At 55.5% G+C, this 57024-nt stretch carries 55 protein-coding genes, 3 tRNA genes and 2 rRNA genes (2 of these 60 cut by a window edge); 4 read left to right on the forward strand and 56 right to left on the reverse strand.

What is annotated here, in order from left to right; genetic code table 11:
- The 7 genes from DWZ54_RS04130 to DWZ54_RS04160 form a co-directional block, all read right to left on the reverse strand.
- A 23S ribosomal RNA gene (locus tag DWZ54_RS04130) occupies nt 1–1398 on the reverse strand (it extends 1714 nt beyond the left edge of the window).
- A gap of 162 nt (nt 1399–1560) precedes the next feature.
- A tRNA-Ile gene (locus DWZ54_RS04135) sits at nt 1561–1637 on the reverse strand.
- A gap of 4 nt (nt 1638–1641) precedes the next feature.
- Nucleotides 1642–1717: transfer RNA gene (locus tag DWZ54_RS04140), tRNA-Ala, on the reverse strand.
- A 115-nt stretch (nt 1718–1832) separates the two neighbouring features.
- Nucleotides 1833–3395, reverse strand: a 16S ribosomal RNA gene (locus DWZ54_RS04145).
- Together the 16S and 23S rRNA genes with 2 tRNA genes alongside form the textbook arrangement of a ribosomal RNA operon.
- Before the next feature lie 694 nt (nt 3396–4089).
- Nucleotides 4090–4674, reverse strand: coding sequence for a hypothetical protein (locus DWZ54_RS04150; RefSeq protein ID WP_118474633.1), 585 nt, complete (start codon nt 4672–4674; stop codon nt 4090–4092).
- Between the two features lie 130 nt (nt 4675–4804).
- Nucleotides 4805–5182 (reverse strand): addiction module toxin RelE, encoded by a 378-nt coding sequence (locus DWZ54_RS04155; protein ID WP_118474634.1) that lies wholly within the window; start codon nt 5180–5182, stop codon nt 4805–4807.
- 132 nt (nt 5183–5314) lie between these two features.
- Complete coding sequence (locus tag DWZ54_RS04160; protein ID WP_118474635.1) at nt 5315–5779, reverse strand: YbaK/EbsC family protein; 465 nt, start codon at nt 5777–5779, stop codon at nt 5315–5317.
- A gap of 184 nt (nt 5780–5963) precedes the next feature.
- Between DWZ54_RS04160 and DWZ54_RS04165 the strand changes: the two genes are divergently transcribed.
- The gene (locus DWZ54_RS04165) at nt 5964–7379 is read left to right on the forward strand and encodes a glycoside hydrolase family 1 protein (RefSeq protein ID WP_118474636.1); all 1416 of its coding nucleotides are present in this window, start codon (nt 5964–5966) and stop codon (nt 7377–7379) included.
- A 592-nt stretch (nt 7380–7971) separates the two neighbouring features.
- On the opposite strand, the gene DWZ54_RS04170 is transcribed toward DWZ54_RS04165, so the two are convergent.
- The 23 genes from DWZ54_RS04170 to rfbB form a co-directional block, all read right to left on the reverse strand.
- Nucleotides 7972–9609, reverse strand: coding sequence for an FAD-dependent oxidoreductase (locus tag DWZ54_RS04170; protein ID WP_118474637.1), 1638 nt, complete (start codon nt 9607–9609; stop codon nt 7972–7974).
- Nucleotides 9610–10173, reverse strand: a complete 564-nt coding sequence (gene ahpC / locus DWZ54_RS04175) for an alkyl hydroperoxide reductase subunit C (RefSeq protein WP_118014720.1) — start codon at nt 10171–10173, stop codon at nt 9610–9612.
- Nucleotides 10174–10533: 360 nt separating this feature from the next.
- Nucleotides 10534–11385, reverse strand: coding sequence for a class II aldolase (locus tag DWZ54_RS04180; protein WP_118474638.1), 852 nt, complete (start codon nt 11383–11385; stop codon nt 10534–10536).
- Between the two features lie 31 nt (nt 11386–11416).
- A complete protein-coding gene (locus tag DWZ54_RS04185) occupies nt 11417–12910 on the reverse strand; it encodes an L-fuculokinase (RefSeq protein WP_118474639.1) in 1494 nt (497 codons plus the stop codon).
- Nucleotides 12910–14283: a PTS galactitol transporter subunit IIC gene (locus tag DWZ54_RS04190; RefSeq protein WP_118474640.1), complete on the reverse strand. Its 1374-nt coding sequence runs from the start codon at nt 14281–14283 to the stop codon at nt 12910–12912. The genes DWZ54_RS04185 and DWZ54_RS04190 overlap by 1 nt, the downstream gene beginning before the upstream one ends.
- A 203-nt stretch (nt 14284–14486) precedes the next feature.
- Nucleotides 14487–14768: a PTS sugar transporter subunit IIB gene (locus tag DWZ54_RS04195; RefSeq protein ID WP_118474641.1), complete on the reverse strand. Its 282-nt coding sequence runs from the start codon at nt 14766–14768 to the stop codon at nt 14487–14489.
- A gap of 1 nt (nt 14769) precedes the next feature.
- Complete coding sequence (locus DWZ54_RS04200) at nt 14770–15237, reverse strand: PTS sugar transporter subunit IIA (RefSeq protein WP_233541615.1); 468 nt, start codon at nt 15235–15237, stop codon at nt 14770–14772.
- Between the two features lie 61 nt (nt 15238–15298).
- Entirely contained in the window at nt 15299–16033 is a 735-nt protein-coding gene (locus tag DWZ54_RS04205) for a GntR family transcriptional regulator (protein ID WP_118474642.1), read from the reverse strand.
- Between the two features lie 236 nt (nt 16034–16269).
- Nucleotides 16270–16755, reverse strand: a complete 486-nt coding sequence (locus DWZ54_RS04210) for a pyridoxamine 5'-phosphate oxidase family protein (protein ID WP_118474643.1) — start codon at nt 16753–16755, stop codon at nt 16270–16272.
- Between the two features lie 31 nt (nt 16756–16786).
- Nucleotides 16787–17248, reverse strand: a complete 462-nt coding sequence (locus tag DWZ54_RS04215) for a hypothetical protein (RefSeq protein WP_118474644.1) — start codon at nt 17246–17248, stop codon at nt 16787–16789.
- A 125-nt stretch (nt 17249–17373) separates the two neighbouring features.
- Nucleotides 17374–17892 (reverse strand): ImmA/IrrE family metallo-endopeptidase, encoded by a 519-nt coding sequence (locus tag DWZ54_RS04220; RefSeq protein ID WP_118474645.1) that lies wholly within the window; start codon nt 17890–17892, stop codon nt 17374–17376.
- Nucleotides 17893–17922: 30 nt separating this feature from the next.
- The gene (locus DWZ54_RS04225; protein ID WP_118014728.1) at nt 17923–18336 is read right to left on the reverse strand and encodes a helix-turn-helix domain-containing protein; all 414 of its coding nucleotides are present in this window, start codon (nt 18334–18336) and stop codon (nt 17923–17925) included.
- A 107-nt stretch (nt 18337–18443) separates the two neighbouring features.
- The gene (locus DWZ54_RS04230; protein ID WP_118474646.1) at nt 18444–18917 is read right to left on the reverse strand and encodes a hypothetical protein; all 474 of its coding nucleotides are present in this window, start codon (nt 18915–18917) and stop codon (nt 18444–18446) included.
- A 139-nt stretch (nt 18918–19056) separates the two neighbouring features.
- The gene (locus tag DWZ54_RS04235; RefSeq protein ID WP_118014732.1) at nt 19057–19338 is read right to left on the reverse strand and encodes a cell division protein ZapA; all 282 of its coding nucleotides are present in this window, start codon (nt 19336–19338) and stop codon (nt 19057–19059) included.
- Nucleotides 19339–19362: 24 nt separating this feature from the next.
- The gene (gene pheT, locus DWZ54_RS04240) at nt 19363–21798 is read right to left on the reverse strand and encodes a phenylalanine--tRNA ligase subunit beta (RefSeq protein WP_118474647.1); all 2436 of its coding nucleotides are present in this window, start codon (nt 21796–21798) and stop codon (nt 19363–19365) included.
- 19 nt (nt 21799–21817) lie between these two features.
- Complete coding sequence (gene pheS, locus DWZ54_RS04245) at nt 21818–22846, reverse strand: phenylalanine--tRNA ligase subunit alpha (protein ID WP_118014736.1); 1029 nt, start codon at nt 22844–22846, stop codon at nt 21818–21820.
- Between the two features lie 322 nt (nt 22847–23168).
- Complete coding sequence (locus DWZ54_RS04250; RefSeq protein ID WP_158573609.1) at nt 23169–24995, reverse strand: ABC transporter ATP-binding protein; 1827 nt, start codon at nt 24993–24995, stop codon at nt 23169–23171.
- Complete coding sequence (locus DWZ54_RS04255; protein ID WP_118474649.1) at nt 24985–26718, reverse strand: ABC transporter ATP-binding protein; 1734 nt, start codon at nt 26716–26718, stop codon at nt 24985–24987. The genes DWZ54_RS04250 and DWZ54_RS04255 overlap by 11 nt, the downstream gene beginning before the upstream one ends.
- 138 nt (nt 26719–26856) lie before the next feature.
- A complete protein-coding gene (locus DWZ54_RS04260; protein ID WP_147369890.1) occupies nt 26857–27408 on the reverse strand; it encodes a hypothetical protein in 552 nt (183 codons plus the stop codon).
- Between the two features lie 111 nt (nt 27409–27519).
- The gene (gene rfbA, locus DWZ54_RS04265) at nt 27520–28395 is read right to left on the reverse strand and encodes a glucose-1-phosphate thymidylyltransferase RfbA (RefSeq protein WP_118474651.1); all 876 of its coding nucleotides are present in this window, start codon (nt 28393–28395) and stop codon (nt 27520–27522) included.
- A 45-nt stretch (nt 28396–28440) separates the two neighbouring features.
- Nucleotides 28441–29004, reverse strand: coding sequence for a dTDP-4-dehydrorhamnose 3,5-epimerase (rfbC, locus tag DWZ54_RS04270; protein WP_118474652.1), 564 nt, complete (start codon nt 29002–29004; stop codon nt 28441–28443).
- Between the two features lie 139 nt (nt 29005–29143).
- Complete coding sequence (locus tag DWZ54_RS04275) at nt 29144–30301, reverse strand: cation diffusion facilitator family transporter (protein WP_199663220.1); 1158 nt, start codon at nt 30299–30301, stop codon at nt 29144–29146.
- Nucleotides 30302–30400: 99 nt separating this feature from the next.
- The gene (gene rfbB, locus DWZ54_RS04280) at nt 30401–31444 is read right to left on the reverse strand and encodes a dTDP-glucose 4,6-dehydratase (protein WP_118474653.1); all 1044 of its coding nucleotides are present in this window, start codon (nt 31442–31444) and stop codon (nt 30401–30403) included.
- Between the two features lie 281 nt (nt 31445–31725).
- On the opposite strand from rfbB, the gene DWZ54_RS04285 reads away from it, so the two are divergent.
- The gene (locus tag DWZ54_RS04285; RefSeq protein WP_118014751.1) at nt 31726–32046 is read left to right on the forward strand and encodes a hypothetical protein; all 321 of its coding nucleotides are present in this window, start codon (nt 31726–31728) and stop codon (nt 32044–32046) included.
- Between the two features lie 157 nt (nt 32047–32203).
- On the opposite strand, the gene DWZ54_RS04290 is transcribed toward DWZ54_RS04285, so the two are convergent.
- Nucleotides 32204–32650: a CBS domain-containing protein gene (locus tag DWZ54_RS04290; RefSeq protein ID WP_118014753.1), complete on the reverse strand. Its 447-nt coding sequence runs from the start codon at nt 32648–32650 to the stop codon at nt 32204–32206.
- A gap of 232 nt (nt 32651–32882) precedes the next feature.
- Between DWZ54_RS04290 and DWZ54_RS04295 the strand changes: the two genes are divergently transcribed.
- Entirely contained in the window at nt 32883–33980 is a 1098-nt protein-coding gene (locus tag DWZ54_RS04295; RefSeq protein ID WP_118474706.1) for a M48 family metallopeptidase, read from the forward strand.
- A gap of 60 nt (nt 33981–34040) precedes the next feature.
- A tRNA-Pro gene (locus DWZ54_RS04300) sits at nt 34041–34117 on the forward strand.
- A 115-nt stretch (nt 34118–34232) separates the two neighbouring features.
- On the opposite strand, the gene DWZ54_RS04305 is transcribed toward DWZ54_RS04300, so the two are convergent.
- The 25 genes from DWZ54_RS04305 to rpsE form a co-directional block, all read right to left on the reverse strand.
- On the reverse strand, nt 34233–35663 hold the full coding sequence (locus DWZ54_RS04305; RefSeq protein ID WP_118014754.1) for a sodium:alanine symporter family protein: 1431 nt from the start codon (nt 35661–35663) through the stop codon (nt 34233–34235).
- 232 nt (nt 35664–35895) lie between these two features.
- Nucleotides 35896–37179 (reverse strand): phosphoribosylamine--glycine ligase, encoded by a 1284-nt coding sequence (gene purD, locus DWZ54_RS04310; RefSeq protein ID WP_118474654.1) that lies wholly within the window; start codon nt 37177–37179, stop codon nt 35896–35898.
- Between the two features lie 77 nt (nt 37180–37256).
- The gene (locus DWZ54_RS04315; RefSeq protein ID WP_118014758.1) at nt 37257–37850 is read right to left on the reverse strand and encodes an IMP cyclohydrolase; all 594 of its coding nucleotides are present in this window, start codon (nt 37848–37850) and stop codon (nt 37257–37259) included.
- Between the two features lie 18 nt (nt 37851–37868).
- Complete coding sequence (gene purN / locus DWZ54_RS04320; protein ID WP_118474655.1) at nt 37869–38480, reverse strand: phosphoribosylglycinamide formyltransferase; 612 nt, start codon at nt 38478–38480, stop codon at nt 37869–37871.
- Nucleotides 38473–39525 carry a phosphoribosylformylglycinamidine cyclo-ligase gene (gene purM, locus DWZ54_RS04325; protein ID WP_118474656.1) on the reverse strand — a complete coding sequence of 351 codons (1053 nt, stop codon included), beginning with the start codon at nt 39523–39525 and terminating at the stop codon, nt 38473–38475. The genes purN and purM overlap by 8 nt, the downstream gene beginning before the upstream one ends.
- A 63-nt stretch (nt 39526–39588) precedes the next feature.
- Nucleotides 39589–41028, reverse strand: a complete 1440-nt coding sequence (gene purF, locus DWZ54_RS04330) for an amidophosphoribosyltransferase (protein ID WP_118474657.1) — start codon at nt 41026–41028, stop codon at nt 39589–39591.
- A gap of 114 nt (nt 41029–41142) precedes the next feature.
- Nucleotides 41143–41628, reverse strand: coding sequence for a 5-(carboxyamino)imidazole ribonucleotide mutase (gene purE / locus DWZ54_RS04335; protein WP_118014766.1), 486 nt, complete (start codon nt 41626–41628; stop codon nt 41143–41145).
- Between the two features lie 53 nt (nt 41629–41681).
- The gene (locus DWZ54_RS04340) at nt 41682–42554 is read right to left on the reverse strand and encodes a phosphoribosylaminoimidazolesuccinocarboxamide synthase (RefSeq protein WP_118014768.1); all 873 of its coding nucleotides are present in this window, start codon (nt 42552–42554) and stop codon (nt 41682–41684) included.
- Nucleotides 42555–42761: 207 nt separating this feature from the next.
- The gene (locus tag DWZ54_RS04345) at nt 42762–47048 is read right to left on the reverse strand and encodes a 2-hydroxyacyl-CoA dehydratase (protein ID WP_118474658.1); all 4287 of its coding nucleotides are present in this window, start codon (nt 47046–47048) and stop codon (nt 42762–42764) included.
- A gap of 100 nt (nt 47049–47148) precedes the next feature.
- Nucleotides 47149–47943, reverse strand: a complete 795-nt coding sequence (gene truA, locus DWZ54_RS04350; RefSeq protein WP_118474659.1) for a tRNA pseudouridine(38-40) synthase TruA — start codon at nt 47941–47943, stop codon at nt 47149–47151.
- Between the two features lie 44 nt (nt 47944–47987).
- Complete coding sequence (locus DWZ54_RS04355; RefSeq protein ID WP_118474660.1) at nt 47988–48779, reverse strand: energy-coupling factor transporter transmembrane protein EcfT; 792 nt, start codon at nt 48777–48779, stop codon at nt 47988–47990.
- A complete protein-coding gene (locus tag DWZ54_RS04360) occupies nt 48779–49654 on the reverse strand; it encodes an energy-coupling factor transporter ATPase (RefSeq protein WP_118474661.1) in 876 nt (291 codons plus the stop codon). The genes DWZ54_RS04355 and DWZ54_RS04360 overlap by 1 nt, the downstream gene beginning before the upstream one ends.
- Nucleotides 49655–49725: 71 nt before the next feature.
- Complete coding sequence (locus tag DWZ54_RS04365; protein ID WP_370245736.1) at nt 49726–50586, reverse strand: energy-coupling factor transporter ATPase; 861 nt, start codon at nt 50584–50586, stop codon at nt 49726–49728.
- A 118-nt stretch (nt 50587–50704) separates the two neighbouring features.
- The gene (gene rplQ / locus DWZ54_RS04370; protein ID WP_118014780.1) at nt 50705–51043 is read right to left on the reverse strand and encodes a 50S ribosomal protein L17; all 339 of its coding nucleotides are present in this window, start codon (nt 51041–51043) and stop codon (nt 50705–50707) included.
- 18 nt (nt 51044–51061) lie between these two features.
- Entirely contained in the window at nt 51062–52021 is a 960-nt protein-coding gene (locus DWZ54_RS04375; protein WP_118014782.1) for a DNA-directed RNA polymerase subunit alpha, read from the reverse strand.
- Between the two features lie 49 nt (nt 52022–52070).
- Nucleotides 52071–52664, reverse strand: a complete 594-nt coding sequence (gene rpsD / locus DWZ54_RS04380; RefSeq protein WP_118014784.1) for a 30S ribosomal protein S4 — start codon at nt 52662–52664, stop codon at nt 52071–52073.
- A 19-nt stretch (nt 52665–52683) separates the two neighbouring features.
- Nucleotides 52684–53076: a 30S ribosomal protein S11 gene (gene rpsK / locus DWZ54_RS04385; RefSeq protein ID WP_005842142.1), complete on the reverse strand. Its 393-nt coding sequence runs from the start codon at nt 53074–53076 to the stop codon at nt 52684–52686.
- A gap of 17 nt (nt 53077–53093) precedes the next feature.
- A complete protein-coding gene (gene rpsM / locus DWZ54_RS04390; protein ID WP_036377765.1) occupies nt 53094–53465 on the reverse strand; it encodes a 30S ribosomal protein S13 in 372 nt (123 codons plus the stop codon).
- 26 nt (nt 53466–53491) lie between these two features.
- Nucleotides 53492–53605 (reverse strand): 50S ribosomal protein L36, encoded by a 114-nt coding sequence (gene rpmJ, locus DWZ54_RS04395; protein ID WP_005842139.1) that lies wholly within the window; start codon nt 53603–53605, stop codon nt 53492–53494.
- A gap of 133 nt (nt 53606–53738) precedes the next feature.
- The gene (gene infA, locus DWZ54_RS04400) at nt 53739–53957 is read right to left on the reverse strand and encodes a translation initiation factor IF-1 (RefSeq protein ID WP_009645081.1); all 219 of its coding nucleotides are present in this window, start codon (nt 53955–53957) and stop codon (nt 53739–53741) included.
- Nucleotides 53958–54132: 175 nt separating this feature from the next.
- Entirely contained in the window at nt 54133–54777 is a 645-nt protein-coding gene (locus DWZ54_RS04405) for an adenylate kinase (protein WP_118014790.1), read from the reverse strand.
- Between the two features lie 16 nt (nt 54778–54793).
- Nucleotides 54794–56050, reverse strand: a complete 1257-nt coding sequence (secY, locus tag DWZ54_RS04410; RefSeq protein WP_118014792.1) for a preprotein translocase subunit SecY — start codon at nt 56048–56050, stop codon at nt 54794–54796.
- 1 nt (nt 56051) lies between these two features.
- On the reverse strand, nt 56052–56492 hold the full coding sequence (gene rplO / locus DWZ54_RS04415) for a 50S ribosomal protein L15 (RefSeq protein WP_005842128.1): 441 nt from the start codon (nt 56490–56492) through the stop codon (nt 56052–56054).
- 22 nt (nt 56493–56514) lie between these two features.
- Complete coding sequence (rpmD, locus tag DWZ54_RS04420; RefSeq protein WP_005842127.1) at nt 56515–56700, reverse strand: 50S ribosomal protein L30; 186 nt, start codon at nt 56698–56700, stop codon at nt 56515–56517.
- A 15-nt stretch (nt 56701–56715) separates the two neighbouring features.
- Nucleotides 56716–57024, reverse strand: partial view of a 30S ribosomal protein S5 gene (gene rpsE / locus DWZ54_RS04425; RefSeq protein ID WP_118014794.1) — the 3' portion only. It continues 198 nt past the right edge of the window; 309 of the gene's 507 nt are visible here — the last part of the coding sequence; the start codon falls outside the window, past its right edge; its stop codon occupies nt 56716–56718.

Here is a 57024-nt window from a genome sequence, read left to right on the forward strand (position 1 = left end):
CGGTCAACCTTCAACCAATTAAGAACGCTCCCCTACCCATGGGTGTATCATCTACAGAACCCCTGAGCGCATCTGCTTGTCTGCATTGCCATCTGCTTCGTCATCGTCACTCGCCATAGCAACCGCTATGACTCGTTCCTCTTCCTCGCATCTGACACCGCATCCTGCGCATCTGCCCTCTCAGTTACTCTGTAGATGCTACACTCACGCCGCAACTTCGGTTCTGTACTTGAGCCCCGGATATTTTCGGCGCAGGGCCTCTCGACCAGTGAGCTATTACGCACTCTTTGAATGGTGGCTGCTTCTGAGCCAACATCCTGGTTGTTTTGGAAGTCCTACATCCTTTTCCACTTAGTACAGCATTCGGGACCTTAGTCGGCGGTCTGGGCTGTTTCCCTTTTGAATACGGGTCTTATCACTCGCATTCTGACTCCCAGGCTCTTCTCATGAAGCCATTCGCAGTTTGACTAGGCTCGGTAAGCTTTACGCTCCCTTACCCGATCAGTGCTCTACCGTCTCCATGTGTCACCTGAGGCTAGCCCTAAAGCTATTTCGGGGAGAACCAGCTATCTCCACGTTCGATTGGCATTTCACCCCTATGCACAGCTCATCCCAAAGTTTTTCAACACTCACGGGTTCGGTCCTCCACTCATTTTTACCTGAGCTTCAACCTGGCCATGCATAGATCACTGTGGTTTCGGGTCTAATCCCAGAGACTTGCGCCCTTTTCAGACTCGCTCTCGCTTCGGCTCCGCGTCTCCCGCTTAACCTCGCCTCTGAAATTAACTCGCCGGTTCATTCTTCAATAGGCACGCCGTCGCACCTATAAAGTGCTTCGACTGCTTGTAGACATACGGTTTCAGGTTCTATTTCACTCCGCTCCCGCGGTTCTTTTCACCTTTCCCTCACGGTACTATGCGCTATCGGTCGTTCCGTCGTATTTTGCCTTGGATGGTGGTCCACCCTGCTTCCCACAAGGTTTCACGTGTCTCGTGGTACTCTGGATACCAGCCCATCAGCTCTGGATTTCGTCTACCGGAGTTTCACCGTCTGTGCTCAACCTTCCCAGATTGTTCGACTATCCCTGACTGACTTGATGCTGGTCCTCAACCCCGGTCATCCGAAGATGTCCGGTTTGGGCTCTTCCCTGTTCGCTCGCCGCTACTGAGGGAATCTCGTTTGATTACTCTTCCTCTGGCCCTATAGATGTTTCAGTTCACCAGGTCTGTCTTCCATGTCACACATGGATGATGCAACATAACTCGCATCGGGTTGCCCCATTCGGAGATTCATGGATCAAAGCCTACTTGCGGCTCCCCATGACTTATCGCAGCTTATCGCGTCCTTCATCGACTCGGAACGCCTAGGCATCCGCCATATGCCCTTTGTAGCTTAACTTATGTTCGCTAAAGGTATCATATCACTATGATGTCTATGCTTGAATCCTAAAATGTTCGTTCAAACCATTCTGTTCACACTGTTCATGTGTACTCGATGATTTTGATACATTTTATTTCTTCTGTGTAGTTTTCAGTGTGCATATACCATTTTGTTTTTTAATGGTGGGCCTAAGTGGACTTGAACTACTGACCTCACGCTTATCAGGCGTGCGCTCTAACCAGCTGAGCTATAGGCCCATAATGGTGGAGACGAGGAGAATCGAACTCCTGACCCCCTGCTTGCAAGGCAGGTGCTCTCCCAGCTGAGCTACGCCCCCATTATGGTATGTATTTGTAATTGAGAGGTTGTTCTCTCAAAACTAGACAATGCAACTTAGGCCAGATGAACGACCTGAACTCTCAATCCCTGCTCGGGACTGATGTTCTCCTTAGAAAGGAGGTGATCCAGCCGCACCTTCCGATACGGCTACCTTGTTACGACTTCACCCCAGTCATCGCCCCCACCTTAGACGGCTGCTCCCTTGCGGTTAGCCCACCGGCTTCGGGTGTGAATGACTTCCGTGGTGTGACGGGCGGTGTGTACAAGGCCCGGGAACGTATTCACCGCAGTATGCTGACCTGCGATTACTAGCGATTCCAACTTCATGCAGGCGGGTTGCAGCCTGCAATCCGAACTGGGAGATGGTTTATGGGGTTCGCTTGGCCTCGCGGCTTCGCTGCTCTCTGTCCATCCCATTGTAGTACGTGTGTAGCCCAGGACATAAGGGGCATGATGACTTGACGTCATCCCCGCCTTCCTCCGCGTTCTCCGCGGCAGTCTCTCCTGAGTTCCCACCTTTACGTGCTGGCAACAGAAGATAGGGGTTGCGCTCGTTGCGGGACTTAACCCAACATCTCACGACACGAGCTGACGACAGCCATGCACCACCTGTTTTCGTGTCTCCGAAGAGAGGGAGCTATCTCTAGCCCTTTCACTCAATGTCAAGCCCTGGTAAGGTTCTTCGCGTTGCGTCGAATTAAACCACATACTCCACCGCTTGTGCGGGCCCCCGTCAATTCCTTTGAGTTTCAGCCTTGCGGCCGTACTCCCCAGGCGGAATACTTATTGCGTTAACTCCGGCACAGAAGGGGTCGATACCTCCTACACCTAGTATTCATCGTTTACGGCCAGGACTACCGGGGTATCTAATCCCGTTCGCTCCCCTGGCTTTCGAGCCTCAGCGTCAGTTACAGTCCAGAAAGCCGCCTTCGCCACTGGTGTTCCTCCTAATATCTACGCATTTCACCGCTACACTAGGAATTCCGCTTTCCTCTCCTGCACTCAAGAAAGATAGTTTCCATCCCCTCACGGGGTTGAGCCCCGCACTTTTAAGATAGACTTACCTTCCCGCCTGCGCTCCCTTTACGCCCAATAATTCCGGACAACGCTCGCCACCTACGTATTACCGCGGCTGCTGGCACGTAGTTAGCCGTGGCTTCCTCGTCAGGTACCGTCATTGGAAACGGCTATTTGCCATCTCCACGTTCGTCCCCGACAACAGAGCTTTACGAGTCGAAACCCTTCTTCACTCACGCGGCGTTGCTCCGTCAGGCTTGCGCCCATTGCGGAAGATTCCCCACTGCTGCCTCCCGTAGGAGTCTGGACCGTGTCTCAGTTCCAATGTGGCCGTTCATCCTCTCAGACCGGCTACTGATCGTCGACTTGGTGGGCCGTTACCCCGCCAACTATCTAATCAGACGCAGACCCATCGCAAAGCGATAGCTTACAAGTAGAGGCCATCTTTAATGAGGTCCCCATGCGGGAATCTCACAACATTCGGTATTAGCAGTCCTTTCGGACTGTTGTCCCCATCTTTGCGGCAGGTTGTCTACGCGTTACTCACCCGTTTGCCACTCGGTTCATCAAAAGCAAGCTTTCAATTCACCTCGTACGACTTGCATGTGTTAAGCACGCCGCCAGCGTTCGTCCTGAGCCAGGATCAAACTCTCCATAAAATTTATGAAGAACCTTGATTGGCTCTAATTATCTTTGGATCTAAACTTCAATGAAGCTTAGTAAAGAAATTGCCGATTGCTTATGTTCATAATCAATCGATGTTTTTTAAAACATCTGGCTTGAATCACAAATGATTCATGTTGCATTGTTTAGTTTTCAAAGAACAACTTTTGTCTTTTCAGAACTCAGTTCCTTACGACAATTTATATTATATCGCACATCGTTCTGACTGTCAAGATATTTTTAAAATTTCTTTTTTGTCTGAACTCGAAACAACATGGTTTCAAATGCTTGCCATTCAAGGCTTTCTCATTTGTCCGCCCGTTTCTCTCTCGTGACGACTTGTATTATGATACACGCTTCACGCTGACTTGTCAACACCTATTGGGAGAAAAATATCGATTTCTTTTTTTACAGCAGCTATGACAATTATCAGCAGGAATTCGACAAAGAAAAACGGGCTGTCATGGGATAGTGACAGTCCGCTTTTTCTTTGGGAAAGAATCGTTTATCTTTTGAGAGAAATGGAGGAAGTGGGATTCACTTCGCTGTCGCAGGAAAACCTTGGGGATATGTTTTCCTTTCGACACTCATAGTGTAGCAAGCTTTTCTGAAAAAATCCTTACGTCATCTGAAAAAAAGATGATTTTTTCGATTTTCTTTGCATGCTTGCCAGCCATGAAGAATCCGTCATCATTTCACCTGGATACTGGCGATAATCTGGTCAGCGAGTTTTCCCTGATCCTTCTCATGCTCTTTCGGGTATGCAAATGAGATGAACCAGTCTTCTTGCGGCAGGGGCAGGAAAACTACCTTTATGACCTCGTCCTCCCCCTTCATCTTGCAATACAAGGTTGTGACCGTAGCCTCATGCTCCCCAATGTTCACAGACTTGCTCTCGCGCGACTGTTCCGTCGCCTTGACATGTTTCTCGAAAGACAGCAGATACGATTCCAGCAGTCTCTGCTGCAGATTTGCCTGCTGCTCCGCTCCGGCCTTCTGCAGGGCTTCCTGGTTGAGCACATACGTCGTGAACTGTGTCATATGAAAATCCATACCTTTAGCCTGCGTGATCATATTGCTCGTGATTGACTGGACATAGGGGTTCTGCGCCGCCTGTTCCTGTGGCTGCTGTTCCAATGTGAACGGCAGATCCATCTGCAGACTCGTCACGCTGCCCTTGACTTCCTGACTCGTCAGTTTCACCTGGCCGCACCCCGCTGCAAAGAGCATAACCGCCAGCACGCTCAGCAGAACAAGTCCCCATCGTTTTCTCATCGTTACCATCGCTTCCTTTCAAAATATCGAATACACATCAGTTAAATGATATAGTATTCGCGTCAGGAAGCGCGATATCCTGCCCGGTCACAGCAAAATCCAGTTCAAGCCTCACGCCGCAGGGAAGCAATCAGCCTTCCAGTCCGAAGTGCTGCGCCTTGCGATAATCGAAGATGACGCCATACTGCAGCCAGCAGTCAATGGAACGGATCAGAATGTCCATCACATTGTGTGCGCTGAGGCCGAAATTGCTGATCTCGCAGATGGTGATCTTCTCTCTGTTCTTGATGTGCTCGAATTCCACCGTGATCGCATAGGCACTGAGCGTCAGCAGGTAATGGTTGCCCGTGCTTTTCTCGGAAAGCATCATGTGGTGGTCATCCCCCTGCGGCTTGAAGCCGAACTGCTGCAGGCGTTCGATGACCTGTGGCTCCGTCTCGCGATGGAACTTCCGGTTGATGGTGTCACGTTTGGCTTCTAGTTCTGAAAAAAGCGGAAAGCTGAGCATAAGGCATCCCCCTCTCAAATATCATGAAGAAAACGAATAAACAAAAAAGGCACGCAGGGGCGATGACGCTCCATTGCGTGTCTTTCTTATCAGTTATCAACATTATATCACATGTCCGGGATTTGACAAGGCTCAATCTTTGGCCACATCCACCCAGCCAGCGGAAGCGACGAGCGGTGCGAGCTCCGCCGGCGTTACGCGCACTGCGCTGTGCGCATTGCCGGCAGCCGGATAAACGACAGGAAAACGCTGCAGCGACACGTCGAGATAAACAGGCACGCCCGGTTTGACGGCAAACGGACATACACCGCCGGGGGCATGACCGATGTATGCCTCCACCTCATCGAACGGGATCATGCGGCCTTTCTTATGGAAGGCTGCTTTGAACTTATGGTTGTCCACACGGACGTCGCCGGCCAGCAGCACGAGCAGAGGTGCGCCATCGACCAGGAACGACATCGACTTGGCAATGCAGCCGGGCTCCACACCGAGCGCAGCCGCTGCAAGCTCGACGGTGGCCGTCGAATCCTCAAACTCAATCACCCGGTCCAGCAATCCCTTGTCCTGCAGAAACGCTTTTACTTTCTCGATTGACATACAATACCTGCTTTCCTTCGCGTTATTTTTGTAATCATATTACACCATTGTGCAACAAAAGTCCACAAAATATCATGAGAACTCTCTCTTTCATTTGACAAAAGTATCAGCTGCCGATACAATGATAGCGAAAATCACCCAATGACAAAGGATTATCAGACCATAGACAGAAGGAGGTTTTTCTATGTCATTTCCCAAGAATTTTCTCTGGGGCGGCGCTGTCGCTGCCAATCAATGCGAAGGTGCATACCAGGAAGACGGCAAGGGGCTCGATATCCAGGATATCCTGCCGCATGGTTTTTCTTCACCACCGACCGCAGAGCCGACCTCGGGCAACCTCAAGCTCAAAGCCATTGACTTTTATCATCATTATAAGGAAGATATCAAATTATTCGCCGAGATGGGCTTCAAGGTTTTCCGCACCTCGATTGCCTGGAGCCGCATCTACCCGCATGGCGACGACCTTGAGCCAAACGAAGCGGGGCTGCGCTTCTACGATGACCTGTTTGCCGAGTGCCATAAATACGGAATTGAACCGCTCGTGACGATTTCCCATTACGAAACACCGCTGCACCTGGCGAAAAAATATAACGGCTGGGCCAGCCACGAACTCATCGGCTTTTATGAGCGCTATGTGCGCACACTCTTTGCGCGCTACAAGGACACGGTCAAGTACTGGCTGACGTTCAACGAGATCAATTCCGTCCTGCACGTGCCGCTGACGAGCGGCGGCATCATGACACCGAAAAAGCAGCTTTCGCTGCAGGATCTCTTCCAGGCCTGCCATCACGAATTCGTCGCCTCGGCCAAGGCGACAAAACTCGCACACGAGATGATGCCGGATGCAAAAATCGGCTGCATGATCCTGGCCATGCCCATCTATCCTCTGACCCCGGCCCCTGATGACATCATCGCCGTCATGAAGGCCGACCATTTCAATGACTTCTTCGGGGATATGCACGCGCGCGGCATCTACCCCGGCTACATGAAACGCTTCTTCCGAGAAAACGGGATTGAGCTCAAGACGACGGAAGAGGAACTGCGCCTGCTGCGTGAGAACACGGTGGACTTTATTTCCTTCAGTTATTACATGAGCATCTGCGAGGGTACTTCCGGCCAAGCGGGCATCGGCAATATCCTCGGCGGCAAGAAAAATCCGTATCTCAAGGATTCCGAATGGGGCTGGCAGATCGACCCGCAGGGTCTGCGCTACATCCTGAACAAATACTACGACCGCTGGCAGAAACCGCTTTTCATCGTCGAGAACGGTCTCGGCGCCAAGGACGAGCTCTGCCGCGATGAAGCAGGAGACCTCACGGTAAACGACGACTACCGCATCGCCTATCTGCGTGACCACCTGCGAGCCGTGAATGAGGCCATCGAGGACGGCGTTCCCGTCATGGGGTACACCTCCTGGGGCTGCATTGACCTCGTCTCGGCCTCGACCGCTCAGATGAGCAAGCGCTACGGCTACATCTACGTCGACCGCAACGATGACGGCAGTGGCACACTCAAGCGATACTGCAAGAAATCCTTCTACTGGTACCGGGATGTCATCCACACCAACGGTGCCTGCCTGACCGCAGGCAAAACGCGCTGACACTTCTCCTTTTGACAAGAAACAGGGCTCCCTGGCTGCAATCTGCCGACAGGGGCCCTGTTTTTGTATATGCATATTGAATTTGAATAATTGCCATCATAACCTTCCGAAAACTTTTTTCTGCCAAAGCCTTCAGTCCGTCGTGAACACCCCGCAGAGGCAGAGAACGAACGTGATCATGATTCCCAAAACAACGATAGCCATAATTTATCCCTCCATAAAAAGTTACAAGAAGCACAAGCGAAGAATTTACGCAGTAAACACAGGATATCAGGATGAATATGCCGTGATTCCTCAGTCTGTCGTAAATACACCGCAAACGCAAAGAACAAACGTGATCATAATTCCCAAAATTACAATAGCCATGATTTATCCTCCCATTTATTTCATTGATTTCATTTGTTCATATTATAACATACTTTCGGCGCTGTGACACAACTTTTTTGCTAATTTGTTAAAAAAATAACTATCGTAAGAAAACCGACAGAATCCGAACAAGCAAACAAAAAAGACGAAACTTATCGCAAATTGTCGACAAATTTCGTCTTCTCTTCTAAGTTATGCTTTGGAAAAGTACCTGCTCAAACAGCAATCATGCCTGCTGCAAGAGTGCAAAGAGCTGGGCGATATTCTTTTTGCCAAAGTAAGGGCCTGCCTCATTGATGAGGAAGCAGGGCACGCTCATGACCTGGTATGCTTCGCGCAGCGCCGGATAACGGTTGAGGTCGTAGACATCCACTGTTATCTGCGGATTCAGCGTGGCGAGACGCTCGGCAGCGGTGACGAGTTCCGGGCAGAGCGTGCAGGAAAGGCTGACGAAGATGCGCAGATGGCAGGGTTTCTGCCAGGCAAGAATCTGTTCTTTCAGCTTCGCCTCGACAGCCTGTCCCGTGCCCGCCGCATTGTAGAGGCCCAGGACAAAGGACGTGAATTCATGACCGCCCGGCACGCCGTGGAAGACAAAGCCGGCGGGGCGATGATCGCTGCGATAGACACGGACGCAGGGCAGCTCTTCCTCCTGTTCCCCGGGAGCAGCCAGGGTGACGGACAGTTTCGGCGTCAGGCGGGCCAGTTCTTCCATGTAGGCCCGCAGTTCCTGGCTGGCCGGGGAAGCATCCAGGAACAGGCGAAGCTCCAGAGGATGTTCCATGCGGTCAAAAACCGTCTGCAGCTGTGCAAGGATCTCGGGCTGGAAAATATCTGACGCAGCCGTTTTTTCTTCGGCAGAAGCGGAAGCAGCCTCTTGCCGCAGGGGACGCAAGGGACGCAGCCCCGTCTTTTTCTGCATCTGCAGGGCATAGCGTTCCAATTCCGTCGCGGCCAGCGCACCATCGCCCGCGGCCGTGATGCATTGGCGCAGCGGTTTGATGCGGATATCACCGGCTGCATACAGACCCTCACAGGATGTCTTCATCGTTTCATCCGTGATGATGTAGCCATGCGGGTCGAGCTTTGCCAGCCCCCGGACGAGTTCCGTCGCCGGCTCATAGCCGGCAAAGACGAAGACGCCAAACGTTTCGCCGTCCCCTGCCTCATACGTCGTCTTCTCGCCGGTCTTGAGATTGCGGTATGTGAGCGTGCGCAGGGCCGTATCGCCCGTCACGGACTCGACGACCGTATTTGTGCGGATCGTGATGTTCGGATTCTGCTTCGTTTCCTCGGCCGTGGCCTGCGCACAGGTGAAGTCATCTTCGCGGACCAGGCAGGTGACATGGGAAGCGTATTTCGTCAGGAAAACGCTCTCTTCAGCAGCCGCAAAGCCGCCGCCAATCACGAAGACCTGCCGCCCCCGGAAGAATTCGCCATCACAGGTCGCGCAGTACGCCACACCGCGTCCGCGAAATTCTTCCTCTCCTGCAAAGCCGGCCAGGCGCGGATGTGCCCCAGCCGCCAGCAGGACGCCAAAGCAATGCAGTTCTCCCTGCGAGGTATGTACCGTCTTGATGTCATCCGCCATGTCAAGCGCCGTAACCTCGGTCAGCTTGAATTCTGCGCCAAATGCCTCAGCCTGCTGGCGCATCTCGTCCGTCAGCGCCGCGCCGCTGATGGACGCCACGCCCGGATAATTGACAACGCGTTCGGTGATGGTGAGCTGCCCGCCAAACTGTTCTTTTTCCACGACCAGCACCCGGTAGCAGGCGCGCGCAAGGTAAATCGCTGCCGTGAGGCCCGCGGGACCACCGCCGATCACGATGACATCATAAAGTTCGTTAACGGGATGCGCTGTCATTTACAACGCCCCCACCAGATCAAGGCTCGGCTTCAGCGTTTCTGCGCCTGGCTGCCATTTGGCCGGGCATACCTCATCGCCGTGCTCATGCACGAACTGGCAGGCCTGCACCTTGCGCAGCAGCTCTTCTGCATTGCGGCCCACATTGCCGGCATTGACCTCATACGCTACGATCTTCCCTTCCGGATTGATGATGAACGTACCGCGTTCCGCGACCCCGGCCGACTCGATCAGCACCTCAAAGTCACGTGACAGTGCATGTGTCGGGTCCGCCAGCATCGGATACGTGATCTTCCCAATGCGCTCGGAATGATCGTGCCACGCCTTGTGGACAAACTCCGTATCACAGGAAACCGAATAGATCTCACAGCCTGCTTTCTGGAAGGCTGCATAATGATTCTCCAAGTCTTCCAGCTCGGTCGGGCATACAAACGTAAAATCGGCCGGATAGAAGAAGAACACACTCCACTTGCCGAGCAAATCGGCCTTCGTAACGGTACGGAAAGCCTCGTGCTGGTATGCTTTAGCTGAAAAATCGCTGACTTCTTTGTTGATCAAAGACATAAACAAGCCTCCTTTATTTGCTTCTTTTCTTTTTAAATAATGATAATTGATATCATTTACAATTTAAAGTTTACCATAGAAGCAAAAAAATAGCAAGGGTAAAATCAAAACCCTTGCTGAATATTTTTATTTTGGCAATTTACGCTTGCCGGTCACGGACTCATACCCATACATGCAATATCCCTTCTCGGCAAAGTGCTGCAGACAATGCTTCCCGTCAAACGTTGCTCGGTCGTCCCAAGCCACGTGTCTCGATCTATGCGCTCAATCGCACAAGCACGAATGACAAAAATCTCCCGGATGTATTATCATATAATACCACCGGGAGATTAATATGGTTTAAGGGGAACTCACCATTAATCAAGCAATTTTTTCATTTTTTCCATTAATCACTTCTACAAGGAACTTCGCACGTTCTGCAACATGTTCTACCGATGAAAGGCTCAATTCAATCAGATTGCATTCCTTATGATCTTTTTCATAAGCCTGACCAAACGTCGTAACTAATGCAGAACGCAAGTCAGCACCATAATTTATTTTTGTCAGATTGTACTTCCGTGCCTCACGAATCGTTTCGAAGGGAATACCAGAACCACCATGTAAGACCAGCGGCACCGGCGACACTTCCGCTAATTTAGCCAGCAACGGCAAATCAATATGCGGTTTTGCCACCAGACCGTGTACATTACCGACTGCCACAGCTAAGGTATCACAATGGGTACGCTCAACAAAATCGGCTACCATATCGGGATTTGTCTTAGCATTAGACTCATTGACAATATCGTCTTCCTTGCCGCCGATAGCGCCCAATTCCGCTTCCACCGGGATTCCGTAAAAGTGGCAGTAATCAGCCGCCTGTCTGACAGCTGCGATATTCTCATCATACGGAAGCTGGGAAGCATCGATCATAATGGACGTAAATCCGGCATCCACGCAAGCCTTTACATCTTGAAAGCTCTTGCCGTGATCCAGATGCAAGCCTATCGGCGTATCCTGATCTTTCTGCGCCTTCTTTACGAGATACGCAATCGTCTGTGGATCCGAAAGACGAAGATTATTCGATGAGATCTGCACATAGCCAGGCAGTTTTGCCTCATTCAAGCCCCGGACAATCGCAAACGTCATTTCCATATTTGTCGTATTAAAAGCAGGCAATACATACCCTTTTTCTTTGGCATATTTCATTAAATCAAAACCATTAACCAGTTTCATGCTATTACTCCTCTCCCATAAAATTTTAGTGTCAAGATTGGAAACGCATCGTTCCATGCTCCCAATGAATCTTTGCATCATAAAAAGCACGATAACACTGCCATACTTCATCCAAATAAGCCACCCGTTTTTCGTCGGGGAAAAAACGCCGCACCGCTGCCGCAGGAATTTCATCCTTCAGAGAGGGATAAGCTGCCAGCAAAGCCCCATACGAAACTGCCTCGGGAATATCGAGCGCCAGAATCTCACGTCCCAACACATCGGCCTTGAGCTGCAGCCAAAGATCATTCCGAATCGCCGGTCCAATGACCTTAATAACGCTTTGTTCCGCTCCCTCATAATACCGGCACAACTGCTTCAGCTCCATGCAGACGCCCTGCGTCACGGCAAAAAGGATATCCATATCCGTCGTATGGGCATCCATACCATACAGCAAGCCCTTTGCCTCTACATTCTTATCCGGGGAACCGCTGCCATTCAAATGCGGGATCAAAACCGGCTTTTGCCGAGGATCCAGCCGCCCAGACGTATACGACGCAAACAATCTTGACAATGCGCGGTTAAATTTTTCAGCTGTACAATTATACGTTTTCTGAAACCATTCAAACGACAAGCCCGCAGCCTGCAGCGAACCATATACGGTGTAAATCGCTGAATCAATATACCGCCCACCGGCCAATTTTGCCTGCAACTCTGCTTTGCCGATGGGATACGAAGACTTCAGACACAAAATGCCTTCCGTTGTCCCCGTCGAATTCAGCAGCTCACCCGGTTTTAAGTGAACGGCCACAGAGCCTGCCATATGATCATGTCCGGCCACCAAGACACATGCCTCCGGATCCATATGAAGAGAGTCGGCAACCTCCGGAGCCAGTTTAATCTCGCTGGCATTTCCCGATACAATCTCTGGAAAAATTTCATAAGGTACGGCAAAAAGCTCTGTCAAACGATGAGACCAGCAACCTTTCTGTAGATCCAACGCCATCGTCCGGCTTGCCAGCGTATATTCCATCTGGCGTTTACCTGTCAGCAAAAACGCAATATAATTAGGCAAATTTAGCCAGCACATGCCCGGCTGCCACTGCTTTACGTAATGTGCTTCCAGCCATTTAATCTTAGCCAAGCTGTAATTGCTGTGCGGCGGCAAACCAGAAATCTTATGAATAGCCAATCGTTGTTCCGCCGACAGACCTTTGATGTAATCGGCACCTCTGGAATCGTTCCAAGCAATCATGGGGCCGATGCGATGACCAGCTTCATCAATCAAGACCCCCATCTCACCCACACTGGCCAGAACAATTTTTTCGATATGACCAGTAGAAAGCTCGGAAAGCCTGCCCAAGAGATCCCAAATGTTTTGCCACAGCTCCTCCGCGGCATAGTCGATTCTATTGTCGATACAACGTTTGGGCGTGCGAAATTTTTCCGTATGAATGATGCGAAGCGGACAAAGACCATACAGCGTCATTTTGCAATTTGTCGTCCCCATATCCAAGACAACAACACAACGCTTACTCTTGTCCATTATTTTTCCTCACCTTCGCAATACACTGTTGACTTAGTCGATTTCCAAACAAAATACAGAATCGCTGCAATGATCGGAATCAGAATCAGCGCATACATATTACCGTTAAAAATTTCCATAACCCAATAACGATAAGGATTGCCGCCATCCAGGAAGCTCGATACCATACCGCTGGAACCTTCCGGCATCTGGAAATTGACATCGACGGCCATCTGCGTGACAAACGTTGCGATATTCGTAGCAATCAGAAGATCCATAATGACACAAGGAATCGCAATAATCAGGGCACGGAACACATTGCCTTTCGTTGCCAGGACAATCATAGAAGCAAAAACAGCCAGATTAGCCAAATCGCCCAAAGGAAGAACGTTGTTATCCGGCAGCACAAAGGCCAAAGCAACGGCAATCGGCGTCAAAACCAAAGCAGTCGAAATGATTGCAGGGTTACCAATTGCCACAGCGATATCAAGACCAATATACAAATCGCTGCGATCCGGATATTTTTTCTGCAAGAACTTCTTGATGGCATCCGACAGCGGCAGCAAGCCTTCCATCAGGATACGAACCATACGCGGCAGGATAAACATAACGGCACCAATGTTGATACCAAGCGTAAGAATACCTTTTAAATCATACTGAGCAATAATACCGACCATAACACCAAGGATGATACCGACCATCATCGGCTCACCGAAAATACCAAAGCGTTTCTGAACCGTGGCTGGATCGATCGTGATCTTATTGATGACGGGAATGTGATCCAGAATCATATTGCCCAGCAAACCAATCGGGAAAAATACAGCAGACGAAAGCGTCGGCAGGGAAATGCCCTCCAAATCAAAGTATTTCGCTACCATCGGGGCACTCCAATCTGCGATCTTGAAGATAACCACCGCCGTGATCGCTGCAGCGAGCATGCCCAGGGCAAAGCTGCCCGTGCTGTAATAAACTAACGTGCCAGCCAAAGCAAAATGCCAATAGTTCCACATATCGACATCGACGGTTCGCGTCAGACGGCAGGCAACCATGATAATGTTGATGATAATTGTCAGCGGAATAACAAATGCTGCGATAGGCCCGCCCCAGGTGATGGCAGCCAATGGTGGCCAGCCCAGATCCGTGATTGGCAGATTAATCCCGCTATTGACAACCATAGCCTGTGCAGCAGGCCCCACACTAGAAGTCAAGATACCAAAGATCGCATAGATACCGACAAAACCGATACCGACTGTAAACGAGGCTCGCAGGGCTTTCGGAATCGGGATACGAAAGAACATGGCCAGTACAAAGAGGACTAGCGGCAGCATAACGGTCGGCCCCATCCCCAAAATGAACTGTACAACATCCAATAAGGTCTTGCCAAAATTGTCCATAGAAATCTCCTCCCAAGATTCTAATTGACCTTATGAGAAAATTGCTATACTATTGAAGTAGATATATATAGCCAGTGTAGGAACTGGGTGTATATATCATTAGCTGCGGCAAATTAATCGTTCTGACTCTCCAAATCCGGGCGATTAATTTGCCGTTTTCTCATATTTACTACCTTTATGCATAGCATTACACTCTCAATCCATCATTCTTTTAAAATATTATAAATTTTTTCAAGTGTTTTCTCTTCACCGATACCTGTAATCAACGGCAAGCCCCGGACAACAGGAGCTGACACCTCATACGGGATCTTTGTCGTAGAAACAATGAGATCTACCTCACCCTCATGAGCTGGGACACTGGCAACATTAGCCTGGGAATAATCAAATTTCAAGCCACGCTCTTTGCAGTAAGCTATAACTTTCTCTGCCACTTCCGTCGAGGTAGCAATACCAGTCGCGCAAACAAACAATACATGTTTACTCATTTTAAATGACGCCTCCCAAATTTACCTTTAACACTTCATAAATTTCTTTCCGTGTCATCGTCAAAAAAGATTTTAAAAAATTCTCATCACTTATAACGCTAGTAATATTCTTTAAAATATTGAGCTGCTTTTGCGACTCATTCAGCGCCAGCAGGAAAACCAGACGAACCTCTGTGGTCTCATCATCTGTCCCCATCACCGTGAAAGTTACCGGATGTTTCAATACCCCCACACTGATTGCATTGTCCTTGACATATTGCGGGTTTGTATGAGGAATCGCCACGCCAAACGGAACAGTCGGCAAACCTGTGGGAAAATTCTTTTCTCGTTCTTCCACTCCTTCCAAAAATCCTTCCCGAACAAAACCAGCATCATAAAGCGGCTGTGCCAGTACCTTAAACACCTCCTCTCTCGTACCAGCCTCAACGCCTGTCGTGATCCAATCTTCTCGCAAGGTCAGATTAGCCAAGATACCACCCTTTCTTCGAATAAAACCTATCCCAATAAACTCTATCATGTAAACCAGCAACTTAGCGCTGATAAATCATGCCTAAATAATAACGATTCGACTTTAACCAGACATTGCCAAAATCAATAACATCATCATTATCAAGATGTACGATTTGCTCCAGATGAAGAACCGGCGCACTTTCATGCACATCCAGATACGGGGCTCGTTCCATGCCTACGGTCCGTGCTGCATACCGGGCCTCCGAAAATTTGATCTTTCTACCGGAAATCCTTTCCACTGCATCAAACAGCGATTGCGTCGTAAAATCCACCTCTTCCAGACCTGGACAAAGCTGAATGTTGATACGGTTTTCAATGAGCATAACAGGTTCTTCATTTACATAGCGGACACGTTTTAAATAAAGAATTGTGTCGCCTTGCGCAATATGCAATTTCTGTGCGATATGTGCATTGGCTTGTTCAAAGCGCTTTTCCAAGACTTTCGTCGTATAAGCAATATTCTGTTCCTTCATCGATTCGGCAAACGACAAAAGTCCTTTCCCCATCGGATAGGAAATCTTATCATCGGTAACAAAAGTGCCTTTCCCCTGCACCTGTGTCAAAAGCCCCTCTTCACAAAGCTGAGCAATTGCCTTTTTTATAGTTCCTCTGCTGATCTTCAGCATCTCTCCCAATTGATTTTCGGAAACAATCTGCTCGCCATAATTCCAAGTACCATCATAAATCTGCTCACGAATCCAGTCCGCTACCTGGGTATAAAGCGGAATAGCTCCTTTTTTTTGAAATGCATGCATGCTATCATCCTCCTAATTGGAGCTGTACATCTATGTATGTCTATATACAACCATGTACAACTTATATGATACATTATTTTCTGAAAAAGTCAAGGAAAAATATGATTTTATTATTTTTCTCTCTTATTGTGTTCAAATTATAAACAATTTTTCTGTACCTTCAATTCACAAAAAGACACTTTACCTCTTTCAAAAGGCAAAGTGTCCTATAATCGTCATAAAATCAATTCAATCACTCATTTATCTGGTTTCGGCAGTTTACGCTTACCTGACACCGTTTCAACCTCCAAGCAGTAAACCGCTGTGCGCGGGATGGCCGCGGGATTGAAATACGCGTGCTCACCCGGATGGTAATGATCCATGAGACACTCAAGTGCCGCCTGTTTCTCTTCGTCCGGCACCATGAAGAGCCGCCCCTTGCCGATGACGGACTCATACGCATACGTGCAGTATCCCTTTTCGGCAAAGTACTGCAGCTGATGCTTGCCGTCCATCTCAAACGACGCGCGGTTGTCCCGGGCCATGAGCGTGAGTTTCCGCCCCTCCAGGGCGCTGTGGAAAAAGAGACGCAGTTTTCCTGCCCGCTCTTCCATGCCAAAATTCAAGGGCAGGATATACGGAAAGCCGTCTTCGTCATTGAGTGCCAGGCGGCAGACCTGCGCCCGCTTCATCACCGCGATGATGTCTGCCCATTCCTTGATTTCCCGATCTTGCCTGCGCATACGCATCTACCTTTCTATCCGTCGCCTGCCCTCACTTGGCAAAGCGGCGCTGAACGAGCGCCGAGCGGATCGTCTCATTGTCACGAAACAGCTTGGCCTGGCGCATCTCCTTTAGCTTTGCCTCGCTCTCGAGGATGAACGTCGAGAGCTTCTTGACATCGTCTTCTTCCAGTCCCGTGAGGGCGCCGTCGTGGGCATGGCCGCCCGCGATGACGAAATCGCCGAAGACGAGGTCCGGCCCTTCCGGGTCAAGGTAGGTTTTCTGCGCATCGCCCTGCAGGTAGAGCGTCGCCACGATGGTCTTCTTGCCGCGCGTGAAGATCTCATCGTCGTAGAATACCGTATATGCCTTGCCGAGATACGTAAAAGGGAACTGTGCATTGAGCCCGTACTCCGTCAGGACCTCCCTGGTCACTTCCTCAAGCGAACTGCTCGTGAGCTCTGCCAGCGAGATGTTCCAGCCCGCCTTTTCCTTGCATGTCAAAACCTGCATCGAATAACCGCCTTTCTGTCATTTGCTGTTTGCCATTCATTTATTATAGCACAGCCGTACCCTGCCCCGCTGCATTGAATCGCACATTTCTCTCAAAACCCGTCAGAACATGCAAGTTGCTGGAATCAGGCGCGAATGTTCTTGAAGAAATGGCTGTCGGCCGTATCCGTCAGGCGCAGGTCATAGCCAAGGGATGCCATCTCCCGCATCTTGATGAGCATGAGGTTGATGTTGCAGTGCATGCACTTGGAAATCGTATCGATATCCTCTCCCTCCCGCACGCGGCGGTAGACTTCATCGCTGTCGAGCAGCAGATGTGAGGCAAAGGCGTTCGCCTCGTATTCCGTACGGTTGTTCATGCGAAAGAGCTCGAACTCCTGCAGGCCGCTCTCCGCCAGCTTGCGGTGCAGCTGGTCATGCCCGATTTCGTGCGCCACAACCATCGGCAGCCAGTCATCGTCGAGGCGGCTGTTGAGGAAGATGAAGCGGTGATGCCAGTGACTGTAGTACATCCCGAGCAAGTCCTTGTAATCATCGGAAAACTCGACAAGGATGCCCAGCTCCTGCGCCAGTCCCAGCATATCCCGTGCCTCGGACTTCGCCTTGACCTGCTGCGCCTTCCGATAAAGCTGTAGCGAATTCATCCCGTTCCGTCACTTCCCATCTCAAGACTCTCATTTCCGGTACTTCTTCGGCGTATACTTCTTGTTGTCTTCCTTGGCCAGCCAGTACGCGCGCTCGAGCGAGCGCATGACGGCCTCACGGTCCTGGTCTGAGAGCTCGCCGCCTGCGAACATCCCGGCCAGACGGCTCACGAGGTCCTGGGCCTGGGCCATGCCGCGGCTGCCATACTGCGCGCCTGCCGCCTCGATGAACATCTCGTCGTCGGTGTAGAGATAATCGAAGCTGACATCAAAGAAATCAGCCAGTACCTGATACGTATCCTTCTTTTTCGGGTAACGGTCGCCCGATTCGTAGCCGCTGTACGTCTGCCGCGTGATGCCGCAGGCAGCCGCCACCTCTTTCTGCGTGAGCTTGCGGGCGCGCCGCAGCTGCAGCAATTTGTCACAGAATTTCACGATGTCCATCCTTTCTCTTCCTGTACCGTCCCCTTGGTCCGAAACTGCGGAACGGTCTCCATTGCGTTGTTCTCATTCTACCATCTGGCCACGAGCGGCGCAAGGCAGCCTCGCCTTCAGGCGATGTGACGGTGTCCGGCCGCCGGACAGTCAAGCTCGTCCTGCCAATCAGATTGCCGCAGCTCCTCTCGCCTGTGCATGACCGTACGGCGGCGCGGCCGGTACGCGGGACGCGTGCTCAGGTAGACGAAGGCAAACAGGCTCGCGATCGGCAGGCACTGCAGCACGAGGCAGCGACGGCTCGCCCGGCAGTCGTTGCAGCGCCAGAGCGTCACGAGCATCAGCGCAAGTCCGAACGGGGCCGTCATCTCGAGGGAGACGCCGGCGCCCGCCTGGTGCACAAAGAAACACGGCACACCGTCGCCAAGGACGCGAAAGAAGCCGGAGAGAAAGCCCTGCGGCTCCGTGACATACCGCCAGAACGTGCGGTGCTCCCAGGCATGCGCAAAGTACAATGGGGCCAGCACATAAATCCCGAGACTCATCATGAGGAACGGCAGGCGGCCGATGCGTTTCTGTAAGATATCCATATGTCAAACCTCCAAGCATTATGTATTTAACTTTTGTTAAATTTATACTCTAATATTAACATATGGAAAAGATAAATGCAAGCATGCAAAAGAGCCGCCGCCTCCCCAAAAGGAAGGCAGCGGCTCCGTCAGGATGCGCTCACTTTTCGTCGAGAAGTTCGACGAGCTCATCGTAATCTTTTTTCAGTTTGTCATACTCATCGGCGATCTGCAGTGCCGTGAGTACGGCAATTTTCGTGCCGTCGAAACTGCTGACCGAGCGGGCCGTGCGTTTCATGAGCTGATCGACTCCCTTGGCGAGCACCTTCAGATGCTCCGGGTCATCCGTTTTCAAGGGATAACTGTCGCCAAAGATCTCCACGACGACGCGCTGCGCCGGTCTTTTTTCCGCCTGCGGGGAACGGGAATCCTGATTGGGCATAAGAAGCACCTCCACAAACTCGAATCATGCACGCAGTTCTGCGGCAAACTGTTTCTCCACGGCTTTGAGGATGTTCTGGAACGCGTCATCGGCCTCTTCATCCGTCAGCGTCTTGTCCTTTGACTGGAACTGGAGGTTGAAGGCCAGGCTCTTCTTGCCCCTGGCGACATGCTCGCCCGTGTAGACGTCGAAGAGTGTCACGCCCTTGAAGTGCTTGCCGCCGTTCTTCGCGATGACGCGCTCGATATCGGCTGCAGCGACATCCTCGGCCACGACGATGGCCAGGTCACGTGCAATGGCCGGATACTTCGGCAGGGACTCGAAATGGAAGTTCTTGCCCGTGTACTTCATGAGCACTTCAACGTCCATCTCGAAGAGGTAGACCTTCTGCTTGATGCCGAAGTTCTCTGCGGCCTGCGGATGCAGCTCGCCGACCGTCGCGATGACTTCGCGGCCCTTCTTGAAGAAGGCCGTCTTACCCGGATGCAGGGCGAAGTGCTCGCCGGCTTCAACCGTGTACTTCGTGATGCCGAGCACGCGGAAGAGTTCCTCGACGATGCCCTTCATATCGTAGAAGTCCACCAGGTCACCGGCCTGGTTCCAGCCGATCTCGTTGCGGCGGCCCGTGATGAGGCCTGCAACCATGAGGCGTTCATCCGGCAGCTCTGTGAGCGGCAGAGCCTTCGGCAGGAAGACGGGCGCGACGTCGAAGAGCTTGAGGTCATTGTTCTTGCGCGAGAAGTTGCGCACGGCGTTCTCCATGATGGAGGTCAGCAGGCAGGTGCGCACGAGCGGCGCTTCGTCCGTCAGCGGGTTCATGATGGGGATGGCTTGGCGCAGCGGCGAATCTGCCGGTACGAGCAGCTTGTCGAAAAGATCCGTGCTCGTGAAGGAGAAGGAAAGCTCCTCCGTCATGCCAAGAGAGGCCAGCGTGTGCTTAATCTTGTCGACAAAATTCTGCCTGTCGCTCTGGCGCCCCTGCACCATGCGGCCGAAGGGCGTCGTGCTCGCAATCTTGTCAAAGCCGTAGATGCGTGCGACCTCTTCCGAGAGGTCTTCCATGTACGTGCAGTCATTGCGCCACGACGGCACCGTGACATGGTAAGCTTCATCACCCTTCGCTTCAACCTTAAAGCCGAGATCCGTCAAAATCTTCACCATCTCTGCACCCGGGATGTCCGTGCCGAGGCGGCGGTTGATCTCATACGTCGTGTAATCGATCGTCACCGGCTGTTTCGGCTCCGGATAGCAGTCGACGATACCTTGCGTGACTGTGCAGGCGCCCATGTCCTGCAGCAGCTGGCAGGCACGCTCGAGTGCGCGCGGCGTATTCGTCACATCGACACCGCGCTCGAAGCGGCCCGAGGCCTCGGAATGCAGGCCGCAGGCGCGCGCCGTGCGGCGAATGCTCGGACCGTTGAACGAAGCGGCCTCAAGCACGACCGTCTGCGTCTTCTCCGTGACTTCCGTCTCAAGTCCGCCCATGATGCCCGCGAGGCCTGCCGGATGCTCGGCATCGGCGATGACGAGCTCCGTCCCCTTCGCGAGGCGTGAGCTGTCGTCAAGCGTGTGGAGGTTCTCACCTTCCTTTGCGAGGCGGGCCGTCAGCGTGTGGCCCGTGATCTCATCGTAATCATAGGCGTGCATCGGCTGGCCGAGTTCGAGCATGACGAAATTCGTCACGTCGACGACATTGTTGATGGCGCGGATGCCGGCACCTTCGAGGCGCTGCTGCATCCACTCCGGAGACGGGCCAATCTTGACGTTCTTGATGACGCGGGCGCTGAAGCGGTCACACAGGTCATGCGCCGCAATGCCCACGGAGATCATGTCGGCAGCCTTGGCCGCATCGTCCTCTTTGCAGGCGATCGCCGGCCATTTCGGCTTATTGCCCGTGAGTACGGCGATCTCGCGCACGAGACCGAGCACGCTGAAGCAGTCGCCGCGGTTGGCCGTGAGCTCAAACTCGAGCACGACATCGTCGAGGCCCAGCACATCCTTGGCCGGCACACCGACGGGCGTATCCGCCGGCAGGATGTAGATGCCGTCCTTCTGCTCCTCCGTCAGCTTCGTGAGGTCGAGATGCAGTTCACCGGCCGAGCAGAGCATGCCATTTGATGGCAGGCCGCGGAGTTTCCCCTTCTTGATGTGAAGGCCGTTCGGCAGATGTGCGCCGACCATGGCAACCGGCACGACCTGGCCCTCGGCCACATTCTGCGCGCCCGTGATGATCTGGATGAGGTCCTGCTCGCCGACATTCATCTGACAGATCTGCAGATGGTCGGAATCCGGGTGCTTTTCAAGCTTCTCGATGCGGCCCGTCACGACCTTGTCGAGCCCTTCATCGGCACGGATGACATTCTCCACCGGCACGCCGGCCATCGTGAAACGGTCTGCGAGTTCCTCCGCCGACCAGTCGAAATCAATATAATCCTTTAACCATTTGATGGAAACCTGCATGGTATATCCCCTTTCTCACTCAGAACTGACGCAGGAAGCGCATGTCGTTGTCATAGAACAGGCGCAGATCATCCACGCCGTACGAAAGCATCGCGATGCGCTCCACGCCCATGCCGAACGCGAAGCCCGAAACCTTCTTCGGATCGTAGCCGCTCATTTCAAGCACATGGGGATGAACCATGCCGGCACCCAGGATCTCCAGCCAGCCCGTGCCCTTGCAGACCTTGCAGCCCTTGCCGTGGCACATGACACAGGAGATATCAACCTCCGTCGAAGGCTCCGTGAAGGGGAAAAAGCTCGGGCGCAGGCGGACCTTGACATCATCGTTGAAGATCTGGCGCAGGAAGAGCTCGAGCGTGCCCTTGAGGTCCGCAAACGTGATGCCCTCGTCGATGACGAGGCCCTCGACCTGCGTAAACATCGGGGAATGCGTGGCATCGTATTCATCGCGGCGGTAAACGCGGCCCGGTGCAATCATGCGAATCGGCGCATTCGGCTCATTTTTCTGCATCGTGCGCGCCTGCACCGGCGACGTCTGCGAACGCATGAGGATATCCTCCGTGATGTAGAACGAATCCTGCATGTCGCGGGCCGGATGATCCTTCGGCAGGTTCAGAGCTTCAAAATTGTAATAGTCCTTCTCGATTTCCGGGCCTTCCTCGACGGAGAAGCCCATGCGGAAGAAGATGTCCTTGATGCGCTCGAGCGTCAGCGTCAGCGGATGCAGATGGCCGAGCGGCTGCTGACGGCCCGGCAGCGTGACATCGATCTTCTCGCTCGCGAGCTTGTCAGCCATGGCGCGTGCCTTGAGTTCCTCATTCTTCTGCTGGATGAGCGCTGCGACCTGGGCCTTCGCCTCGTTGACGATCTTGCCGACGCGCGGACGGTCTTCCTTCGCGATGGCTCCCATGCTCCTGAGGATGGTCGTAAACTCACCCTTCTTGCCCAGGAACTTGACGCGGATATCGTCGAGTTCCGAAAGATTTCCTGCGGCATTCTTGATGGCTTCGGCAGCTTGTGCCTTGAGCTGTTCAATCTTCTCTTCCATACCGAACCTCCTAAATATAAAAAACCTTCGACCCCTGGCCGTAAAAGCCATAGGGGCGAAGGTCTGTTCGCGGTACCACCCTGATTTATCACTTGCTTCTGACCATAACGCAGTCCTGCGTCCGTCATTTCCTACGGAGACTCCAAAGCGAACGTTCCCCTGCTGCCGTCATCCCGCTTCCAGTCCAGGCGGGACTCCCTGTCGGCGGCGCACAGGCTACTCTTCTTTTTCATCGTCATGATTCTTAAATATAGCACAAGGCGGGAAAAATTGCAACTGCTGTCTCACACGAGCAGACAGATTCCTGCATCTGTCCTCCATTTCAGGTCGCAAAGCCGCGGAACTGCGTCATGTAAAGGTCGTAATAGCGGCCGCCCGCCGCGAGCAGCTCCTGGTGGCTGCCCTGCTCGACGATGCGTCCCTCATCCATGACGACGATGAGGTCCGAGTCCCGGATTGTGGAGAGCCGGTGGGCAATCACGATGGAAGTGCGGTTTTTCATGAGTTCCTGCATGGCCGACTGGATGTCCTTTTCCGTGCGCGTATCCACGTTCGACATGGCTTCGTCGAGAATCAGCACGTCGGGGTCGGCGAGGAAGGCCCTCGTGATGGCGAGCAGCTGCCGCTGGCCCTGTGAGATGTTCTCGCCGCCGGCCGTGAGTACCGTATCGAGGCTCTGAGGCAGGGCGGCGATCATCTCCTGTGCGCGGCTCAGCCGTGCCGCCCGCCAGAGCTCTTCTTCCGTGGCCTCCGGACGCGCGTACAGCAGATTTTCCCGAATCGTGGCCGAGAACAGTACGGTATCCTGCAGGACGATGGCCATGCTGCCGCGCAGAGCAGGCCGCGCAATCGTGCGCAGGTCAGAGGGGCCGATCCATATCGTGCCGCGTTCCGGATCGTAGAAGCGCAGGAGAAGATTCACAAGCGTGGTCTTGCCCGAGCCCGTGGCCCCCACGAGCGCCACCTTGCGGCCGGCCGGTATCAAGAGCGAGAAAGCGTGCAGGACTTCCTGCCCCGGAACGTAGGAAAAACTCACGTGCTCAAAGCGGATATCGTTGCGGCCGCGCGGCGGATACGCCCCTCCCGCCATCATTTCAGGCGGCTCGTCGAGCACCTTGAAGACGCGCTCGGCACCGGCCACAGCCGTCTGCAGCTGCCCGTAGATGACGGCGAGCTCGTTGATGGGCTTCGAGAACAGGCGGATGTAGACGAGGAAGGCCGCGATGATGCCGACCGAGATCATGCCGTCAAGGGCGAATACACCGCCTGACGCCGCACAGGCGACAAAGCCCGCATTGCTGATGCTGTTCATGAACGGCCCCATGACGCCCGAGCAAATGTCCTGCCGGATACCGGCCCTGGTCAGCTCATCGCTCTTCGCACAGAAGGAGCGGATGACCGCCTGCTGATGGTGGCAGGCCACCACCGTGCGATAGCCGGCAATCATCTCCTCCACCATGCCGGTCTGCTCGCCGAGCAGCTGCTGGCGGGTGCGCGAATACCTCCGTACGCCCCTGCCCATGCGCTTCGTCACGAAGATGGTCACGAAAACCGACAAAAACGAGAGCAGCGCGAGCTGCCAGCAGCTCCAAAGCATGATGAGTGCCGTGCCGGCAACGGTCAAGAGCCCTGAGCAGAGCGTCGGCAGGGAGGAAGATATGACGCTTGCGATATTTTCCACATCATTCGTCATGCGGCTCATGACATCGCCGTGCGAGTGGCGGTCGAGGTAACGGACGGGCAGGTCGACGATGTGCGCAAAGAGGTCCGTGCGAAGCGCCCGCACGATGTGCTGCGAGAGGCGCGCCGCCAGCTGCCCCGTCAGGAACTGCGACAGTGAGGCCAGCAGATAACAGAGTGCGAGATACAAGAGTTCCTGCCCGAGCTGCGGCAGATGACCGCCGGTCATCGCATCGATGGCAGCAGCCTGCAGAAGCGGGGCATAAATGCTGCAGAGCGTCCCAAAGATGACGGCCATGAACAGCAGAAGAAGCAGGCGGCTCTCTTTCGTGAAATAGCGCAGCAAGCGCCGCAGGGTGCCGCGGATATCCGCCGCGTATTCCGCCTCGGCGAAGTGCGGCGGGCGATGCATGCCGGGAGCTCGTCGCGCGAGGCCCACCTTGCGCGGAGGAAGCCTGTCATCCCTCATGATCCTTCGCCTCCTCTCCCAGCTGGGAATCGTACAGACTCCGATACAGGTCAGACGTCTGCAGAAGTTCTTCGTGCGTGCCGTCAGCCGCGATGCGGCCATGCTCGAGCAGCACAATGCGGTCTGCGTGGCGGGCCGAGGCAATGCGCTGTGCCACAGTGATGCGCGTCACACCGGCATCCTCGCGGTCAAGTGCCTCACAGAGCCTGGCTTCCGTGCGCAGGTCCAGGGCACTCGTGCTGTCATCGAAAATCCGGATTTCTGCCCGGCGCAGGACGGCCCGGGCGATGGCGAGGCGCTGCTTCTGGCCGCCTGACAGGCTCGTGCCGCGTTCCGCCACCATCGCGTCAAAGCCATGCGGCTGCCGCCGGATGAATGCTTCGGCCTGAGCGATGGCAGCCGCATGCCTGACCTCGTCAAGCGAAGCATCTTCCTGTCCCCAGCGGATGTTTTCCGCCATCGTCGCCGTGAAGAGCTCGCTGCGCTGGAGTCCAAAAGCGATGCGGCCACGCAGCGAGGAAAGGCGGTAGTCGCGCACATCGACGCCATCGACCAGCACGCGTCCCTCCGTCACCTCGTAAAAGCGCGGAATGAGCGACAAGAGCGTCGTCTTGCCCGTTCCCGTCGCCCCCATGATGGCGACGTGCTCACCGGGATGAATGACGAGATTGATATCGTGCAGGATCTCCTGCCCCGCATGGTAGCTGAATGACACATGCTCGAAGCAGACTTCTCCCCTGCCCGGCGGCACGTCGTGTGCGCCGTCCCGGATGGCCGGCTCCATCTGCAGCAGTGTGCGCAGGCGCTTCCAGGATGCCAGACCGCGCGAGATTGTCTGAAAGAGCATCACGAGCATCATGACGCCCATGAGCATCGTCGTCGTGTAACTGATGGCCGCGATGACAAGGCCGGGGCGGATCATCCCCGCTGCCGCCATCTGGCCGCCCTGCCAGAGGACCAGCACGACGAGCGTTCCCATGACGAGATTGACGAGCGGATTCATCAGCGCGAAGAGCACGAGCACATGGAGCTGAGTGGCAAGCAACGCTTCATTCGCCCGGCCAAAGCGCCGTTTCTCATATGCCTCATGCACGCAGGCCTTGATGATGCGGATGCCAGCGATGTCTTCCGACAGGATGCGGTTGATGGCATCAAGCTCCGCCTGCAGGGCGAGGAACGAACGATTCGTCAGACGCAGGATGATGCCCATGATGAGCACGAGCAGCGGCAGGGCGATCACGATCAGCAGGCCAAACGCGTGATGCAGCTGATACATGAAGAAAGCCGAGCCAACGAGCAGGCAGCTCGTGCGCACGAGTCCCCGGATGAATTGTGAAAGCATGTTCTCCACCTGAGTTACATCATTCGTCACCCGCGTGATGAGCGTGCCGGTGCCGGCCGCATCCACCTGCGAAAAGGAAAGCGACAGGATGCGCGCGAAGCAGTCCTTGCGGATCTCGTTGCCCGCATGCTGCCCCGCGAGATTCACGAACACCGTATTCATCGAGCCGCAGAAGCAGCCAAGCACCACACATCCCAGCATCCACAGTCCCAGATGCGCGATGATGCCCATATCACTGCCGCCCGTGCCGAGTCCCATGACGCCTTCATCGACGATCCGGCTCATGAGCTTTGGCTGCATGAGATCCATGCAAACCTCACCGCACATGAACGCCACGGCCAGCAGGCCCCAGAGAAGATACCGGCGGATATAGAAAAACATACCTCTACCCTTTCATTTAAACATCTGTCATTTCCTTTTGCATCTTACCCTGCTTTTCTTAATCTTTGCCAAGAACGAACAAGCGCGGCATAAAAATATCCCTGTCGCCGCCGCACGGGCAGGACAGGGATCAGGCAATCAGGTACCAGTGGCAATCAAGGCCGCTACAAAACCGTACAGGACAATCTGCACGGCGAGACCGGACACGGAGAACAGGCCGCTGAGCGCACAGATCCAGAGGCGCTGGCAGCCGGCCAGGCCCGCGGCAGCGAATGCGACGCCCAGGAGCAGCAGGCTCTTGCTGAAGCCCGAGAAGAACCGCAGTTCCTGCAAGGTGCCCCAGCGCCCTTCCGCCTTGTTCGACTGGTACGAGTCGATATCCGCCCGGGCCTGGGTGTTGTGCGTGAGTGCCACGGCCTTTTCCATCGAATCCGGAAGGTTTGCCAGGAGCAGCCGCTCCGATGCGAGGATGGAGCGCAGGATGGCGACATCCTCACTCGACTTCTGGCCGAGGCCCTTCTCCACGACCCCCTGATAGACATCGATGTTGCGTTCCACGACAGGAGCCCAGAAGCTCAACAGGCATGTGCTGAGCAGCAGGAACGCGCCCATCAGGAATCTTGTCAGCATCGTGGTCTGCCGGCGCTTTTCTTCTCTGCGGCACCGGCGCCGCGCGGGATATTGACTCAAAAAAAGACCTTCTTTCACTTCCTGCCGCGTCTGTAATCCACGAGTGGAACCACCTTAGGCGTCCATCCAATGCGTCGCCGTTCTTCACACCGCAGCCGCGAAGATTCCGCTTTATGATTCCTGCGCCATGCGCAGGAGATACTGACCGTACTCGTTCTTTTCAAGCGGCTCGGCCAGTTTCAGGACCTGTTTCTTCGTGATATATCCCATGCGGTACGCGATTTCCTCGAGGCAGGCAATCTTGAGCCCCTGGCGTTCCTGGATGGTCTGCACGAAAGACGCTGCCTGCAGCAAAGATTCATGCGTCCCCGTGTCAAGCCAGGCATAGCCGCGGCGCATCGTCTCGACATGAAGCGTATGGCGCGCCAGGTACACCTTGTTGACGTCGGTGATCTCAAGCTCTCCGCGCGCCGACGGCCGGATGGATTTTGCGATCTCCACGATGTCTGCATCATAGAAATAGAGGCCCGTCACGGCAAAATGAGACTGCGGCACGGCAGGCTTCTCCTCGAGACTGACGGCCTCACCCGCCTCATCAAAGGCAACGACACCGTAACGCTCCGGGTCGCGCACATAATAGGCAAAGACCGTCGCACCCGTCTCCTGCTGCGCCGCCCGCTGCATCATGACGGCGAGGTCCGAGCCGTAGAAGATATTGTCGCCGAGCACCAGCGCACAGCCTTCGCCAGCCAGCCATTCCTCACCGATCAGGAAGGCCTGAGCAAGGCCCTGCGGCTTTGGCTGGACGGCATACGAAATCGAGATGCCCCACTGTGAACCGTCGCCGAGCAGGCGTTTGAAATTCGCATTATCCACCGGCGTCGTGATGACAAGGATATCCCGGATCCCTGCGAGCATCAGCGTCGACAGCGGATAATAGATCATCGGCTTGTCGTAGACCGGCATAAGCTGCTTCGACACCGCAATCGTCAGCGGATACAGCCGCGTGCCCGAGCCGCCGGCCAAAATGATTCCCTTGCGTATCACGCATTACACTCCTTCCTCAAAAGCCCTCGTTCTGCTGCCATCGCATCATTCATACACGAAATTCAGCGAGGACGCCAGGCGATCCTTCAGTGACGGCGCCTTCTGATCCTTGTCGGACAGGATGACCGGCTCGAGCGGCCAGGCGACGCCGATGTCCGGATCGTCCCAGCGGATGTTGCCGTCGCACTCCGGCGCGTAATAATTATCAGCCTTGTACTGTACCTCGACATCATCTGTCAGCGTCAGGAAGCCATGCGCGAAGCCGCGCGGGATGAAGAGCTGCTTCTTGTTTTCCGCCGAGAGCTCCACACCGACCCACTGGCCGAACTGCGGCGAGCCCTTGCGGATATCGACGGCCACATCGAAGATCGTGCCGCGCGTCGCACGCAGCAGCTTGGCCTGGCACATGGGATTCAGCTGGTAATGCAGACCGCGCAGCGTGCCTTTCTGCGCCGAATACGACTGATTGTCCTGCACGAAATTCACGAAAAGTCCTGCCTCTTCCATCTTGCGCTGCGACCAGCTCTCCATGAACCAGCCGCGTGCATCGCCGAACACCTGCGGTTCGAGCACATAAACCCCTTTGAGTTTCGTTTCGGTTGCCTTCAATCCTATTACATCCTTTCGTTCGATATATGTTCCAGGCAATCAGGAACACTATTGCTCCATTATAACATAGTTCTTCACAAGAGCCAAACATCACCCGAATACAACGATAAACAGTACGTTAATTTCGGAACAAGCAAAATCATCCTCGCGTGCCCAGCGCCGAAATATCCATATCGACATCGATGAGGATGTCGTAAGCGGGAAATTCCGCCTGAACCTCCCGGTGCAGTTCCTTCAGGACAGCAGGGATGTCCGTGCCGAAGCACACGACGACATCAAAGCGCATATCCTTCTTCTCGCGGTTGACGTAAAAGCCGTGCACCTGCAGGATCCATTCACGATGAGCCAGCACGATCTTGTAGACCTGCTTGCGTATCGCGATGGCCTCGGCATCGTTCGTGTTATACGAGTAGACCGTGACGCCCATCAGGCGCACGCCGGTCGCCTCATAGACCTTGTCGTGGACGCGGCGCGTCAGACGGTCGACCTCCTCCACCGTCATGGTATCGGGCAGCTCAATATGCACCGACGCGTAATTGCGCCCCGGGCCGTAATTGTTGAGCATGAGGTCGTAGGCCCCGCGGATTTCCGGCTCGGCCGCCAGCATGCCCTTGATTCTGCGGACAAGTACGGGGTCCGGACGTTCGCCGAGGATGTCGTTGAGCGTGTCGCGCATCATGTCGATGCCGGATTTCAGAATAAAAATCGCGATGATGACGCCGACATAAGCCTCGAGCGAGACGCCCGTGCCCAGGTAGATGAGTGCTGAAGCGAGCACGGAGAAAGACAGTACAGCATCGAAGAGTGCGTCGGCCCCTGAGGCCACGAGCGCGCCGGATTCCGCAGCTTTTCCCTGCCGCTTGAAGTAGCGGCCGAGCACAATCTTGACAAGGACGGCCACGGCGATGATGAAGAGCGACAGCAGGCTGTAGTCCGCGGGCTCCGGCTCGAAGATTTTCTTGCCCGATTCCCAGAGTGAGGTAAGGCCGGCATAAAAGACGATGGCCGCGATGATCATGGCGCTCAGATACTCGATGCGGCCATGGCCGAACGGGTGCTCGCGGTCCGGCTTGCGCCCCGCGAGTTTCGCGCCGACCACCGTGATGACCGAGGACAGGGCATCCGAAAGGTTGTTGACAGCATCAAGGAGTACTGCGATGGAATTGGCCGTGAAGCCCACGGCTGCCTTGAAGGCTGCGAGCAGGATGTTGACGACGATGCCCACGAGGCTGGTCCGCACGATGATGCGGCCGCGTGCCGCCATTTCCTGCTGCACGGCAGATTGTTCTTCTGACAAAATATCAGCTTCTTTCTCTATGATTGAAATGGTACAAAAATGCCTTCCCCGCCGCCCGTCAGGAGGCTGAAGAAGGCAATTCCGCTTAACCCTGGCAAATCAGATCTTGGCGTATTCGAGGACGGCGCGGCTGTCATACATGCGCTCGTAATAGCTCCGGTAATCACCGCTGATGATGCCCATCCACCAGTCGCGGTGCTCGAGATACCATTTTATCGTCTTCTTGATGCCGTCCTCGAATTTCGTCTCGGGCTGCCAGCCTAGTTCCGTCTGGATCTTCGTCGGGTCAATGGCATAGCGGCGGTCATGGCCCTTGCGGTCCGTGACGTATTCGATGAGCTCCTCGGACTTGCCGAGTTCCTTGAGGATGGTCTTGACAACATCGATGTTCGCGCGCTCATTATGGCCGCCGACATTATAGACCTCACCGACGCGCCCCTTCTGCAGGATCAGGTCAATGGCGCGGCAATGATCCTCGACATAGAGCCAGTCGCGGACGTTCCTGCCGTCGCCGTAAACCGGCAGTTTCTTGTCGGAGAGCGCGTTGATAATCATGAGCGGAATGAGCTTCTCTGGGAAATGGTACGGCCCGTAATTGTTCGAGCAGCGCGAGATCGTCGTCGGCAGCTTGTACGTGCGGTGATACGCCATGACGAGAAGATCAGCGCCGGCCTTCGAGGCTGAATACGGGCTCGAGGTCTTGAGATTCGTCTCTTCCGTGAAGAAGAGGTCCGGACGGTCGAGCGGCAGGTCGCCATAGACCTCATCCGTCGAGACCTGGTGGTAGCGGTCGATACCGTACTTGCGGCAGGCATCGAGCAGCACGCTCGTGCCGATGACGTTTGTCTGGAGGAAAATCTCCGGATTCTCAATGGAGCGGTCCACATGGGATTCCGCCGCGAAATTGACGACGACGTCCGGTTTTTCCGCTTCAAAGATGCGGTAGACCGTCTTGCGGTCTGCGATATCTGCCCGGATGAATTTAAAGTTCTTTTTCTCCATGGCGCCCTCGAGCGTCTCGAGATTGCCGGCATACGTGAGCTTGTCCACGCAGATGATGCGGTCGGACGGATGCTTCTTGAGCATATAATAGATGAAGTTCGAACCGATGAAACCGGCTCCGCCTGTAACGATGATATTCATGCTTATTCCCCCTGTTTCTATGCTGAATGACCTGCGGGCCGTCCGCCATGCAGCGGGCCTGAGCGGTCATTTTATATCCTTTCATACATATACGACAAAGTCAAAAAAATTCCTCTTTTTTCCGGCAATATGTTTCAATTATTCGGATTTTCTGTTGAACAGCACGGTGGTGATTGCTTATTTTTGAGTTTTGGTCTACTATTTAAGATATAAGTTTGTATCATCATCGCCTGCTGCCATCAGCCCGGCAGGGGATCGATGCGGAAAAGGAAGGGATTGACATGCTGAAATGTTCAATTTGCGGGCGTGAGATCTCAGAAAAAGAAGCGCTCATCAATCAGGATGAGGAAGGGCGCCGTCGCATCGTCTGCCGGGAATGCTTTGAAGAGGCGGTCGGGACGGACTACGACACATTCCGCTACCGCAAGGAAAATGCCAGACAGACGCTGATCGCCGTGCTCTTCTGCCTCGCGGCCACCATCTACGCCTTCATCGCACGCGGCCCGCTCTACGGCCTGCTCGGCATCGTCCTGACGGTACTCGTCTACCTCTTTGCCACCAAGAAGCCCAGGCGCCGGAATGGACACACCAGGGAGAAATAACGCAGCGTGACCGCCGTACAGGCCTCTTGCGATGCGTTCAGAAAACGGCTGAGCGGCCATGCAGCTTCGCCAGGAACATTCCTGACGAGGATGCATGGCCGCTCTTGCGCCAACCATGAGTCGTGAGACTCCCGATCTTATTTCCTGTTTCAGAACATCAGAGCAGCATCTTGATGATGTCGCGGCGCGCGACGATGCCGTGCAGATGACCTTCACCATCGATGACGGGCAGGCGCTTGATGTGCTTGTCGAACATGAGCTTGGCCACTTTGCTGACTTCATCGTCCTCGCGGACCGAGATGACCTTCTCCGTCATGATCTGCTCGGCCGAAGTCGCGGCAATCTTGCGGAAGGCTTCGCGGTATTCGCGCAGTCCCGAATAATAGATGACGGCACCGAGGATGCAGAGTTCATCCGGCAGGTCCGGCGTGACCTCCTTGCACATGAGATCGCCCTCGCTGACGATGCCGCAGACCTTGCCCGTATCGTCCACGACAGGCATCCCGGAGATGTGATTCTGGATGAGTGTCTCGGCAATTTCCCGGATCGAGGCATCCCGCTTGACTGTGATGACATCTTTCGTCATGATTTCTTTCACTAACATAGGAAACACCCCACTTTTCATAAATCAGCAAGATACACTGGAACTCCCCAGTTATCCATTCATTATTTAATTATTCGCGGTGCATTGACGACTATCCTTCTTTTGTAGAAAAATTCCGAGAAATAATTGCCGTTTTCTTCTGCGTTCCTGTACAAATCGTGCTATAATGAAACAAACGAAACCTTACAGGAAGTTTTTGGCCATCATTTTGACAATAAAAGGGGCGTTGATCATGACTCAAGCGCAAAAATCCCGTACATCCAGACTCAAAAAGAAACTGCTGCCGCTCGCGCTGGCAGCCTGCCTTGCCGTACCGGGCGGCTACATGATTGCCCCGGCTCCGCAGGCTTCGGCGGCATTTGGCTGGGGCAGCATCATCGGCGCCGGCATCCAGGGCGCCGCCGCGCATGCACAGCTCACGCAGGTTCTCAAGAAGTACAACGATTCGGAGGAAGGGCGCCAGGAATTCTTCGAGGAAATGAAAAAGCAGTACGGCGTCAACAACGATGCCTACCTCAACAACCGCCTCGACACGATTATGGCCAATCTGACATCAGCCATCGGCGCCGTCGATCCGACCATCTATGACAAGCCTTACAACTACTTCATCAACAACGATACGAGCTTCAATGCCTTCTGCACGCTCGGGCACAACATGAGCGTCAACACGGGCCTTTTCTCCGTGCTGACGAACGAGGATGAGATTGCCGTCGTGCTCGGCCACGAGATGGGCCATGGCCAGAAGGATCATCCGGCCAAGGGCGCACGCCGCAGCCTCAACATGGCCATCATTGGTGCAGCCACGGGCTCGGAGCTCGGCAGCATCGTCACGAGCGTCATCAACAACCGCAACATCACAAAGCCGATGGAGCGCGAAGCCGATGCGCTGGCCTTCGAATACATCACGCATTCCAATTACAATCCGGGCGCCTGTGCGGCCGTCTGGCAGCGCGTGCTCGACAAATCGAAGACGGAACCCAGCGCCCTGCAGCAGTTCCTGTCCGACCATCCGAGCGATAACGACCGCCGCGATGCCTACGTCAAGAAACTCACGGCCTACAGCAACAACCATGTGACCGTGAAGGACGGTGTCGTCAGCGTCAACGGCAAGGAATTCGACAAGCCGGCACCGCAGGGCGACATGTCCGCCGCCGAACGCTCGTATTTCGTCGCGGGCAACCTCGCCGCCGCCTACCACAACGGCCATAACAAGGAACAGGCCTATGCCGACGGCAATACCGTGATGCTCGGCGCACAGCCCATCATCAGCTGCAACAGTCAGGATGAATCGGCCGCAAGCCTCGCGGAAACGCTCAACAAAATAAAATAAATAAATGAAAAAAGTTGTTGACAAAGCCTCTGATTTTCCGTATAATACTTCTTGTGATTGCGGGATGTGGCACAGTTTGGTAGCGCGCATCGTTCGGGACGATGAGGCCGCAGGTTCGAATCCTGTCATCCCGACCATTTGAATGGTCAAGCCGTCAGCTTATGCTGGCGGCTTTTTTTGTGTAAAAAAGAGGTGCGGCAGAAAACAGGCGCCACACCTCTCTTATATAATCTGGCAATTATCCGGCAGGACTCAGCTGAGCTTGGCATCTTCCGGCTGATAATCGATGCTCTCGCCCTGCTTCTCCTTCTCGACCACGGCATGCTGGAACTCGAAGCACTCCTCCGCGATGTCCTTGTTGAGCCAGAGCAGGCAGATGAGGTTCGGAATGGCCATGAGGCCGTTCATCGTATCGGAGAAATTCCAGACGACATCGAGCGTCGTCGTCGCACCGACGAACGTCACGAGGCTGAAGAGCACGCGGTAGCTCATGATGACCCTGCGGTTCTTGATGAGATACTCCAGCGCCTTCTCGCCGTAATACTCCCAGCCGAGAATCGTCGAGAACGCAAAGAGCGTCAGCGAGATGGAGACGATGAGCTTGCCATACGGGCCAAAGACCGTGCTGAAGGCTGCGATCGTCAGCTGTGCGCCCGAAAGCAGCTTGCCCGTCTCGGGATCCGTCGTGCCGAGCACGCCCGAAGACGAGATGACGAGCGCCGTCAGCATGCAGACAATCATCGTGTCGAAGAACGTGCCCGTCATGTTGACATAGCCCTGGCGCGACGCATGGTCCGTGCGTGCAGCGGCCGCGGCAATCGGTGCGGAGCCGAGGCCTGCCTCATTCGAGAAGACGCCGCGCGCGACGCCCCAGCGCATCGACGTCAGAGCCGTGGCCACGATGGAGCCGCCGACGCCACCTGCCACCGAGTCAAAGGAAAAGGCCATGCGGAACATCTCGGCAATGCCGGCCGGTACGGCTTCAACGTTGACGACGATGACGATGAGCGCGACGACGAAATAAAAGAGTGCCATGGCCGGCACGACGATGCTCGAAACCATGCCGATGCGGCGGATGCCGCGAATCAGGACCGAAAGCGCCACGACGGCAATGATGATGCCCGTTAGCTCCGTCGGGACGGCATAACTGGAGGCAAGCGCCGCCGAGATGGAATTGGCCTGCGTCATGTTGCCGATGCCAAATGAGGCCAGCACGACGAACGACGCGAACAGGAAGGCCAGCGTGCGCCCGACATACGGATTGCGGATGCCGTTCTTCATCGCATACATCGGCCCGCCGGCCATCTCCCCCACGCTGTTCGTCTCACGGTACTTGACGGCCAGTACCGATTCGCCGTATTTTGTCGAGAGGCCGAAGGCCGCGCTAATCCACATCCAGACAATGGCGCCGGGACCGCCGAGCACCATGGCCGTCGCGACACCGACGATATTGCCCGTGCCGACGGTTGCCGAAAGCGCCGTCATCAGCGACTGGAACGGCGAGATATCGCCCGCATGACGGTCGCGATGGCGAAAGATCATCGAAACGGCATACCAGAGATTCCGCCACGGCAGGAAGTGCAGCCGGATGGTCAGAAAAATACCGGTACCAACCAGCAGTGCAAGCATGACGGGGCCCCAGACAAAGTTATTGACTTCAGCCAGAAGTTTAGCAAAATCCATACCAAGCCCTCCCAAAGATACGATAATTCCTCATGAAGTCCTAATAAAACCAACAATTCCTATAATTCCTGCAGCAATCCCCTGCAAAAACGTCGGGCGGCGCCTGAAAACAATAAAACGCTCCGGCGTCTCCCCGGGAAAATGAGCAGTCCCAGCGAAGACTCCAGAGCGTCCATCGTTGACGTCTACATGTACTATTATAATGTACTCGTGTAACTTTGTAAACTATATTTTATTTTCCCTGCAGGCGTTCGAGTGCACGGTGCGCGATATCCTTGCGATAGAAGGCATCCTGGAATGTGATGGCAGCGACACCCTTGTAGGCTTTATCCACGGCCTCCTTGACCGTTGGGGCCTTGGCAACGACGCCGAGGACGCGGCCGCCGTTCGTGACAACCGCTCCGTCCTTCTCGGCCGTGCCGGCGTGGAAGACGAGCGTATCCGCAGCCTTGGCCTTCTCGAGGCCGTCAATCGCAAAGCCCTTCTGATAGGATTTCGGATAGCCGCCCGAAGCCATGACGACGCAGACGGCCGCACCGTCGCTCCACTTGATGTCGAGGTCTGACAGGGTGCCATCGACACAGGCGAGCATGATTTCGACGAGATCGCTCTCCAAAAGGGGCAGTACGACCTGTGTCTCGGGGTCGCCGAAACGCGCGTTGAACTCGACGACCTTCGGCCCCTCATCCGTGATCATGAGACCGGCGTAGAGACAGCCCTTGTATGGACGGCCTTCCTTGGCCATGGCCGCGATGACGGGCTTCAGGATTTTTTCTGTGGCCTCGGCGACAAGCTCCTTCGTCATGACGGGAGCCGGTGCATACGTGCCCATGCCGCCCGTATTCGGCCCCTTGTCGCCATCATAGGCGCGCTTGTGGTCCTGCGAGCTGACCATCGGGACGATCGTCCTGCCATCGGTGAAAGCCAGGAGCGATGCTTCCTCGCCGTCCATGAATTCCTCGATGACGACGCGGCTGCCGGCCTTGCCAAAGGCTGCATCGTCCATGATCTCATGGACGGCCTCCAATGCCTCTTCCTTCGTCATGGCGACGATGACGCCCTTGCCGGCAGCGAGGCCGTCCGCCTTGATGACAATCGGCGCACCCTCTTTTTCCACATAGGCACGGGCTTCGTCCGCATTTGTGAAGACCTCGTATTTTGCCGTCGGGATGCCATACTTCTTCATGAGGTTCTTCGAGAAGGACTTGGAGCCCTCGAGCTCAGCGGCAAGCCTCGTCGGGCCAAAGGCCTTGATGCCGGCCGCGTTCATCGCATCGACGACGCCGTTCGTCAGCGGGACTTCCGGACCGACGACGACGAGGTCGATGGCCTTGTCCTGCGCGAGTTTCACGAGCGCTGCATTGTCGCAGATATCCACGCCCGGGATGCATGTTGCGACTTCTGCCATGCCGGGGTTTCCAGGCACCGCGTAGAGTTTCGTGGCAAGGGGCGACTGCGCGAGTTTCCAGGCCAGCGTGTGCTCACGGCCGCCCGAACCGATTACTAAGATATTCATGCTGATTCCTCCACAAAAACAGCCCTCTCCCGCAGGCGCAGGGGAATATCCCCTTTCCTGCGGGAAAAGGCTTCTTTTTATTTCTTGAGCTGTGCGGCGAGATAATCCTTGATCATCGTGTCGTATGCTGCCGTATGCGCAAAGGCTTCCTGCGCAAGCTCCATGCGCGTGCGGTCATCGACGCAGCCGTTCTTCGTGACCTGCTCGGCAATCTCGTCATAGCGGGCCGGATTCGTCACAATGGTGACGAACTTGAAGTTCTTGGCCGCCGCACGGACCATAGCCGGGCCGCCGATATCGATGTTCTCGATGGCTTCCGCAAGCGTGACGTTCGGCTTGGCGATTGTCTCCTTGAACGGATAGAGGTTGACGGCCACGAGGTCGATGCCCGTGATGTGATGCTCCTCCATCTCACGGACATGCTCGGGGTTGTCGCGCACGGCGAGGATACCGCCATGGATGTACGGGTTGAGCGTCTTGACGCGACCGTCCATGATCTCCGGGAAGCCCGTGACATCGCTGACGTAGGTGACGGGGATGCCCGCTTCTTTGATGGCCTTCATCGTGCCGCCCGTCGAGACGATCTCAACGCCGGCCTCGTGGAGTTTGCGGGCGAATTCGACAACGCCCTGCTTATTCGATACGCTGATGAGTGCGCGTTTGATCTTCATGGTTTGAATCCCTCTTTCTTACTCTGTGATCCGCACATGGCGGCCCTCCACCTTCAGGCGGCCTTCGCAGTAAAGCTGGATGGCCTTCGGGTAGATGATGTGTTCCTGCTCGAGCACGCGCGCGCCGAGCGTTTCTTCCGTATCGTCATCGAGCACGGGTACGGCGGCCTGCAGAATGATGGGGCCGCTATCCGTTCCCTCGTCGACGAAATGCACGGTGCAGCCGCTGATCTTGACGCCATAGGCGAGCACATCGCGGTGCGCATGCGCGCCCGGGAAGCTCGGCAGCAGCGCCGGATGGATGTTCATGATGCGGCCGGCAAAATGACGCACGAAATACGGCGTCAGGATGCGCATGAAGCCGGCGAGCACGACGAGCGTGACGCCCGCTTCCTCAAGCGCAGCCACGAGGGCCTTTTCGAAGGGCTCACGGCCCTCATACTGCTTGCGGTCGATGCAGACGGCCCTGATGCCGGCCGTTTCGGCGCGCGTCAGCGCATAGGCATCGGGCTTGTCCGTGAGCACAACGGCAATCGTGGCGTCCACTTCGCCGCGGCCGATGGCATCGATGATGGACTGGAGGTCCGTGCCGCGGCCGGAGCAGAGCACGCCCAGGACTTGTTTATTCATCGAACACGCCGCCTTTGATCGTCACATCGTGATTGCCGCGGACGACGCGGCCAATCTCGTAAACCGTCTCGTTCTCTGCCGCAAGGTAAGCCTTGATCTTGTCGGCTTCCTCTCGGCTCGCCATGATGACCATGCCGATGCCCATGTTGAACGTACGGTACATCTCATGCCAGTCGACATTGCCCCACTGCTGCAGCAGGCGGAAGATTGCCGGCATCTGCCAGACGGAGCTGTCGATCGTGACGGCCATGTCGTCGGGCAAGGCGCGCGGGATGTTGTCGTAGAAGCCGCCGCCCGTGATGTGTACCATGCCGTGGATGTCGAATTTCTCGATGAGCGGCAGGCAGGTCTTCGGGTAGAGGCGCGTCGGCGTCAGGAGTTCCTCGCCGATGGTCTTGCCGAGCTCGTCGATGTATTCATCGCCCTTGAAGCCCTTGTGCTCAAAGCAGATCTTGCGCACGAGGGAGTAGCCGTTGGAGTGAACGCCCGAAGACGGCAGGCCGAGGAGTACATCGCCTTCCTTGACGCGCTCGCTCGTGATGACCTTCGACTTCTCGACAACGCCGACCGCAAAGCCGGCGATGTCGTATTCGCCAACGGGATAGAAGCCGCTCATCTCAGCCGTCTCGCCGCCAATGAGCGCACAGCCGGATTCCTTGCAGGCATTTGCCACGCCCTTGACAACCGCTGCCACCTGCTCGGGGTCGAGTTTGCCGACGGCGAGGTAATCGAGGAAGAACAGGGGCTCTGCGCCCTGCACGAGGATGTCGTTGACGCACATGGCCACAGCATCCTGACCGATGGTGTCATGCTTGTCGAGCATGAAGGCCAGGCGCAGCTTCGTGCCGACGCCGTCCGTGCCGGAGACAAGGACCGGTTCCTTATACTTGCCGGCATTCAGTGCAAAGAGGCCGCCGAAGCCGCCGAGGTCGCCGAGGACTTCGGGGCGGTACGTTGCCTTGACGCTGTCCTTGATGAGTTTGACGGAATAGTTGCCGGCATCGATATCGACGCCAGAATCTTTGTAGGTGAGTTGTTCTGCCATTTTCTTCCTTTTATTTCCTTTCCTGTCAACTGTCTGTCAGTGATATGCTTCAGCGCGCAGGGTTCAGCACTTGCGCTGCTCGAATACGTACTTGCTATTGCCGGCCGGTTTCTCGCCATCCTCGATCGGGTATGCGCTGTTGAAGCAGGCATAGCACATGTCCTCGGCATTGATGTTCGGCACGCACTGCTTGAGGCCTTCGATGCTCAGGAAGTGCAGCGAATCCGCGCCGATGAACTCACGGATCTCCTCGACGCTCTTCGTCGCGGCGATGAGCTCCTTGCGCACGCTGGTATCGATGCCATAGAAGCACGGATAGCCAATCGGGGGGCTGCTGATGCAGACATGGACTTCCTTCGCGCCGGCATTCCGGAGCATGCGGACGATCTTACCGCTCGTCGTGCCGCGGACGATGGAGTCATCGACCATGATGACCGATTTGCCCTCGACGACGGAGCGGATGGCATTGAGCTTGAGCTTGACGGCCGTGTCGCGCTTCTTCTGCGTCGGCTGGATGAACGTGCGGCCGATGTAACGGTTCTTGATGAGGCCTTCGACAAACGGGATGCCCGACTCATAGGCAAAGCCCGTGGCAGCCGTCGTGCCGGAGTCCGGCACCGAGATGACGATGTCACCCTTGAAGCCGGATTCGCGGGCCAGGACCTGTCCCATGCGGAAGCGCGCATCGTGGACGCTCTGCCCGTCGATGACGGAATCTGGACGAGCGAAATAGATGTATTCAAAGATGCAGCCGGCCTTCTTCTCCTCCGTCGCGAATGGATACGACTTGAGGCCGTGCTCGTCGATGACGACCATCTCGCCAGGCAGGACATCGCGCACGAAGTCCGCGCCAACCACGTCAAGGCCGCAGGTTTCCGAGGAAATGACCCAGCTGCCTTCCTCCGTCTTGCCGATGCAGAGCGGGCGGAAGCCCTGCGGGTCACGGGCACCGATAAGCTTGTCCTCCGTCATGAGCGTCAGACAGTACGCACCCTTGATTTTCTTGAGGCTCTCGATGACCTTGTCCTCGATGTGTTCCTGGCGGGAACGAGCGATGAGATTGACGAAGACCTCCGAGTCAATAGACGTCTGGAAAATCGTGCCCTGCTGCTCGAGCTCATGGCGGATCTGTGCGGCATTCGTGAGATTGCCGTTGTGGGCAAGCGCGATCTTGCCGCCCGCGTAATTGACCATGAGCGGCTGCGTATTCGCGAGAAGGCTTGAGCCCGTCGTGGAATAGCGCACATGGCCGATGGCGATGTACTGATTGTCCATATGCGGGACCTGATGGCGGAACACCTCATTGACGAGGCCCATGCCGCGCGTCACGTCCATCCAGGCGCCGTCCGTGATGGCGATGCCGGCACTTTCCTGCCCGCGATGCTGCAGGGCATAAAGGCCGAGATACGTCAGCCCGGACACATCCTCCGTATGGGAATAGACGCCGTAGACACCGCATTCTTCTTTCCATTTCGGTTCTGGGTTGTAGCCATTTTCATACATGGTTGTTCTGATTCTTCCTTTTCACTTTCATGCTTGATAAACTTGCCGCTCGTCAGAGAGACGCGGCGATGACGAAAAAACAGTCCACGAGAAGGTGGACCGCTCTTCCTTTCATCAGAGCTGCGCTGCTACGCGAGCTGCTTTCTTGTCAACTTCCTCAACCATCTTGGCGCGATAATCCGCAAGCTTCTGCCGGAGGCCTTCATCGGCGACGGCGAAGATTTCGACGGCAAAGATGGCGGCATTCTTGGAGCCGTTGATGGCCATGGTGGCCACGGGGATACCCGAAGGCATCTGGACCGTCGAGAGCAGGGCATCCATGCCGTTCAGAGCCGTGGCGTTGATGGGCACGCCGATGACGGGCAGCGTCGTGTAGCTGGCCACGACACCCGCGAGGTGTGCAGCCGCACCAGCTGCCACGATGAAGGCACCGACGCCTTTTTCGGGCGCACCGAGCACGAACTCGCGCACCTTTGCCGGCGTGCGGTGTGCCGAGGCGACCTCGACGACGGACTCAATGCCAAACTGCTTCAAGAGTTCAACGGCTGGCTTCAGGATAGGCCAGTCGGAATCACTTCCCATGAGAAGAGCGACTTTCATGGATGATCATCTCCTAATCTATAACGTGTATACCGTGCGATGTGGCGGTGGGATTATTCGAAATCCTTGCCCGTCAGCATCTTGAATGCTTCTTTGTACTTGGCGATCGTCTTGTCGATGACATCCTGCGGCAGCTCGTAATCGCTGTCCGGATTGGCCTTGAGCCAGTCGCGGACGAACTGCTTGTCGTAGGACGGCTGGGACTTGCCGGCCTCATAGCCTTCGAGCGGCCAGAAGCGGGAGCTGTCCGGCGTCAGGACCTCATCGCCGAGGATAATGTTGCCGTTCTCATCGAGGCCAAACTCGAATTTCGTGTCGGCAATGATGATGCCGCGGGAACGCGCGTAATCGGCGCACTTCTTGTAAATCGCAATCGTATAGTCACGGACCTTCTCGGCGTATTCGCGGCCATGGCCCGGGAAGCTCTTCTCGAGGACTTTTGCCCCCTGTTCGAGGGAAACGTTTTCATCATGATCGCCAAGTTCTGCCTTCGTGCTCGGCGTGAAGATTGGTTCCGGCAGCTGCTGCGACTCCTTGAGGCCAGCCGGCAGCTCGATGCCGCAGATCGTACCGTTTTCCTTGTAGCTTTCCCAGCCGCTGCCCGTGATGTAGCCGCGGACGATGCATTCCATCGGGATCATCGTGAGCTTCTTGCATTTCATGCTGTTGCCGATGAACTGCGGCTGCTGGAAGAACTCCGGCATATCCTTGTTGTCGACCGAGATCATGTGATTCGGCAGGATATCCTTCGTGAAGTCGAACCAGAACTTCGACATCTGCGTCAGGATCGCGCCCTTCTTCGTGATCTTGTTCTTGAGGATGTGGTCGAAAGCCGAGATGCGGTCCGTGGCCACCATGATGATGCTGTCGCCTGCGTCATAGACTTCGCGAACTTTTCCGGATTTAAACGGCTTGTACTCTTTCATGAATGATCGTCCTCCGTTTTTGCAATCGCAATGAGTGATATCTTTACATATCCATCATAACGAGATTTTTTCCACATGTCAACCAAAAAGGAGACACATGTCCTTGCATTGATTTCCTGAACGAAAAGAGCCGCCGCACATGCCATGGTTCTGCATGTACGGCGGCTCTTGGCCCTTATGGATATGGATACACGTTATGACAAGTCATTACGAGTGGCTTTCTGCGACCTTCATGGTATCGGTGTCCGCCTGTTCCTCCACGGACTCCTCTGCCTGCTGCTTCTGGGGGCCGCGTTCTTTTGCGACAGCCAGCATGAGCTTGAGCCGGTTGAGCTGGTTGACCTCCGACGAACCGGCATCGCAGTCGATGGCCGTAAGGTTTGCGCCCTTGTAGCTCTCGCGCAGCTCGTGCATGACGCCCTTGCCCGTGATGTGATTCGGCAGGCAGCCAAACGGTTGCAGGCAGACCACGTTGGGCACGCCCTCGTCGATGAGCTTGACCATCTCGCCCGTCAGGAACCAGCCTTCGCCGGCCATGTTGCCGAGGCTGACGTGGCGCGAGGCGAGCTCCGCCGTCTTGTAGATGGAATGCGGCGGCATGAAGTGGCGGCTCTTCGCGAGTGCCTTCTTCATCGGCTGACGGAAGAACTCGATGATCTTGATGAAGATTTTCGCGAAGAACTCGTCCTTGTACTTGCCGGCCAGGAGCTCGTGCTTCGAGATGGAGTCATAGGCCGAATACAGGAAGAAGTCCACGAAATCCGGCATGACGACTTCGGCGCCCTCTTCGATGAGCACGCGTTCGATGTGGTTGTTTGCCACCGGATGGTATTTGGCGAGGATCTCGCCGACGATGCCGACTTTCGGCTTCCAGAGCGTCTCGTCGATGGGGATATTGTCGAATTCCCGGACAATCTGCTTGATGGTACGCTTATAGGCGAAGAAACCGCCGTCGCGCAGCACGTCCTTGCATTTTGCCATCCACTTGTCGTAGAGACGCTGCGTCTCGCCCTTCTGGAGCTCGTACGGCAGCATGCGGTTGCGGACGTTCTGCAGGAGATCGCCGAAGATTGCGGCCTTGACAGCCGCCACGAGCATCGGGCGCGTGAGGCGGAAGGAATCCGTCTCTTCCGGCAGGCCGTGCACGGCGAAAACCGGCACCTGCGGGAAGCCTGCGTACTTGAGGGCCTGGCGCATGACGCTCATGTAGTTCGTCGCACGGCAGGCGCCGCACGTCTGGAACATCGCAATGCTCGTGTGATCCGGGTCATATTTGCCGGATTTGAGCGCTGCGATAAGCTGGCCGATGACGACAATCGACGGATAGCACATGTCGTTGTTGACGTAGCGCAGGCCGAGATCGATGGCCGCCTTGTCCGGCATCTGTGGCACAACGAGATCATAGCCGAAGTCGCGCATGACTTCCTTGATGAGCTCGAAGTGAATCGGCGCCATCTGCGGCGCGAGAATCGTGTGCGTCTTCCTGCATTCCTCTGTGAAATGCGGGCGCTCGATTGGCGTGACTTCCTGATACGGCACGGGCTTGCGGCGTGCGAGCGCTGCCATCAGCGAACGCAGGCGGATGCGGGCCGCACCGAGGTTCGATACTTCATCGAGCTTGATCATCGTGTAGATGCGATGATGCTGCTCGAGGATTTCCTTGACCTGCCCCGTCGTCAGAGCATCGAGGCCGCAACCGAACGAACTGAACTGGATGAGTGTGAGGTTCGGGTGCTCCGCGACGAACTGCGCCGCATGGTAGAGGCGTGCGTGGTAGCTCCACTGATTGACGACCTCGAGCTTGCCGCCGTGGACCGGCATGTGGTAGACTGCATCCTCCGAGAGAATGGGCAGGTGGTACGACTGGATCATCTCCGGGATGCCGTGGTTGATTTCCGGATCGATGTGATACGGGCGTCCCACGAGCATGATGGCCTGTTCTCCCGTCATGGCGATACGGTCGAGGATTTTCTGGCCGCAGTCGCGGACATCCTGACGATACTGTGCGAGCTCGCGGTAGCCGGCTTCCGCTGCTGCCGTGATCTCTTCCTTCGTCAGGTGCTCATGCGTGCCGAGTTCCTCCACGAGGCGCGCGATCATGCGCTTCTTGTCGTGGATGGGAAGGAACGGCTGGATGAAGTCGATGTCCTTCTCGCGCAGGATATCCATGTTGCCGCGGATATTCTCGGCATACGAGGCCACGATTGGGCAGTTGAAGTGATTCTCCGACGGATGCACATCGTCCTTCATGTTGTACGGTTCACAGGGATAGAAAATCTTCTTTACGCCCTTCTCGACGAGATCCATGATATGGCCATGTGCGAGTTTGGCCGGATAGCACAGGGAATCGGACGGGACCGTCGCCATGCCCTTGAAGTAGAGCTTGGCGCTCGATTTGCCCGAGAGCACGACGCGATAGTTGAGCTTCGTGAAGAAGGTGAACCAGAACGGATAATCCTCATACATGTTGAGCGTGCGCGGGATGCCGATTTCGCCGCGCTGCGGATGCTCGAGCGGGCGATAATGCGCGAAGACACGCTCGTATTTGTAGCGGTAGATGTTCGGCGTATCGGCTTCCTTCTTTTCCCCGCCGATGCCGCGCTCGCAGCGGTTGCCCGTGAAATACCGGCTGCCGTCGGGGAACTTCTGCATCGTGATGAGGCATTTGTTGCCGCAGCTGCGGCAGCGGTATGAGCTCGTCGTCACGGAAAAAGCGTCGAGTTCGTCAGCCGACAGGATGGAGGAATGCTCCTGCCCCGTCTCGAGGGCCAGGATGGCCGCACCGTACGCACCCATGAGGCCGGCGATATCCGGGCGGATGACGTCGCGGTCGAGGAGTTTCTCCATGCAGCGCAGCACAGCGTCATTGTAGAACGTGCCGCCCTGTACGACGATATGGTCACCGAGCTCGCGCACATCCTTGAGCTGCATGACCTTGAAGAGCGCGTTCTTGATGACCGAGAACGCGATGCCCGCCGAGATATCGGCGACCTCCGCGCCTTCCTTCTGCGCCTGCTTGACCTTTGAGTTCATGAAGACCGTGCAGCGCGTGCCGAGGTCGACAGGCGCCTTGGAATCGATGGCCTTCGCCGCGAACTCCGCCGGCGTCATGTGCAGGCCCTCGGCGAAGTTCTGGATGAAGGAACCGCAGCCGGCCGAGCACGCCTCGTTGAGCGTGATGTTGCCGATACTGCCGTCCTTGACGAAGAAGCATTTCATGTCCTGGCCGCCGATGTCGAGTACGAACGTGACCTCGGGGCAGAACTCCTGTGCCGCCCGCAGGTGCGCGAAGGTCTCGACCTCGCCGCCGTCGGCGTGCAGGGCCGCCTTGACGATGGCCTCGCCATAGCCCGTTGTCATCGTGCCGGCAATATGCGTGCCCTCAGGCAGCGCCTTGTAGAGCTCCTTGATTTCCTGTACGACCGTCTTCAAGGGCGAGCCGTGATTGCTGCCGTACGACGTGTAGAGAATCTCCTTTTCTCTGCCGATGGCTGTGATTTTGGTCGTCGTTGAGCCCGCATCGATGCCGACGTAGACGGGGCCGCGATACGCGGCAAGATTGCCGCGCTTTACCTTGTCCTTGTCATGGCGTGCTTTGAAACGCTCATAATCCGCGCGATCCTCAAAGAGCGTGAAGTCGGCCTTGCGCGTCTCCTTGGCCGCTGCTTCCTTCGCCCGTTCGATGCTCTGCTCGAGGATGGGCAAATCGATGACCTTCGTCTCGTCGGAGAGCGCCGCGCCCATGGCCACAAAGTAGTTGCCGTAGTCGACATCGATGACATGGTCATCGTCGAGCTCGAGCGTCTCGATGAAGCGCTTCTTGAGCTCCGGCAGAAAATGCAGCGGGCCGCCGAGGAAGGCGACCCGGCCGTTTATCGGCCGCCCCTGTGCGAGGTTGCCAATGGTCTGGTTGACCACGGCCTGGAAAATCGAGAGCGCAATGTCGGCCTTCTCGGCACCATCGTTCATCAGAGCCTGGATATCCGTCTTGGCAAATACGCCGCAGCGCGAAGCAATCGTGTAAATCTGCTTGCCTTTGGCGGCCAGGTCATTGAGCCCCTTGGCATCCGTCGAGAGCAGCGAAGCCATATGGTCAATGAAAGAGCCCGTGCCGCCGGCACAGACTCCGTTCATGCGCTGCTCCGGTGCATCGCCGAAGTAGGTAATCTTAGCATCTTCGCCACCGAGTTCCACTACGGTGTCCGTCTGTGGTATCAGCTGCTTGACCGCAGTCGCGCAGGCGATGACCTCCTGTACGAAGGGCAGGCCGATGCGCTGCGCAATGCCCATACCGGCAGATCCCGTCAGGGCAAATGAAAATTTCTGCTCACCAACGATGGATTTCAGATGCGTCAGATTCTCCTGCAGGGCGTTGCCGATTTCTGAGAAATGGCGGGCGTAGTTCTTGTAGAGGATCTTCTTCTCATGGTCGAGAACCACGAGTTTGATCGTCGTCGAGCCTACGTCAATCCCCACGTTCAATACTGATTTCATGTTTACACCACCTAGTGTTATACCGTTGTTTACGAAAAAAGCCTTTTACAGGCTTCTTTCATATTTTAGCGCATATACAAGGGGGGTGCAAGTGCATTCGTTACAAATGCAAGTCATTCCCATATTCCACCTGTTCAAGAAACAGGCCGCAGGCCGGTGCTGTAGCCGCTGCCTGCGTGCGGTCGCGGCTCTCCATGATGCGCTGAAAGTCCGCCGGCGCAAGGTCGCCGAGCCCCACACGCACGAGCGTGCCGATGATGTTGCGGACCATGTGGTAAAGGAAACCGCTGCCATGGATCCGGCATGCGAGGATGCCGTGAGGCTCCTCGGCAAGAACCGCCTCATACATGGTGCGGACAGGGCTCATCGGCGCGCCGCCGCTCGCGCGGAAAGCCGAGAAATCATGCGTGCCGAGGATCATCCGCAGTGCCTCCGCCATCGCTTCGTGGTCGAGCGGGCGGCGCACGTACCAGGCGTAGCGGGCCGAGAACGGATCCGGGACCTCTCCCTGCTGGATGCGGTAAAGATACGTCTTGCTCCTCGCGCTGTGGCGCGCGCTGAAGTCAAAATCCGCCTCAGCGGCCGCCAGTACGACAATGTCAGAAGGCAGCAGGCTGTTGACGGCGCGCACGATGCGGTCGACGGGGATGCGTCCGTTCGTAAAGAAATTGACGACCTGTCCGCGTGCATGGACGCCGGCATCGGTACGGCCCGAAGCCGCGAGTTCGATGGAATCGCCGAAGACGACCTGCAGCTTTTCTTCAAGCACATTCTGCACGGCGATGACAGGCGACGTCTGGCGCTGGAAGCCATGGTAGGCCGTGCCGTCATAGGCGACCTTCAGGACGATGTTGCGTGCGCGGGCTTTCATCTCAGCCTTGTGTTCCGGTTTCATATTGCTGCGATATCCTTTCCAAAAACAGAGCAACGGCAGCGCGTTCAGCGCAGGAAGGCCAGGATGGCGAAAAGAGCAAAGGAGACGCCGTATGCGACGTAATCGATGCCCGTCACCTGCAGGGCCTTCATCTGCGTCCGCCCCTCACCGCCGCGGTAGCAGCGGGCCTCCATAGCCATCGCGAGATCATCGGCACGGCGGAAGGCCGAGAGGAAGAGCGGCACGAGGATGGGTACGAGCGCCCGGAGCCGCTTCATGATGCTGCCCTCGCTGAAATCAGCTCCGCGCGACTGCTGTGCCTTCATGATGCGGTCGGTCTCCTCGATAAGCGTCGGCACAAAGCGCAGGGCGATTGTCATCATCATCGCCAGCTCATGCGCTGGCACACCAAAGCGGCGCAGGGGCGACAGCAGGCGTTCCATAGCGTCAGTGAGCTTCAGAGGGCTCGTCGTGAACGTCAGGAGCGACGACAGGAGAATCAGCAGCACGAGACGCAGACAGATCAGGAAGCCCTGCACGAGCCCTTCCATCGTCACGGTAAAGATCCAGACTTTTGCCAGTTCCTCACCTGGCGTGCTGAACAGGTGGATGACAAAGGTAAACAGGATGATCCACCAGAGCGGCTTCACCGAGCGCAGCATCATGCGCATCGGCACGCGCGAGACGAGCATGAGCGCCAGCGTCAGTCCTGAAAGCAGCGCATACGAAGCCGCACTGCTAACAGCAAAGATGGCCACGAGGAAGAAGAAGAGCAGGATGATCTTCGTGCGCGGATCGAGCCGGTGCAGCAGGGAATTTCCTGGAAAAAACTGTCCAATCGTGATATCGGAAAGCATCAGGCCTTCCCTCCCTTCTTGCAGGCCGCCAGTATGGCTCGTTCAGCCTCATCAATCGTCAGCGCGTCTTCTTGCAGCGGCAGGCCGGCTGCACGCAGTTCCTGCATGAGCGTCATGACATGCGGCGGGCGCAGGCCGGCTGCGCGCAGCATCGCCTCGTCGGCAAAAGCCTCGCGCGGCGTGCCGTCTGAGACGAGCCTGCCCTGATTGAGCACGAGCAGATGATCAGCCAGCCGTGCAATATCGTCCATGTTGTGTGAGACAAAGAGAATCGTCATCCCCTGCTTCTCGTGCAGCCGGCGGATGGTCGCGATGAGTTCCTCACGGCCGCGCGGGTCGAGCCCGGCCGTCGGTTCATCGAGCACGAGGTATTTCGGCCGCAGCGCAAGCACGCCGGCAATGGCCACGCGGCGCATCTGGCCGCCACTGAGCTGGAAGGGCGAACGCTTTGCATACGTGTCGTAATCGAGGTGCACGAGTTGCAGGGCTTCCTGCACGCGCTGGCGCGTTTCTTCTTCCGTGCAGCCGAGATTCCGCGGACCGAAGGCCACGTCAGCGGCCACGGTTTCCTCAAAGAGCTGCTGCTCCGGATACTGGAAGACCATGCCGACCTTGCGGCGTGCCTCCTTGGCCGCAGGACGCGCCTTCTTGTCGGCCGGCTGCAGATCGACGCCATCCACGAGCACACGCCCTTTTGTCGGATGCAACAGGCCATTTAAGTGCTGCAGCAGCGTCGACTTGCCCGACCCGGTATGACCCGCAATTGCCGTGAAGGATCCCTCCTCGATGACGGCCGAGACATCCTGAAGAGCCCGCCGTTCAAAAGGGGTCTTGGGCATATAGATGTATTCGATATGTTCCAGCGCAATGGACAACACGTTCACTCCCATCATTTCTTCCATAATAATAAAATACCCCGGCAGCATGCCTGAACACTGCACCACACTCAGGGCACGAGGGCTGCGATGAGTTCCGCATCGGTCAGGATATCTGCGGGCAGCTTCAAGCCCTTCCTGCGCAGGCGCAGAGCAAGCTGTGACGCGAGCGGCACATCAAGGCCCAGCTTCTTCATGCGGTCAGCCTGGGCAAAGATCTCGCGCGGTGTGCCCACAGCGACGACATGGCCCTTATCCATGACGACGATGCGGTCGGCTGCAGCCGCTTCTTCCATAAAATGCGTGATATGCACGATGGTCATGCCGCGCTCCTCGTGGAGCTGACGCACCGTCGCCATAACCTCCTCACGACCTTCGGGGTCGAGCATGGCCGTCGGCTCATCGAGTACGAGGCAATGCGTCTGCATGGCCAGTGCACCGGCAATGGCCACACGCTGTTTCTGGCCGCCTGACAAGAGGTGCGGCGCAAACTTGCGGAAGCGCGTCATATGCACGGCTTCAAGCGCCCGATGCACGTTTTCGCGAATCGTGTCAGGCGGCATGCCGAGATTCTCCGGACCAAACGCCACGTCATCCTCGACGATGGCCGCGATGATCTGATTGTCCGGATTCTGGAAGACCATGCTGACCTCCTGACGGATCTTCCAGAGATCTTCCTCCTCGCACGTATCGCAGCCGGCAATGCGGCAGGTGCCGCGTGTCGGCAGCAGCAATGCGTTGAGATGCTTGGCAAGCGTCGACTTGCCCGAGCCATTCGTGCCGAGAATAGCGACAAACTCACCCCTCTCGATGGCAAGCGAAACATCGTCGAGTGCCTGATGCTCGTTCTCCGTGCCGGCATGGTAGATATGAGAGACATGGTCCAGCTCGATAAAGGCCATACTATCCGTTCCTTCCTGTTCGTATTTCAAATCGACCGTTCCATTATACCGCACTTCGATTGTCAAGACAAATCAAATCATCAGTTGACAATCCATGCACAAAAAAGGCCACCTGCCGAAGCAGATGACCTCATGATTCCGTATGGAATTAGACGAGCTCGATGATGACCATCGGAGCAGCGTCGCCGCGGCGAACGCCGAGCTTCAGGATACGCGTGTAACCGCCCTGGCGGTCTGCGTACTTGCCTGCGATTTCATCAAACAGCTTTCTTACTACATCTTCATCAGCCAGCTGAGCGATTGCCTGGCGACGAGCGCTGAGATCACCGCGCTTTGCGAGCGTGATGAGGTTTTCAGCGAACTTGCGAAGCTCTTTTGCCTTAGCTTCCGTCGTCTCAATGCGGCCATATCTGAAGAAGGAAGTGAGAATGCTCGTGAACAGCGCCTTGCGGGCTGCGGAGTTACGTCCTAATTTTCTGTAGCTCATTGATTTCCCTCTTTCCTGTCAGTCGTTGTTTTGTTTGAGCGTTAAACCGAGTTCCTCGAGCTTCTTCTTGACTTCCTCAAGAGATTTGCGTCCGAGGTTGCGGACCTTCATCATGTCGTCTTCCGTCTTCTCAGCAAGGTCTGCGACCGTGTTGATATTGGCACGTTTGAGACAGTTGAAGGAACGTACGGAGAGGTCGAGATCTTCGATGGTCATATCGAGAACCTTCGAAGAATTATCCTCTTCCTCCTCCGGGAAGGATGCTTCTTCCTCCTCCACTTCCTCCGGCAGCCCGTCCATGTTCTGGAACAGCTTAAGGTGCATGACGAGGATGCCGGCAGCCTTGCTGACGGCTTCCTCCGGACGCAGCGAACCATCCGTCCAGACCTCGAGGATCAGGCGGTCATAGTCCGTCACGTTGCCGACACGCGTATCCTGTACCGTGTAGTTCACGCGCTTGACCGGGGAGAAAATGGAATCGATTGGAATGACGCCAATCGTGTCGTCCGGCTTCTTGTTCTTGTCAGCCGGCACATAGCCGCGGCCGCGCTCAACCGTCATCTCAATCTTGAGTTTGCCGTCGGCGTTGACCGTAGCGATGTGAAGATCCGGGTTGAGGACCTCGATGTCGGCATCACAAATGATGTCGGCAGCCGTGACCTCTTTCTCACCCTCGACGTCAATGCGGATGACGCGCGGCTCATTGCCCGTCATCTTGAGGCAGAGCTCCTTGAGGTTGAGCACGATGTTCGTGACATCGTCCCGGACGCCCGGAATCGTGGAGAACTCATGGAGCACGCCATCAATCCGGATGGAGGTAATCGCAGCACCTTCGAGAGAAGACAGGAGCATGCGGCGCAGGCTGTTGCCGAACGTCGTGCCGTAACCGCGCTCGAGTGGCTCGCAGATGAACTTGCCATAGCGGTTGTCTTCACTGATTTCCGCAATTTCAATTTTCGGTTTCTCGATGTCTATCATCTTGAATGAACCTCCTCAATAACACTATGCGCACAGGCACAAATATTCATTATTTGGAGTACAACTCGACGATAGCCTGCTCGTTGACAGGAACATCGATCTCATCACGGTTCGGGAAACGCGTTACCGTACCCGTGAGGTTGGCCTGATCGGCCTGGAGCCAAGCCGGAGCGGACAGGGCGTTGCTGCTCTCCTTGAGCTCCTTGAAGAATGCATTGCTCTGGCTCTTCTCTGCCACAGCGATTACATCGCCGACTGCAACGAGTGCGGACGGGATGTCAACGCGCTTGCCGTTGACCGTGAAATGGCCATGACGGACGAGCTGACGAGCCTGACGGCGCGTGTTGGCGAGGCCAAGGCGGAAGACGACGTTGTCGAGGCGACGCTCGAGAAGGCCGAGGAGGTTTTCACCCGTAACGCCCTGCATCTTCTTTGCTTTATCGTAGTATCCACGGAACTGCTTCTCGAGCACACCGTAGATGAACTTTGCTTTCTGCTTTTCTTTCAGCTGCGTGCCATACTCGGAAACCTTGCGGTTCGTGCGGCGGAGCTGACGCTTCGATTCTTTGGAACGACCAATAACAGCCGGCTCGATGCCAAGGGCACGGCATCTCTTCAGGGCTGGTACTCTATCAATTGCCATCGGTTAAATGCACCTCCTATTATACTCTTCTACGCTTCGGCGGACGGCAGCCATTGTGCGGAATCGGAGTAACATCTTTGATCATGTTGACTTCGAGGCCCGTTGCCTGCAGGGAACGGATTGCGGCTTCGCGGCCGGCACCAGGACCCTTAACGTAAACTTCGACCTGCTTGAGGCCATGCTCCATAGCTGCCTTTGCAGCCGTCTCAGCTGCCATCTGTGCAGCAAACGGCGTGCTCTTGCGGGAGCCGCGGAAACCAAGGCCGCCTGCGCTGGCCCAGGAAAGTGCATTACCGCTCTTATCGGTGAGCGTAACGATTGTGTTGTTGAACGTAGAGCTGATATGTGCTACGCCATATTCAATGTTCTTACGAACTTTTTTCTTCGTGCGAACTGCTTTCTTAACTGCCACCAGTTAACCCTCCTTTATTAGTCCTTTTTCTTGCCTGCTACAGCCTTTTTCGGGCCTTTACGCGTGCGGGCGTTGTTCTTTGTGTTCTGTCCACGGACAGGAAGACCAAGACGGTGGCGACGACCACGGTAGCAGCCGATATCAACGAGTCTCTTGATGTTCATCTGGCGCTCGCGGCGAAGGTCACCTTCGACCACGACGTTCTTATCGATGACATCACGAAGTTTTACAACTTCGTCCTCCGTGAGGTCTCGCGTACGAGTATCCGGATTGATGCCAGTCATCTTCAGGAGATCCTGAGAAGTCTTGAGACCAATACCAAAAATGTACGTCAAAGCAATTTCAATTCTCTTGTCACGGGGTAAATCTACACCGGCAATACGTGCCATTAATAAAGCACCTCCTTATTCATTCATTAACCTTGTCTCTGTTTGTGTTTCGGATTCTCGCAGATGACCATTACACGGCCTTTGCGCTTGATGATCTTGCATTTCTCGCAAATCCGCTTTACTGACGGTTTTACCTTCATCGTTATATGCCCCCTTTTCGATATTGTCAGTCTTGTCATTTTGCTAGTATACCATGTTTCTTCGCTCCTGCCTAGTGGCAAAGGCGAAAAAAGTCAAATATTTTTTTATAACGGGCAAAATGAACAACTTGACTTATTTGAATCGGTAGGTTATACGGCCACGCGTTAAGTCATAAGGCGTGAGTTCAATCGTGACTTTGTCACCGGGAAGGATGCGGATGAAATTCATGCGGATCTTTCCGGATACATGCGCCAGTACAACATGACCATTCTCCAGCTCAACCTGGAACATTGCATTCGGCAGTGCCTCCAGGACTTTGCCTTCTACTTCAATAACATCTTGCTTCGACATGTCAGTTCTCCTTGTCATAGAAATTGGTTGGGCCAAAGTCATCTAAGGAGCTTCTGCATAATCTTTCAATGCCATGCCCAACAACAGGTTGTCATTTTCCTCTAATCATTGTAATGGGCGGCCACTGGCCGCCCTTACAACACTTCTATCAATTCGGTGAATTCACCGGCAATCCTCAAGCCTTCAGGGCATCAATGAGGTCCTGCGTGACTTTGTCGATTGCCTGTCTGCCATCGACTTCCGTATAGACACCGGCTTTTTTGTAATAGTCGATGAGCGGCTTCGTGGAAGCCTCGTATACGGAAAGGCGATTCTTCATCGTCTCCGCGTTATCATCTGCACGCTGGAAGAGTTCGCTGCCACATTCGTCGCAGATGCCTTCCTTCTTCGGCGGATTGAACTTCGTGTGATACGTAGCTCCGCACTTCTTGCAGATGCGGCGGCCGACTGCACGCTCGATGAGATCCGCAGCCGGAACGCTGATGTTCAGGACGCGCGTCAGGGAAAGGCCGAGATCCTTGAGGATTCCCGTCAGGGCATCGGCCTGTTCGACGGTGCGCGGGAAGCCATCGAGGATGAATCCCTTCTTGCAGTCGTCTTTGGCGAGACGCTCACGAACGATGCCGATCGTGACTTCGTCCGGAACAAGTTTGCCTGCGTCCATGCATGCCTTCGCCTGCTTGCCGAGTTCCGTTCCTTCCTTGACAGCTGCACGGAACATATCGCCCGTGGAGATGTGCGGAATGCCGAACTCTTTGACAAGATTAGCCGCCTGCGTGCCTTTACCGGCACCCGGGGGGCCCATTAACAAGATATGCATAATGTACTGCCTCCTCTTATTTCATGAACCCTTCGTAGTGACGCATGACGACCATGGATTCGATCTGCTTCATGGTCTGGAGCGCAACGCCCACGACGATGAGCAGGGCCGTACCGCCGAAGTAAACGCCTTCAATATGAGTTGCCGCAGCAATCATATTCGGCAGGACGGCGATAAAGGCCAGGAACACGGAACCCGCAAGCGTGATACGAGTCATGACATGATCCAAATAATCTGCCGTTGGCTGTCCAGGGCGAATGCCCGGGATGAAACCACCGTATTTTTTCAGATTCTCTGCCATATCCGATATCTTTACAGTAACCGCAGTATAGAAATAAGTGAAGAAGATGATCAGGCCGACGTAAAGCGCCGTCTGAAGCGGCTTGCCCCACTCAAGATAACTGGCAACGGTCTTTACCCAGGGTACATCAATAAACTGGGCAATGGTTACTGGAAACATCAGCACGGATGACGCAAAGATGATTGGGATAACACCCGCCTGATTGACTTTCAGGGGGATGTGGCTGGAATGACCACCATAGGCTCTCTGGCCGACCACTCTCTTGGCATACGAGATGGGAATGCGGCGGAAGCCTGTCTCAATGTAAACGACGAACATGACCATCGCGAGTGCGATGACGCCGAACATGAATACACTGAAATAGCTGATGGTGCCAGCCTGTACGTAATGGTAAAGAGTTCCAAGGTTCTTCGGAAGAGCCGCGACGATACCGGCAAAGATGATCAAGGAGATACCGTTGCCGACACCCTGTGCCGTGATCTGCTCACCCACCCACATGAGGAAGACCGTTCCCGCTGTGAGGGTGATGGCAATGATGAGGATGTTCACCGGATTCGGATTGAGGATGGCGGACTTGAGGCCGATGGACATGCCGATCGCCTGCAGGAACGCCAGCACCACCGTGAGGTAGCGCGTGACCTGAGTCGTCTTCTTGTGACCCTCCTCGCCTTCCTTGGACCACTGCTCGAGCGTCGGGATGACGACATTGAGCAGCTGGATGATGATAGCCGCATTGATGTACGGCGTGATGCTCATCGCGAAGATGGAAAATTTACTGAACGCACCGCCAGAAAAGAGGTCTAACAGACCAAACAGGTTGCCGTTGGCGAAGAGCTTCTCAAGCGCCGTCGGATCAACCCCCGGAACGGGGATGTGCGTCCCCATCCGGAAGACGGCAAACATGATCAGCGTGAAGATGATCTTTTGCCGAAGTTCTGGAATCTTAAAGATGTTGCCAAGGGCTGAGAGCACCTCAGATCACCTCTACTTTGCCACCTGCTGCCGTGATCTTCTCTTCTGCGGATTTCGTGAAGCCGTTTGCACGAACCGTCAGCTTCTTCGTAAGCTCGCCATTGCCGAGGATACGGATGCCATCCTGCACGTTCTTCAGGATACCGGATTCAACGAGCACAACCGGATCAACCGTCGTGCCATCTTCAAAGCGGTTCAGCGTCTCGACGTTGACCTCAGCAAAGGTCTTGGCCCAGACATTCTTGAAGCCGCGCTTCGGGAGACGACGGTAAATCGGCATCTGGCCGCCTTCAAAACCCGTGCGCACGCCGCCGCCGCTGCGGGAATTCTGGCCCTTCATGCCGCGGCCAGCCGTCTTGCCGTTGCCGGAGCCGAGGCCGCGACCGACGCGGTTGCGAACCTTGCGGGAACCAGCTGCTGGCTGTAATTCATGTAATTTCATCTAGTACACCTCCTGTTCCGTCTTAGTCTGCGATTTCTTCTACCTGGATCAGATGCTCGACCTTGTGGAGCTGGCCACGGATGGCCGGGTTGTCCGGAAGCTCAACAACGGAGTTGATCTTGCGCAGTCCAAGAGCACGAACGGTCTTGCGCTGCGTTTCCGGGCGGCCGATCAAGCTTCTCTTCAGCGTGACTTTAACTTTTGCCATTTTGTGAGCCTCCTATTAACCTAAGATTTCCTGAACCGTCTTGCCACGGAGCTCAGCAACAGCCTCTGCACGCTTGAGTGCCTTGAGGCCTTCCATCGTTGCGCGGACCATGTTGTTCGGGTTTGCGGAACCGAGGGACTTCGTCAGGATATCGCGGATACCTGCGAGCTCAAGGATGGCACGAGCCGGGCCGCCGGCGATAACACCGGTACCTTTTGCAGCCGGCTTCATCATGACTTTGCCGGCACCAAAGACACCGATCATCTCATGAGGAATCGTGCGGTTGTCGTAAAGAGCAACCTCGATGAGGTTCTTCTTTGCATC

Source organism: Mitsuokella sp. AF33-22, assembly GCF_003475755.1.
Lineage (GTDB): Bacteria > Bacillota > Negativicutes > Selenomonadales > Selenomonadaceae > Mitsuokella.

What these genes read in the sequence shown, in the direction of transcription:
- DWZ54_RS04150 (WP_118474633.1), bottom strand. Translation starts at nt 4,674, where the DNA reads ATGAGAAAACGATGGGGACTTGTTCTGCTGAGCGTGCTGGCGGTTATG.
- DWZ54_RS04155 (WP_118474634.1), bottom strand. Translation starts at nt 5,182, where the DNA reads ATGCTCAGCTTTCCGCTTTTTTCAGAACTAGAAGCCAAACGTGACACC.
- DWZ54_RS04160 (WP_118474635.1), bottom strand. Translation starts at nt 5,779, where the DNA reads ATGTCAATCGAGAAAGTAAAAGCGTTTCTGCAGGACAAGGGATTGCTG.
- DWZ54_RS04165 (WP_118474636.1), top strand. Translation starts at nt 5,964, where the DNA reads ATGTCATTTCCCAAGAATTTTCTCTGGGGCGGCGCTGTCGCTGCCAAT.
- DWZ54_RS04170 (WP_118474637.1), bottom strand. Translation starts at nt 9,609, where the DNA reads ATGACAGCGCATCCCGTTAACGAACTTTATGATGTCATCGTGATCGGC.
- ahpC (WP_118014720.1), bottom strand. Translation starts at nt 10,173, where the DNA reads ATGTCTTTGATCAACAAAGAAGTCAGCGATTTTTCAGCTAAAGCATAC.
- DWZ54_RS04180 (WP_118474638.1), bottom strand. Translation starts at nt 11,385, where the DNA reads ATGAAACTGGTTAATGGTTTTGATTTAATGAAATATGCCAAAGAAAAA.
- DWZ54_RS04185 (WP_118474639.1), bottom strand. Translation starts at nt 12,910, where the DNA reads ATGGACAAGAGTAAGCGTTGTGTTGTTGTCTTGGATATGGGGACGACA.
- DWZ54_RS04190 (WP_118474640.1), bottom strand. Translation starts at nt 14,283, where the DNA reads ATGGACAATTTTGGCAAGACCTTATTGGATGTTGTACAGTTCATTTTG.
- DWZ54_RS04195 (WP_118474641.1), bottom strand. Translation starts at nt 14,768, where the DNA reads ATGAGTAAACATGTATTGTTTGTTTGCGCGACTGGTATTGCTACCTCG.
- DWZ54_RS04205 (WP_118474642.1), bottom strand. Translation starts at nt 16,033, where the DNA reads ATGCATGCATTTCAAAAAAAAGGAGCTATTCCGCTTTATACCCAGGTA.
- DWZ54_RS04210 (WP_118474643.1), bottom strand. Translation starts at nt 16,755, where the DNA reads ATGCGCAGGCAAGATCGGGAAATCAAGGAATGGGCAGACATCATCGCG.
- DWZ54_RS04215 (WP_118474644.1), bottom strand. Translation starts at nt 17,248, where the DNA reads ATGCAGGTTTTGACATGCAAGGAAAAGGCGGGCTGGAACATCTCGCTG.
- DWZ54_RS04220 (WP_118474645.1), bottom strand. Translation starts at nt 17,892, where the DNA reads ATGAATTCGCTACAGCTTTATCGGAAGGCGCAGCAGGTCAAGGCGAAG.
- DWZ54_RS04225 (WP_118014728.1), bottom strand. Translation starts at nt 18,336, where the DNA reads ATGGACATCGTGAAATTCTGTGACAAATTGCTGCAGCTGCGGCGCGCC.
- DWZ54_RS04230 (WP_118474646.1), bottom strand. Translation starts at nt 18,917, where the DNA reads ATGGATATCTTACAGAAACGCATCGGCCGCCTGCCGTTCCTCATGATG.
- DWZ54_RS04235 (WP_118014732.1), bottom strand. Translation starts at nt 19,338, where the DNA reads ATGCCCAATCAGGATTCCCGTTCCCCGCAGGCGGAAAAAAGACCGGCG.
- pheT (WP_118474647.1), bottom strand. Translation starts at nt 21,798, where the DNA reads ATGCAGGTTTCCATCAAATGGTTAAAGGATTATATTGATTTCGACTGG.
- pheS (WP_118014736.1), bottom strand. Translation starts at nt 22,846, where the DNA reads ATGGAAGAGAAGATTGAACAGCTCAAGGCACAAGCTGCCGAAGCCATC.
- DWZ54_RS04250 (WP_158573609.1), bottom strand. Translation starts at nt 24,995, where the DNA reads ATGAGGGATGACAGGCTTCCTCCGCGCAAGGTGGGCCTCGCGCGACGA.
- DWZ54_RS04255 (WP_118474649.1), bottom strand. Translation starts at nt 26,718, where the DNA reads ATGTTTTTCTATATCCGCCGGTATCTTCTCTGGGGCCTGCTGGCCGTG.
- rfbB (WP_118474653.1), bottom strand. Translation starts at nt 31,444, where the DNA reads ATGAATATCATCGTTACAGGCGGAGCCGGTTTCATCGGTTCGAACTTC.
- DWZ54_RS04285 (WP_118014751.1), top strand. Translation starts at nt 31,726, where the DNA reads ATGCTGAAATGTTCAATTTGCGGGCGTGAGATCTCAGAAAAAGAAGCG.
- DWZ54_RS04290 (WP_118014753.1), bottom strand. Translation starts at nt 32,650, where the DNA reads ATGTTAGTGAAAGAAATCATGACGAAAGATGTCATCACAGTCAAGCGG.
- DWZ54_RS04295 (WP_118474706.1), top strand. Translation starts at nt 32,883, where the DNA reads ATGACTCAAGCGCAAAAATCCCGTACATCCAGACTCAAAAAGAAACTG.
- DWZ54_RS04305 (WP_118014754.1), bottom strand. Translation starts at nt 35,663, where the DNA reads ATGGATTTTGCTAAACTTCTGGCTGAAGTCAATAACTTTGTCTGGGGC.
- purD (WP_118474654.1), bottom strand. Translation starts at nt 37,179, where the DNA reads ATGAATATCTTAGTAATCGGTTCGGGCGGCCGTGAGCACACGCTGGCC.
- DWZ54_RS04315 (WP_118014758.1), bottom strand. Translation starts at nt 37,850, where the DNA reads ATGAAGATCAAACGCGCACTCATCAGCGTATCGAATAAGCAGGGCGTT.
- purN (WP_118474655.1), bottom strand. Translation starts at nt 38,480, where the DNA reads ATGAATAAACAAGTCCTGGGCGTGCTCTGCTCCGGCCGCGGCACGGAC.
- purM (WP_118474656.1), bottom strand. Translation starts at nt 39,525, where the DNA reads ATGGCAGAACAACTCACCTACAAAGATTCTGGCGTCGATATCGATGCC.
- purF (WP_118474657.1), bottom strand. Translation starts at nt 41,028, where the DNA reads ATGTATGAAAATGGCTACAACCCAGAACCGAAATGGAAAGAAGAATGC.
- purE (WP_118014766.1), bottom strand. Translation starts at nt 41,628, where the DNA reads ATGAAAGTCGCTCTTCTCATGGGAAGTGATTCCGACTGGCCTATCCTG.
- DWZ54_RS04340 (WP_118014768.1), bottom strand. Translation starts at nt 42,554, where the DNA reads ATGAAAGAGTACAAGCCGTTTAAATCCGGAAAAGTTCGCGAAGTCTAT.
- DWZ54_RS04345 (WP_118474658.1), bottom strand. Translation starts at nt 47,048, where the DNA reads ATGAAATCAGTATTGAACGTGGGGATTGACGTAGGCTCGACGACGATC.
- truA (WP_118474659.1), bottom strand. Translation starts at nt 47,943, where the DNA reads ATGAAACCGGAACACAAGGCTGAGATGAAAGCCCGCGCACGCAACATC.
- DWZ54_RS04355 (WP_118474660.1), bottom strand. Translation starts at nt 48,779, where the DNA reads ATGCTTTCCGATATCACGATTGGACAGTTTTTTCCAGGAAATTCCCTG.
- rplQ (WP_118014780.1), bottom strand. Translation starts at nt 51,043, where the DNA reads ATGAGCTACAGAAAATTAGGACGTAACTCCGCAGCCCGCAAGGCGCTG.
- DWZ54_RS04375 (WP_118014782.1), bottom strand. Translation starts at nt 52,021, where the DNA reads ATGATAGACATCGAGAAACCGAAAATTGAAATTGCGGAAATCAGTGAA.
- rpsD (WP_118014784.1), bottom strand. Translation starts at nt 52,664, where the DNA reads ATGGCAATTGATAGAGTACCAGCCCTGAAGAGATGCCGTGCCCTTGGC.
- rpsM (WP_036377765.1), bottom strand. Translation starts at nt 53,465, where the DNA reads ATGGCACGTATTGCCGGTGTAGATTTACCCCGTGACAAGAGAATTGAA.
- rpmJ (WP_005842139.1), bottom strand. Translation starts at nt 53,605, where the DNA reads ATGAAGGTAAAACCGTCAGTAAAGCGGATTTGCGAGAAATGCAAGATC.
- infA (WP_009645081.1), bottom strand. Translation starts at nt 53,957, where the DNA reads ATGTCGAAGCAAGATGTTATTGAAGTAGAAGGCAAAGTCCTGGAGGCA.
- DWZ54_RS04405 (WP_118014790.1), bottom strand. Translation starts at nt 54,777, where the DNA reads ATGCATATCTTGTTAATGGGCCCCCCGGGTGCCGGTAAAGGCACGCAG.
- rplO (WP_005842128.1), bottom strand. Translation starts at nt 56,492, where the DNA reads ATGAAATTACATGAATTACAGCCAGCAGCTGGTTCCCGCAAGGTTCGC.
- rpmD (WP_005842127.1), bottom strand. Translation starts at nt 56,700, where the DNA reads ATGGCAAAAGTTAAAGTCACGCTGAAGAGAAGCTTGATCGGCCGCCCG.